We start from the raw sequence: 55,730 nt of genomic DNA on the forward strand, positions 1-55,730 counted from the left end.
ATGCTGGAATACGGCCTGGCCAACCAGGCCGGCTTCACCGTGGTCAGCGGCGGCATCGGCACCGGCAAGACCACCCTGATCCGTCACCTGCTCAACAACCTGGAGCAGGACATCACGGTCGGCCTGATCTCCAACACCCATCGCTCCTTCGGCGAACTGCTGCAGTGGATCCTGCTGGCGTTCAACCTGGACTACCGCGACAAGGGCAAGGTGGAGCTGTACCAGGCCTTCGTCGATTTCATGATCCAGGAATACGCCCGCAACCGGCGCACCGTGCTGATCGTCGACGAGGCCCAGAACATGGCCCCGGAGACGTTGGAGGAACTGCGCATGCTCTCCAACGTCAACGCCGACAAGGACCAGGTGCTGCAGGTGGTGCTGGTGGGCCAGGAGGAGCTGCGCGACACCCTGCGCCGGCCCGACCTGGTGCAGTTCGCCCAGCGCATCACGGTGGACTATCACCTCACCCCGCTGACGGCGGAGGAGACCCGCGATCTGATCCGCCACCGGCTGGAGGCCGCCGGCGGCGATCCGGAACTGTTCACCGAGGCCGCCGCCGAAATCGCCCACCGCTTCAGCGGCGGCGTGCCGCGGCTGGTCAACCTGCTGTGCGACACCGCCCTGGTCTACGGCTACGCCGAGCAGCGTGAGCGCATCGACGCCGACCTGATGAACGAGGTGGTGCGCGAGAAGCAGGCCGGCGGCCTGTTCCCGGCCCCGCCGCCGGGCGCGGCGCGTACCGACCAGCCGGTCCCGGAGCCGGCCCGGCCGGAAACGCCGCCGGTCGCCGGGCAGACGCTTCCTCCGGCGGCGGTCCCGGCAGGGCCGCCCGCCACGACCACTGCGGCGGAGCCCGCACAGCCGCCCGCCCGGACAGTGTCTGACAGCGATCCGGATATCGACCCGGCCCTGGTTCAGACCCGGCCGTTCCGGGTCGCCATCGTCGGCGAGTCGGCCGTGCTGCGCCGCCACCTGCGGCGGCTGATCGAACCCTACAATATCCGGGTGGTGGGCGAATTCGGCCTGCAGGACAGCCAATCCCCCGAACTCAATCCCTATCACGTGGACATCCTGCTGATCGACATCAGCGAGGCGGCCGAGGACTGCACCGCCGAGATCTGCGATCTCATCACCGAGTGGAACATCCCGGTGCTGTTCAACGACTGCCAGCAGACCCAGGCCAGCCTGGACGGGCGCGACCCCCAGTTCGCCCAGCGCCTGGTCGCCAAGCTGGTCGACCTGCTGCCGCCGCAGCTGCGCGCCGACCCGGCCGCCCGCCCCAACCGGGCCTGATCCGTGCTCTCACTGCACCGCCTGGCCGGCCACCCTGCCGTGCGCCTGCTCAGCCTGGTGCTGGCCCTGGTCTGGATGGGGGTGCTGTATCTGCTCTCCGACCAGCCGGCCATCGACGCCCCCATGCTGTTCCCCGGCCAGGACAAGCTGTTCCACGCCATCGTCTACGCGGTGCTGGGCGGGCTGTATCTGGCGCTGTTCCGGCCGGGTCCGGCCGGCTATGCCGCGCAGGCGCGCTGGCTGGCGCTGGGGCTGGCGGTGCTGTACGGGATCAGCGACGAGTGGCACCAGAGCTTTGTGCCCGGGCGCGAGCCGGATGTGCTGGACGTGCTGGCCGATGGGGTGGGGGCGGCGGTGGGGATCCTGCTGCTGCATGGACTGGTGAAAAGACTCAGCACGTAGGATGGGTGGAGGCGCGTGCGCCGCAACCCATCATGTGCCGACCACGATGGGTTACGCTGCGCTTCACCCATCCTACGCTCTACCTCCGTCATTCCCGCGCAGGCGGGACAAAAGCGCGAAGCGCGTTGAACGCCCACAGGGCGGCCCGAAGGGCGAGCGCAGCGAGTAATCCATAAGCCGCCGTGGCCACTGGATCCCCGCCTGCGCGGGGATGACGGGGTAAATTCAAAGGTCCCCAGTACCCCGCACCTCACTCCAGATACTGCGCCCAGTCCCGGCTGTCGTCCGCGATCACCAGAAAGAAGGGATTGAGCACCGACTCCTTCTGGTTGTAGCGCAGTTCCTGCATTTCCAGGTCCGTGACCCGGCCGCCGGCCTGCTCGACCACGCACTGGGCCGCGGCGGTGTCCCACTCCGAGGTCGGGCCCAGACGCGGGTAGATGTCGGCCTCGCCCTCGGCGACCAGGCACAGCTTGAGCGAACTGCCCATGCTGACGATCTCGTGCTCGCCGAGCTTGTGCAGAAAGGCCTCCAGGCTGTCGCCGCGATGCGAGCGCGAACCGACCACCCGCACCGGCCCATCCTGCAGCGGACGCACCCGGATCGGCTCGGCGGGCGCGTCGCCGACCTGCTTGGTCGCGCCCTCGCCCTCGCAGCCGGTGTAGAGCCACTCCTTCACCGGCACATAGACCACGCCCAGCACCGGCCGGCCGCCGTGGATCAGGGCGATATTGACGGTGAACTCGCCGTTGCGTTTGATGAACTCCTTGGTGCCGTCCAGCGGATCGATCAGCCAGTACCAGTCCCACTGGCACCGCTCGTCATAGGGCACGTCGGCGGATTCCTCCGACAGCACCGGGATCTCCGGGGTGAGCGCGCGCAGCCCGTTGATGATGGCCGTGTGCGAGGCCATGTCGGCGGCGGTCAGGGGGGAGTTGTCCTCCTTGGACTCGACATCGAAATCGGTGTCGTAGACCTCCAGGATGCGGGCACCGGCCTCGCGGGCCAGATCCTTGACCTGCGCCAGCAGGGAGCGGGGATCGACGGAATCACTCATGCTTGAACCTCTCACGTATCAGAAACAGCGCGGCGATACTGCGCGCCTCGGTAAAGTCATCGCGGGCCAGCAGCGCCGCCAGGTCATCGAAACGCCAGCGCACCAGTTCCAGCGGCTCGGGTTCGTCGCCCTCCAGCGCATCCGGATGCAGTTCGCCGGCCAGCACCACCTCGGTCATATGCCCGAAATAGCCCGGCGCCAGCGACAGGCGTGTGACCGGTTCCAGCCGGCGCGCGGCCAGGCCGAGCTCCTCACGCAGTTCGCGGTTGGCGGCGGCCAGCGGGTCCTCGCCCGGCTCGATCCGACCCTTGGGAAAGCCCAGTTCGTAGCGCTCGGTGCCGGCGGCATACTCCCGGATCAGCCAGAAGCTGTCGGCGTCGATCAGGGGCACGATCAGCACTGCCCCCGACGCCGCGGCCTGCAGGCGCTCGAAGGTGCGTTGCTCGCCGTTGCCGAAGCGCAGGTCCAGCGCCTCGATCTCGAACAGGCGGGAACGGGCCACGGAGCGTACGTTCAGGATTTCGGGGTCGTGTGACATAATGGGTTGTCATTGCGAGGCGCATAGCGCCGCGGCAATCTCTCAGGGACGACGCGCCCGACCGGGCGCGCCGCATTCTCCTTTTTTATTTCGTCATTCCCGCGAAGGCGGGAATCCAGTGGTTTAAGGGCTATAGATTCCCGCCTTCGCGGGAATGACGGTGTAGCCAGGCTTCCCAGCCACCGTGCAACAGAAGACCCTTGATATTATCATTCGCATTCTACACCCCCGGCCCCACCGCCGCGACCCGAGCGAGACGCACCATGCTGCCCTGGAACCGCATACAGACCCTGCTGCTGGACATGGACGGCACCCTGCTGGACCTGCACTTCGACAACCATTTCTGGCTGGAGCACGTACCGCTGCGCTACGCCGAACGCCACGGCCTGGCCCCGGACGAGGCCAAGGCCCGGCTGTATCCGCGCTTCCGCGCCATGGAAGGCACCATGCAGTGGTACTGCGTCAACTACTGGACCGAGCAGCTGGATCTGGATATCGCCGAACTCAAACGCGAGATCCGGGAACTGATCGCCATCCATCCGCATGTCACCGATTTCCTCGACCTGGCCCGCGCCCACGGCAAGGAGATCGTGCTGGTGACCAACGCCCACCACATGGCACTGGAACTCAAGCTGCAGGAGACCGCACTGGGCGGACATTTCGACCGCCAGATCTGCTCGCACGATTTCGGCCGCCCCAAGGAGGACCGCCGTTTCTGGGACTGGCTCAAGGACCGGGTGCCCTACCGGGAAGACGCTGCCCTGCTCATCGACGACAGCCTGCCGGTGCTGCGCTCGGCCCGTGACTACGGCATCGAGCACCTGCGGGCGGTGAAGCGCCCCGACACCCGCGGGCCCGAACGCGATACCGGGGAGTTCGAGGCCATCGACGGGTTCGATGAACTGATCCGGTCGTTGGGTTCAGAAGGGTGTAGGTCGGGTTAGCGCAGCGTAACCCGACATATACCGCGATCCACGTCGGGTTACGCCCTGACGGGCTAACCCGACCTACGATTCCGTTGCCTCCGTCATCCCGGCGCAGGCCGGGATCCAGTGGCCGCAGCGCTAGCTGGATCCCCCGCCTGCGCGGGGATGACGGCTGAAACAGAATATGGGCCGCCACTCCTCACTCACCCGAACCGCTCATCCCAGCGCCTGAACCGCTTCCTGCAGTAGGCATCCAGCGACGCGTAGTCCGGGAAATACAGATCGAATCCCTCCTCGGCCGGCTGGTCGAATTCGCAGAAGTCGTTGGTGTAGTCCCGGCACAGCTGCGGGCGGGTGGCATAGATGCCGCAGCGTCCGTCCGGCTGCAGGAAGTTGCAGGGGTGGGTAATGAGCAGATACCAGCCGTCGCTGTCGCGGTAGGCCTGCACGCCGCGATGGGCGAGCTGCCACAACAGGTGGTCGAAGTCGGCCATGGAGCGCGGCCCCGGGATCTTCTGGGTGATGTAGGTGCAGCACTTGCTGCCGGGGCAGAAGCCGCATTTGTTCTCGGGGGTGATCTCGATGTGGCGGGGTGCCGGGGTACGTGTCATGGCTCCAGACTCTTCGCGTAGGATGGGTGGAGGCGCGGCGCGCCGCAACCCATCGCGATGCCGGGCAACGATGGGTTACGCTGCGCTTCACCCATCCTACACGACGAGGTGCGCACCATGGATTCGAACCCGCCTCGCGTAGGATGGGTGGAGGCGCGCAGCGCCGCAACCCATCGCAATCCCGGGCAACGATGGGTTACGCTGCGCTTCACCCATCCTACACGACAAGGTGCGCACCATGGATTCGAACCCGCCTCGCGTAGGATGGGTGGAGGCGCGGCGCGCCGCAACCCATCGCAATGCCGGGCAACGATGGGTTACGCTTCGCTTCACCCATCCTACACGACAAGGTGCGCACCATGGATTCGAACCCGCCTCGCGTAGGATGGGTGGAGGCGCGGCGCGCCGCAACCCATCGCAATGCCGGGCAACGATGGGTTACGCTTCGCTTCACCCATCCTACGCTGCCTGTAGGATGGGTGGAGGCGCGGCAGCGCCAACCCATCGTAACCATGCCGATCAGGGCAGTGGCAGCCGGCCGCTCTGGCGCAGATTGTGATAACCGCGGGCATCGGGCCGGCCCATGAGCGCCAGGCTGTCGCGCAGTTCGGGATTGTCGCGCGCGCGCAGTTGCAGATCCAGCCGGTAGCGGCCGCTGGCCGGGTCCAGGCGGGCCTCGCCGCCCAGGTCCAGGTCGCCGCCGCGGTCCGACAGCCGCGCCACCAGTCCGGCCTCCTCGCTGGCCAGTTCGGCGACCAGGTGCTCCAGCCGCACGGCGAGCGGACTCTGCAGTCCGGCCTCGCGCCATTGCAGCTGCCCCTGGAGTTCGCGCGGCAGACCGTCCGGACCCACCACCGCGCGCGTCAGTTCCAGGCTCAGCCGTCCGCTGGCCTGCACCGGGACCGGCAGGGCGGGCAACCGCTGCAGCAACTCCGCGGCGGTCAGTTCCAGATCGAGGGCGTCGATGTAGAGGGTACCGCCGGGGCCGACGGCCAGCCGCCCCCGCCCGGCGGGCACACTGGCGGCGTCCAGTTCCAGGGTCAGGCCGAAGCGGCCCCGCAGCAGCGCGCTCGGCCGCCAGCGCCATTGCAGCGGACCCAGGACGAACCCGTCCAGCTGCAACCGCTCGACCCGGCCCTGCCACCAGGGGCCGCTCACCCCCTGCAGCCGCAGTGCCGGGGCCTGGGGCAGTTCAGCCAGCCGGGCCGTCAGATGTCCGGTCAGCCGGGACGCCGGCAGGGTCAGGAACAGCAGCAGAAGATAGAGGGCAGCGCCGGCAGCCAGCCATTTCAGCCAGGGCTTCAACCTCATGCCGGGGCGTCCAGGGTGAGCCGGATATTGACCCGGCCCGGCGCCTCCTCGCGCTCGATGGTGATGGTCTGGGTGAAGACGCCGTACTGGCGCTGCAGGCCGTCCAGCCAGCGCATGAAGTCATCGAAGGCGATCTGTTCGAACTGCACCCGCACCCGGGCCTGACCTTCGGGCTCGATGCGCTTGAGGCCGGTGTTCAATCCTGCCGTCCGCGTGGCCTGATCGACCACCGTCAGCAGCGAGCGGCCCTGCAGACCGCCCGCGCCGCCCGCGCCGCCGCTGCGGCGCAGCTGTGTAATCTCGGCGGCAGCCTGCTGCATCCAGGCCAGGTCCTCTTCCTGTACGGCCACGCCCTGCTCCAGTTCCTCCACCCGCTGGGCCAGCGGTTCCCACAGCCACAGCCACAGTACCAGCAGCAGCAGGACCGCGGCGCCGGCGGCCACGATCGCCCGCTCGCGCGGCGCCAGGCTCAGAAACCAGGCCTTCATGTGCGTACCCCGGCGATGCGCAGCCGGCCCTCGACCCGGCGCTGGCCGCCGGCAGTGGCGGACTGGATCTCGACCTGCAGCCGACCGCCGGCCGCCAGCTGCTGCTTGAGCCTGTCCAGGCTCTGCAGATCGCTGGCGGTGAGTTGCACGTCTAGCTGGCCGTCGCGGTAGCTCACGCCCTGCAGCTGCACCCCCTCGGCGGCACTGAACACCTCGCCCGCGCTGGCCAGCAGGCCGAGGAAGTCCAGCGCATCCTGACCCTGGGCCCGGCGCAGGGCCAGCAGCTGCTGCTCCATCTGGTGGCGGGCATTGACCACCCGCCGGGCCTGGGGAAAGGTGTCGCGGTAGAGTTGCTCGATCTGCGCGGTGAGTTCGCTCTGGCGCGCCTCCAGCCGCTGCAGCTGCACCGTCTTGCCGACCAGGGCCAGCACCAGGGCCGCCAGCACCAGTCCGGCGGCGGCGCGCCAGGGCCGCAGCAGGCGTCCGAGTTGCTGCTGGCGACTGTAGTCGCCCTGGCACAGGTTGATCAGGCCGGCCTGCGCCAGGCCGCCGGCCAGGTGCTCCAGCGGCGTCTGGGCCCAGGCGCCGGTTTCGGGTTCCAGCCCTTCCCCGCCGGGCAGTTCGGCGTCCCCGCTGCCGGTGGTCAGCCAGCGCAGCCGGCGCGGCTCGCCCAGCCGGGCCGCCAGCGCCGGCCAGATGTCCCGGTCGACGGCATAGCCCGCGCCGTCCGGGCCGCGCAGCAGCAGCCGGTCGGCCGCGGCATCGATCAGTCCCGTCCAGGCATCGGCGGCGGGCACCAGCAGCTGGGTCTCGGCATACCAGGCCGCCGGCTCCAGTCCGGCGCCGTCGCACCAGTCCCGCCACTGCGCCATCCGCTCGCGCGCGGCCACGGCCACGCCAACCCGGCCGTCTTCGCCGCGGCTGCCGACGGCAAAGTGCAGGCTGTCGACGTCGTCGGCCAGTTGTTCCTCCAGCGCATAGGGCACCGCCCGGCGCATGCGCTGGCGGTTGTCGGTGGGCACCTCGACCCGGAACAGGGACACGTCCGTGCCCGGCACCGCGAGCACCACCCGGCGGCCGGCGGCCTGGGCCAGGAGGCTGGCGGGCGTCCCGCGCTGGACCTGGGTCAGCGGCTTGCCGTCAGCACCGATCACGGCGTATTCGACCGTTTCGTCGGAGGCGTCGGAGAGGCGTATCAGCAGGGTTTCAGGCATGGTTATCGTTTTATGGCATCCGCTGGCGAAGACAGTAACCGAAACGCCGTACCTTGGCAAAACGGGCATTCACTGCGTACCCCGGGTGCGTTGCAGCGTGGTCAGCTGCTCACCGTCCCGGCGCAGCAGGCTGAACAGGCGGCTGCGGGCGGTGCCGATGTCGACCTCGGCCTCGACCACGAAGTACTGGCTGCTCACGGTGAGATTATCCAGCTGCGGGGCGCGCCCGGCCAGGGCCGGCTCCTGGGCGAAGGCATCGACCGATTCGTAGCCGTCCTCGCCGCGTGCCGTGACCAGCTGCCGGGCCTCGCTCTCGCTCATGTCCTCGACCAGCATCTGCAGCAGCACGAAGGGCCGCGGCTCCTGCTCCGGGACCGCGACCGTGTTGACGTTGAGCGCGGTGGCCTGCGGCAGGGCGGTGACGAAGGGCTGCAGGCGCCGTACGGCCTCGGCGTCATAACCCCGGACGTAGTACAACTCGCTGACCGCGGTCAGCCGGCGGTTGGCGGCGCGGTAGGGCGGGCTCTCCAGCAGGTATTCGTTGTCCTCCGCGCCGTTCAGGCGCAGATCGATATCGGCATCCAGCCAGTCCAGCAGACTGTCGGCCAGTTCCGGCGCCAGCTGCAGCAGCGCCAGCAGGCGCCGGTAGCGCTCCACCGCCAGCGGGTTCTCGGCGCCGGCATCGGTCACCAGGTTGTTGAGATTGAACCGTCCCTGGGCATCGCGGATGCGGCCATTGATCTGTCCGCCCGGCACCGGCACCGGCGCCAGCTGCGTGGCCCAGGCTTCGCGCAGGTGATCGGTCTGGTTGTCCCCGGCGTCGCGGGCCAGGATCAGGCGCGCCCAGGTCTCCACCCCCTCGGCGTAGGCATAGGCCTGATCGCCGTCGAGCAGGTTGGCGCTGCGGCGCAGGTCGTACTGCTGACGCGCGGCCAGGGTCACGGCCGTGATGGTGGCGATGCTCACCAGCAGGATGGCCGTGATCAGGGCGATACCGCGCTGTCGCTGCATAGGATACATTCCGTCGGAAGACATGTTTGTCAGCGCGTAGGTCGGGTTAGCGCAGCGTAACCCGACAGCCCGCGGCCTGTTGGATTACGCTGCTACGCACCTGACCCAACCTACATCCACTCCCATCCGTTGTTGTTTGCGTATGGCTCCCTGGCAAACAGGGTTATCAAATCATCCATCTATCCCGGCAGCCGGAACAGCCAGCGCAGTTCGCCGCGGCCGGTCAGGCGCAGAATGACCTCGGCGGCACGCGGCAGGCCGGCCTCTTCCAGGACGTTGGGCGGCGGCCACTGCGGCTGCCAGTCGCCGTCGGCGTCCAGCCAGCGCAACTCCAGCGCTTCCACGCCGTCCAGCAGCTCCCGATCCAGCGGCTCGCTGTCCTGGGCCCGGTCCAGCACCAGCCACTGATGGCGGACCAGGGTCTCGTCATCCAGCCGGTAGGCCACCCGCATCAGGGTGCTGCGATCCTGGCCGGCGGGATTGCGCCAGCCGCCGCGGGTCAGCGTCAGCATCACCCCATAGCGGCTGCCGGCCTGCAGGGCCAGTTGCTCCCCGCCCAGTTCATCGCGGACCGGCCGCGCGACCACCTGCTCCAGATCGCGCTGCAGCCAGCGGTAGGCCTGTTGCAGTTCGGTGAGCGCGCGGGCACTCTCCTCGACCCGGGCCTGGGTCAGCAACACGCTGTTGAGGCCGCTGTGAGCCACCATGGCCAGGATGGCGAAGATGGCCACGGCGACCAGCATTTCCAGCAGGGTGAAGCCGCGTATGGCGTGAGGCGTGAGGCGTGAGGCGCGAGGAGAGCCAGGGCAGGTCGGGTTGGCGCAGCGTAACCCGACACGCACGGCGGCTCCCGTCGGGTTACGCCCTGACGGGCTGACCCGACCAACACGACATCCGTCATCCCCGCGCAGGCGGGGATCCAGTGGCCGCTGCGGTGTCTGGATCCCCGCCTGCGCGGGGATGACGGGTAAGGTAAGTGTGGCTGCCGCCCCGGTTTTCTCCTCACGCCTCACGCCTCACTCCTCACGGCCGCTCCATGAACCCTGTCAGCAGCGCCAGCGGCTCGCCGTCGTCGTCGCGTCCGCGCCAGACCCGGATCTCGGCTCGCACCAGGTCGGGATCGGGCGTGTCCTCGAACTCGACCTCCCAGTGCCAGTCGAGTTCGGCGAAGCGGGTCTCGTCCTGGCGCCGGCGGCTGCCGGCGCTGCGTTCGGTCAGACGCAGTTCGTTGAGTACATTGCGCGCCACCCAGTGGGCATAGGTGCGCTGCTGCAGGTAGTCGAGATTGCCGGCGTAGCTGCCGCCGGCCTTGACCGCGGCCAGCATGCCCAGGCTGATCACCAGCAGCGCGACCAGCAATTCCATCAGGGTGAAGCCGCGGTGGGCGTGAGGCGTGAGGCGTGAGGCGTGAGGCGAGCCAGGGCAGGTCGGGGCAGCGCAGCGTAACCCGACAGGCACTGCGGTTCCCGTCGGGTTACGCCCTGACGGGCCAACCCGACCTGCGCATCCGTTTCCGTCATCCCGGCGCAGGCCGGGATCCAGTGGCCGCGGCGGTATCTGGATCCCGGCCTGCGCCGGGATGACGGGTAAGCGGGCGGCGGGCAAGGGGCGAATGGCCGCCGTCAGCCGGGGGGTCTCCTCACGCCTCACGCCTCACTCCTCCACCCGTTCCCACTCCAACTCGCCGAGCAGATTACTGGTGACCCGGAACCGACTGTCGGTATCGCGGGCCTCGAACCCGGCCACGAAGGGACTCACCTCGCCGCTGGACAGCAGCAACAGCGTGGGCTTGATACCGGCTTCGTCCTCGGCATCGACCAGGGTCATCTCCCGACCCTCCAATTCGAGTTCCAGGCGGGTGCCCGCCTCCAGTTCGCGGGTCCGGAACAGGGCATCGTCCTCGATCGGGATCCACTCGGGTTCCCGGCCGAGCGTCTCGTCCAGGCGCAGAAAGCGATAGCGGTCGGGCTCGACCTGTACCGCCCATTCCTCGCTGCGCAGCACGGCCTGTTCGGCAGCCAGCCGCACCAGGGCGGCAAAGCGCTGGCTCTCCCGCGCCAGGGCATCGCCGCGGCGGTCGCCGCCGACGGACAGGGTCACGGCAGTGACCAGGATACCGACGATGGCCAGCACCACCAGCAGTTCGAACAGGGTGAAGCCGGCCGTGTGACGCGCAGCAGGAGAGGAGCTATTCAAGATCCCAGTTGCCGATATCGTCGTCGGTGTTGGGGCGGCCGTCAGGACCAATGGAATAGATATCGATCTCGCCGTGCTGACCGGGGTTGAGGTACTGGTAGGGCCGCTGCCAGGGATCGCGTGGCATGCGGTCGAGGTAGCCCCCCTCCTTCCAGTTCTGCGGTTCCGGCGAGGTGGGTTTCTCCACCAGCGCCTCCAGCCCCTGGTCGGTGGTCGGATAGGTATAGTTGTCCAGCCGGTAGAGGTTCAGCGCCGATTCCAGCGCCTGGATATCCGCCCGCGCCTTGACGATGCGCGCCTCGTCCGGGCGGCTCATGATCCGCGGCACCACCACTGCGGCCAGGATGCCGAGGATGACCACCACCACCATGATTTCGATCAGGGTGAAACCCTGTTGCTTGCGTTGCCTGCTCATGCCTGTTCCTTTGAATGATTGCGGCTCGATTGTAACGCGAATCGGATGACAGATAGAGTGCCCGGTCATTAGACTGACCTCCGGTAAAGAGCGCCACGGAATACACGGAAGGCACGGAAATAAATAATTCTTTTCATTCAAGTCCAAGAATGATCGGTCTCATGCAAAGCTTCCGAACCAATCAGGAGAAGAAAAATAATATATGAATCATTATATTAATGAGATTTATCGGACCATCCCCGGATAGAGGGAACCCATCATGGCACTCAGTAACCAAATCATGGAGTTCTATTCTTCTTCCGTGCCTTCCGTGTATTCCGTGGCGCTCTTTGGCATCTTGAAAACAGGATAAATTCATGGATCTGCGGCAATCGCTCGTACAGTACTACCGCTGGCTGCGCCAGTACGGCCTGAATGACTCGCACAGCGGCAACGCCTCGGTGCGCAGCGGCGAGGGCTTCTGGATCACGCCCAGCGGCGCCTGTGCGGACACGCTGACAATCGATGACCTGGTGCACGGACAGATCGGCGCGCCTGCGCCCGACGGCGGCTCGCTCGACACCCCGCTGCACCAGGCCGTGTACCGGGCCAACCCGGCCGCCACCGCCATCCTGCACAGCCACGGGCCCTACAGCATCAGCATGACCTTCGACGGCCGGGATTTCGTGCCGGTCGATTTCGAGGGCCAGTACTACTTCGACCGCATCCCGGTGCTGGACATAGGGCTGGCGGATTATCTGGCGGATTCGCCAGGCCGGGTCGCGGCCGAACTGGCCGAGCGGCCGGCGGCCGTGGTGCGCGGACACGGCGTCTATGTCTGCGCCGAGTCGCTGGACCGGGCCTACAAGTGGACCTGCTCGTTCGAATCCTCCGCCCGGCTGGCGTGGCTGATTCAGCACACGAACCGGTAGGATGGGTGGAGGTGCGTGCGCCGCAACCCATCACCAGGCCGCGACCATGATGGGTTGCGCTGCGCTCCACCCATCCTACGCACTGGACCTGCTCGTTCGAATCCTCCGCCCGGCTGGCGTGGCTGATTCAGCACACGAACCGGTAGGATGGGTGGAGGTGCGAAGCGCCATAACCCATCGCATTGCCGGGTAACGATGGGTTACGCTTCGCTCCACCCATCCTACGCACTGGACCTGCTCGTTCGAATCCTCCGCCCGGCTGGCGTGGCTGGTTCAGCATACGAACCGGTAGGATGGGTGGAGGCGCGCAGCGCCATAACCCATCGCATTGCCGGGTAACGATGGGTTACGCTGCGCTCCACCCATCCTACGCACTGGACCTGCTCGCTCGCATCCTCCGCCCGGCTGGCGTGGCTGATTCAACACACGAACCGGTAGGATGGGTGGAGGCGCGTGCGCCGCAACCCATCACCAGGCCGCGACCATGATGGGTTGCGCTGCGCTCCACCCATCCTACGCACTCCTCACTCAATACGTTAGAATCAGCTATCCAGGCAGTCCCCAAGGAATTCCCCCATGTCCTCACCCGTCCCCGTCGTCCTCACCTTTTCCGGCAATGACCCCAGCGGCGGCGCCGGCATCCAGGCCGACATCGAGGCCCTGGCCAGCCAGGGCTGCCACTGCGCGCCAGTGATCACCGCCCTCACCGTGCAGGACACCCGCGACATCCAGAGCCTGGCGCCCATCGACGGCATCCTGGTCGCCGAACAGGCCCGCGCCGTGCTGGAGGACATGCCGGTGGCGGCGATCAAGATCGGCCTGCTCGGCAGCGTGGATATCATCGAGAACATCCACGCGGTGCTGATCGATTACCCCGACATCCCGGTGGTGCTCGACCCGGTGCTGGCCTCCGGCGGCGGCAGCGAACTGGCCGACGAGGACAGCCTCGACGCCATGCTCAAGCTGCTGCTGCCCCACACCACCCTGCTCACACCCAACAGCCTGGAGGCGCGCAGCCTGGCGCCCGAGGGCGACACCGTCGAGGCCTGCGCCATGGCGCTGCTGGCCCACGGCACCGAGTTCGTACTGGTGACCGGCACCCATGAGAACACCCAGCACGTGGTCAATCACCTGTTCGGCAACAACCGGCTGCTGGAATCCTTCACCTGGGAACGCCTGTCCGGCAGCTATCACGGGTCGGGCTGCACCCTGGCCTCGGCCTGTGCCGGGCTGCTGGCCCAGGGGCTGGAACCCTTCGGCGCCGTGCACGAGGCGCAGGAGTACACCTGGGAGACGCTCAGGCAGGGCTATCGCATCGGCATGGGCCAGCAACTGCCCAACCGGCTGTTCTGGGCGCGGCCGGAGGACGAGATGTAACATGCCCGGAGTACACCGTAGGATGGGTGAAGCGCAGCGCAACCCATCATTGGACCGGCATCCTCAAGATGGGTTGCGGCGCAGGCGCCTCCACCCATCCTACGGCCCTGGCACCTGAACCTGTATCATGCACGGCCTCTACGCCATCACCGACCCCGACCTGCTGCCCGACGATCGTCTGGTGGACGCGGTAACCGCGGCGCTGGCCGGCGGCGCGCGCGCCATCCAGTTCCGCGACAAGCGGCCCGAGACGGCCCTGAAGCTGGAACTCGCCCGGGCGCTGAATGCCCTGTGCCGCGACTTCGGCGCCCTGTTCCTGATCAACGACGACGTCGAACTGGCGGCCGCCGTCGGCGCCCACGGCGTACACCTGGGGCGGGACGATGCGGCCGTGACCGCCGCCCGCGAGCGCCTGGGTCCGCAGGCCATCATCGGCGTGTCCTGCTACAACGAACTGGACCGCGCCCGCCACGCCGCACGGCTGGGCGCGGACTATGTCGCCTTCGGCCGTTTCTTCCCCTCCCGCACCAAGCCGCAGGCGGTCCAGGCCGAGCCGGCACTGCTGCGGGCGGCGCGCGCCGAACTGGAACTGCCGCTGGTTGCCATCGGCGGCATCACGCCGGAAAATGGCGGGCTGTTGCTCGAGGCCGGCGCGGACATGCTGGCGGTGATCCACGGCCTGTTCGGCGCGGAGGATATCGCGACCGCGGCGCGGCGCTACGCGACGCTGTTCCGCAATCGTAGGTCGGGTTAGCGTCAGCGTAACCCGACGCCGGCATCGCGGCGCGATGTCGGATTACGCCCTGCGGGCTAATCCGACCTACACACTCACCCGACCTGCGGATTTGCATCCTGTATCTGCCTGACAAGGACTCATCATGACCCGATCCCACGACCTCTTCACCCAGGCCCAGAAACACATCCCCGGCGGCGTGAACTCGCCGGTGCGCGCCTTCAAGGGCGTGGGCGGCGAGCCGGTCTATTTCGTCCGCGGCGAAGGCCCGTATCTCTATGACGCCGACGGCCAGCGCTACGTGGACTATGTCGGCTCCTGGGGCCCGATGATCCTGGGCCACAGCCACCCGGATGTCATCAAGGCAGTGACGGACACGGTGGCCAACGGTCTGGGTTTCGGCGCCCCCACCGAGGTCGAGACCACCATGGCGGACCGGGTGTGCGAACTGGTGCCCTCCATGGACATGGTGCGCATGGTCAACTCCGGCACCGAGGCCACCATGAGTGCGATCCGCCTGGCCCGCGCCTTCACCGGCCGCGACAAGATCCTCAAGTTCGAGGGCTGCTATCACGGCCATGCCGACTCGCTGCTGGTCAAGGCCGGCTCCGGCGCCCTGACCCTGGGCGTGCCGACCTCGCCGGGCGTACCGGTGGCCCTGGCCGAGCACACCCTGACGGTCGAGTACAACAACCTGGATCAGGTGCGCGAGGTGTTCGGCCATCTGGGCGGGCAGATCGCCGCCATCATTGTCGAGCCGGTGGCCGGCAACATGAACTGCGTGCCGCCCGCCCCGGGTTTTCTCGAAGGCCTGCGCGCCGTCTGCGACGAGTACGAATCGGTGCTGATCTTCGACGAGGTGATGACCGGCTTCCGCGTCGCCCTGGGCGGCGCCCAGGCGCACTATGGCGTCACCCCGGATCTGACCGCGCTGGGCAAGGTCATCGGCGGCGGCATGCCGGTGGGCGCCTTCGGCGGCCGGCGCGAGATCATGGAAATGCTCGCCCCGCTGGGCCCGGTCTACCAGGCCGGCACCCTGGCCGGCAACCCGGTGGCGATGGCGGCGGGCCTGGCCACGCTCGCGGGCATCAGCCGGCCCGGCTTCCACGACGAACTCGCCACCCGGACCCGGCGCATCGCCGAGGGCATCGTCGAGCGTGCCCGTGCGCGCGACATCCCCATGACCTGCAACTGCGTCGGCGGTATGTTCGGACTCTTCTTCACCGAGGCCGAGTCGGTCGGCAACTTCTACCAGGTCGGCCAGTGCAACCTGGACCGCTTCCGGCTGTTCTTCCACGAAATGCTCAAGCGCGGCGTGTATCTCGCGCCCTCGGCCTTCGAGGCCGGCTTCGTCTCCGCCGCCCATGACGAGGCCGCCGTCACGGCCACCCTGGACACGGCGGAGGCCGTGCTCGCCGAGATGTGACCCGCGCCCATGCTGGGTGAGCTCTCCGGCTGGCTGCACCAGGGCTTCGGCGACCTGGTCGCCTGGATCGAGTTGCACCCGCACTGGGCGTATTTTCTGGTCTTTCTCACCGCCTGCCTGGAATCGCTGGTGGTGGTCGGCCTGTTCCTGCCGGGCACGGTGCTGATGTTCGCCATCGGCGCCCTGATCGCCGCCGATGCCCTGGCCTTCTGGCCGGCCTGCCTGTGGGCCGCCGCGGGCGCGGTGGCCGGCGACGGCCTGAGCTTCTGGGTCGGCCGGCATTTCCACCAGCGCCTGCGCGTGGTCTGGCCGTTCCGGCGCTACCCGGCCCTGATCAACCACGGTGTGGACTTCTTTCACCGCCATGGCGGCAAGAGCGTGGTGTTCGCCCGCTTCGTCGGACCGGTGCGGCCCTTCCTGCCGGCGGTGGCCGGGATGCTCGACATGCCGGCCGCGCGCTTCTTCCTGGTCAATGTGCTGTCGGCCCTGGTCTGGGCCCCGGCCTACCTGATTCCCGGCGTGGTGTTCGGGGCCTCGCTCAGCCTGGCCGCGGAGGTGGCCGGACGGCTGGCGGTGCTGATCCTGATCCTGGTGGCGCTGGTCTGGTTCAGCCTGTGGCTGATCCATCGGCTGTTCAACCTGCTGCAGCCGCATCTCGCCAGCTGGACCGACCGGGCGCTGGTATGGGGCCGGCGCCATCCCCGGCTGCGGCCCCTGGCCGGGGCCCTGCTGGAGCCGGAGCATCCCGAGGCCCGCGGCCTGGCCGCGTGGCTGGCACTGCTGTTCCTGTCGGCCGCGGCACTGGGACTGCTGCTGGCGCAGCCCCTGATCGGCATCGATCACTGGCTGCATGCAGGCCTGCAGGACCTGCGCACCCCCACCGCCGACCGCATCTTCGTGGCCATCACCACGACCGGCGACAGCCTGCCGGTGCTGACCGGCCTGGTTCTGGTGCTGGCCTGGCTGGCCTGGCGCGGCTATGGCCGGGCCGCCGTCCACTGGCTGTTCGCCGTCACCAGCGCCTGGACCATGGCCCAGGGCCTGAAACTGCTGCTGCAGGTGGCCCGCCCGCTGCCCATGTACGACGGGGTGGCCGCCTATGCCTTCCCGAGCGTGCACGTAACCCTGGCAAGCGTCGGCTACGGCTTCCTGGCCATCCTGATCGCGCGCGAACTCGCCCCCGAGCGCCGCTGGCTGCCCTACAGCCTGGCCAGCCTGCCCATCGTGCTGATGGCCTTCTCGCGGCTGTACCTGGGGGCACACTGGCTGAGCGATATTGCCGGCGGCCTGGCCCTGGGGCTGGCGACGGTGGCCCTGTTCGGCATTGCCTATCGCCGGCATCCGGCGCCGCCCCTGCCCTGGCGGCGGTTGCTGGGAGTGTTCCTGCTGGTGCAGCTGGCGCTGGCCCCAGGCCATACCGTGCTGCGCTTCGAACCGGCCCTGGCCCGCTATAGCCCGGTGCCGGAACAGGCCCCGCTGAACCGGGCCGAGTGGCGGGCCGGCGACTGGCAGCAGCTGCCCGCCCACCGTCTGGATCTGGCCGGCGGTGACCGCCACCCCCTGAACATCCAGTACCTGGGTACGCTTGCTGACCTGGAGACCGCACTCACCGCCCGCGGCTGGCGGACACCGCCGCCGCTGCGCCTGGACAACCTGATGCTGTGGCTGTCGCCGGACGCCACCGCCAGCCGGCTGCCGGTTCTGCCGCAGATCCACGATGGCCATTACGAATCGCTGCGTCTGATCAAGGGCGGCGACGGCAACCGGCTCTGGATCCTGCGGCTGTGGCGTTCGGACCGGGAACAGGACGCCACCGGCACGCCCCTGTGGATCGGCAATGTCAGCGCACTGGAGCCGACCCGGCCGTTCGACTATCTGGTCTATCTCGACACCCGCTATGATCCGGCTGCGGTGTTGGAACTGCGGGGCGATCTCCAGACCGTGTTCCGGGTCGAACCGCGCGAACGGCCGGCCGGCAGGGCGATGACGGTGGAGCGGGTGATGCTGGTGTATTGAGAGTGAGGGGGTAAGGAGTGAGGAGTGAGTGGATCGTAGGTCGGGTTAGCCCGTCAGGGCGTAACCCGACACAGGCCGCCGTGCGTGTCGGGTTACGCTGCGCTAACCCGACCTACTCGGCTACCTCTGACTGCGCAGAAACTCCAGCAGCCCCTCGGCCCGCTGCTGCGGATCGGCGGCCTCCAGCCAGGCCTGCTTGGTGGCCAGCGGCAGGGGCAGGATCTCGGTCAGGCGCGCGGTGACCCAGCCCAGATCGTCTTCCCGCCGCGCCAGGCGATCGAAGGGCGGCCCCAGTTCCTCGAGCAGGCGACCGAGCAGGCCCGGCAGCAGACGGGCGCCGGCGGGCACGGGCACGACCGCCTCCGGTTCCAGCCATTCCACCTCGCCCAGGGTGAGCTGGTTCGGCTGGACCCGCGCATCCAGCAGACGAAACCGCTGCCGGCCGCGGACCGTGATCTGCAGCAGTCCCTCCTCGCCCTGCTCCCAGTCCTCGATCATGGCCAGGGTGCCGACATCGTGGCAGGGGGCGGCCGGACCGACCTCGCGGCCACCGCGCAGCAGGCACACCCCGAAGCCGGCATCGTTGCGCAGGCAGTCGGCGACCATGTCGAGATAGCGCGGCTCGAAGATGCGCAGCGGCAGCACGCCCTCGGGAAACAGGACGGTCGACAGCGGAAAGATGGGCAGGGTCTCGCCCATGGTGTTCTCTGTCACCTGCGGCACTCCTAATTGATCACGTCATTGCGAGCGAAGCGTGGCAATCTCTAACTGATCGATTCCACTTTACGAGATTGCCACGCTTCGCTCGCAATGACGGATAATTGATGACTCAGAGGTTCCATGGAATGATTCACTCCTCCTCGAACAGATCCCCCCAGCGCGAGGACAGGGTATGCGGCACCTCGAGCTGATCCAGGATGCGTGCCACCACGAAGTCCACGATATCCTCCAGCGTCTGCGGCCGGTGATAAAAGCCGGGATTGGCCGCCAGCATCACCACGCCCAGCCGCGCCAGTCGGAGCATGTTCTCCAGATGGATGGCGGAAAAGGGCGTCTCGCGCGGCACCAGGATCAGTTTGCGACCCTCCTTGATCATCACGTCAGCGGCGCGTTCGATCAGATTGCCGCTTGCCCCGCAGGCGATGGAGGCCAGGGTACCCATGGTGCAGGGACAGACCGTCATGGCCCGCGGCGCGCTGGAGCCGCTGGCCACCGGCGCGGTCCATTCCTTGCGGCCGAAGACCTGCAACTGGCCTTCCTCGGCGGCGAAGTATTCGGTGAGAAAGCGCTGGATGTCGCGGCTGCGCCCCGGCAGGGACAGATCGGTCTCCATGCCGATGACGATCTGCCCGGGCTCGGACAGCATCAGGTAGACCTGCTCGTCGGCCTCGATCAGGCATTCCAGCAGCCGCAGGGCGTACTGGGCGCCGGAGGCCCCGGTGATGGCGACGGCGACGGGCTGGCGGGCGGGCAGGGTCATAAATGGCTCCGGTTAATCTCCTGGACTGAAAATCCTTCAACGCAGGGGCGCAAAGGCGCAGAGACAGCAGAGAATGCATCAACAGGTACGGATCAGCACCGGGCGGGCGAGGTCTTCGGGCTTAGCGTGCAGACTGCGCACATGCGCCCGAAGACCTCGCCCGCCCGGTGCTGACTTGACCACCCCTGTATTCCTCACCCGCCGGCCTCGATCGCCTCGGACATGCGCAGCGCATCCAGCAGCTTGTCATGGATGCCGCCGAAGCCGCCGTTGCTCATGACCAGGATGGCATCGCCGGGGCGGGCGTGGGCGACCACGTCCATGACCAGGGCCTCGAGCTCGCGCATCACCCGGACCGGGGCGCGGCTGCGGCCGCCGACCTCGTCGAGATCCCAGTCCAGTTCCGGCGGCTGATACAGCCAGACCCGGTCGGCCTCATTGAGCGCCGGGCCCAGGGTGGCGTGGTGCACGCCCAGACGCATGGTATTGGACCGCGGCTCCAGCACGGCCAGGATCCGCCCCTCAGAGCGGTGGCGGCGCAGCCCCTGCAGGGTCAGCGCGATCGCGGTGGGATGATGGGCGAAGTCATCGTAGACGGTCACCCCGCGCACCTCGCCGCGCACCTCCAGACGCCGCTTCACGCCCCGGTATTCGCCCAGCGCCTCGATGGCATGGGCCGCCGGCACCCCGGCATGGCGGGCCGCGGCAATGGCGGCCAGGGCGTTGTGCAGGTTGTGCTCGCCGACCTGTCCCCAGCGCACCGTCCCCTGCGCTCGCCCCTCGAACAGCACCTCGAATTCACTGGCATCGGCCCGGAGCCGGCGCGCCTGCCACTGGCCGGGAAACTCCCCCACCGAGACGGTCTCGGTGGGCGTCCAGCACCCCATCTCCAGCACCTCGGCGACATGGGCGTCGTCGGCGTTCTCCACGATCAGCCCCTGCCCCGGCACGGTGCGCACCAGGTGATGGAACTGACGCTGGATGGCGGTCAGATCTTCAAAGATGTCGGCGTGGTCGAATTCGAGATTGTTGAGGATCAGGGTCCGCGGCCGGTAATGAATGAATTTCGAACGCTTGTCGAAGAAGGCGGTGTCGTACTCATCGGCCTCGACCACGAAGAAGGGCGAGTCGCCCAGGCGCGCCGAGATGCCGAAGTTGGCCGGCACACCGCCGATGAGAAAACCCGGATTCAGTCCGGCATGCTCCAGGATCCAGGCCAGCATGCTGGCGGTACTGGTCTTGCCATGGGTGCCCGCCACCGCCAGCACCCAGCGCTGACGCAGGATGTTGTCGGCCAGCCACTGCGGGCCCGAGGTATAGGGCATGCCCGCATCCAGCACCGCCTCCACGGCCGGATTGCCGCGCGACAGCGCATTGCCGATGACCACTGCATCCGGCGCCGACGGCAGATCCTCCGCCCGGTAGCCCTCCTGCAGCCCGATGCCCAGCGCCTCGAGCTGGGTGCTCATGGGCGGGTAGACGCCGGCATCGGCACCCGTGACCTCGATACCCGACTCCCGCGCCAGGACCGCGATGCCGCCCATGAAGGTGCCGCAGATGCCGAGAATGTGTATGTGCAAAACGCGTCCCCTGGGGTGAATCCAGTTACCGTCATGTTGAGGCCCGGGCCCGCAGGATGGGCGCTCTGATAAGGACACCCGAACGGGCTCCATGAGCCTGGCATGGCAATCCCGCAGAGCCGGATCAATCGGTTGGAGATTGCCACGGCGCCAGGCGCCTCGCAATGACCAATCCAGCAGGGATTCGTCAGTTCAGCGCCGGCAGCACGGCAGCCACCACCATCTGCGACAGCAGGAAATAGATCACGCCCAAGCCGATACCGCCGTACAGCGGTATCTCCAACGCATGGTGGAGGATGTTGCCCAGCACGGCAAGGCTCCAGGCCAGGTACAGGGTCATGCCGACGAACACCAGCAGCGCATCCTGGCCGCCGGGCTCGAGGTCCCGGGTGGCGTAGATCAGGGGCGCGACCAGCAGCCCGAGCAGGGTCCAGGCGGAGAGCAGGGCGGTCAGGGTCTGGGTGAAGCGCTCGGGCCTGCCCCAAGCCCTGAGCAGCAGCTGGATGAAGGCCGCGATCAGCAGGGTCTCCACCAGGCTGGCGCCGAAGGCGAAACGCAGTTCGTAGCGGGACAGATACACCATCGTCCCGAGCGTCATATACAGGGCCACGAACAGCCACAGCAGTTCGCGTGCCGGCGGCAGCCGCTGGGGCCCGACCCGGAGCAGGCAGAGATCGAGCATGAATCTGAACAGTGCGGACATAAGGCAAGGGTCGCAGAGGGTAGGATGGGTGGAGTGAAGCGCAACCCATCAGCCATTCACGGCCGGCGATGGGTCAGGGCGCAATGCGCCTGCACCCATCCTGCAGGCCGCAACCACGCCTGTAACATATCATATTGCCATACCAGCGGCTTTGGGCTAGCGTCGCCCGGGTGAAAACGCCTCATCCCAAGCTGGACCTGCCCTGGCGCGGGGGCAATGAATTCGGACTGCTGATTGATGGCAAGGCCATCTTTCCCGTCATGCTGGAAGCGATCGCGCAGGCCCGCCGCAGTGTCTGGCTGGAGACCTACCTGGCCGAATCGGGCCAGGTCGCCACGCAGTTCATCCAGACCCTGCAGGCCGCGGCCCGGCGTGGCGTGACCATACGGGTGATGCTGGATGATTTCGGCGCCCGCGGCCTGAACCGGGCCGACAAGACGGCACTGCAGGGTCCGGGCATGCGGCTGCACCTGTACAATCCGCTCGACTATGGCCGGCTGCGCCGCAACCTGTTGCGCGACCATCGCAAGATCCTGGTGGTGGACGACGCAATCGCCTTCACCGGCGGCTGGGGTCTGACCGACGGCTTCAGCCCGGACAGTGCGGCGCCCTGGCGGGAGACCGGCATCCGCATCCGGGGCCCGAATGTCGGCGACTGGGCGGAACTGTTCACTGCCAACTGGGGCGCCGCCACCGGCGAGGCCCTGCCCGCGGTGCCCGGACCCGCCCCGCTCGCACCCGGCCAGCAGGGCCGGGTGGCCGTCGCCATGCGTCGCCCCTACACCGAAATCAAGCGCCACCTGCTGCGCCGGATACGCCGCTGCCGGGAGCGGCTCTGGGTGAGTACCGGCTATTTCGTCCCCGCCTGGAAACTGCGCCGGGCGTTGGCCCGGGCCGCCCGCCAGGGGCGTGACGTGCGCCTGCTGCTGCCGGGCCCGCTGACCGACCATCCCGGCGTGCGCTTCGCCGGCCGCCGGCATTACACCCGGCTGCTGCGCGCCGGGGTGCGCATTTTCGAGTATCAGCCACGGATACTGCATCAGAAGGTGGTGCTGTGCGATGACTGGAGCAGCATCGGTTCCAGCAACCTGGACCGCTGGAACTTCCGCTGGAACCTGGAGGCCAACCAGGAGGTGGAGGATGCGGCCTTTGCGGCCGGGGTCATGGCCATGCTGGAGGCTGACCTGCAGCAGAGCCGGGAAATCCGGCTGTACGACTGGCTGCGCCGCCCGCGCCTGGAACGACTCAGGGAATATCTGTTCGGGCTGCTTGACCAGCTTTCCGAACGGGCCATCCGCCGCTGACCCGGCAGGGTCTCCACTCAGCGCCGGCGCGCCGCCTTCTTCTTCGCGACCTTCTTCTTCGCGACTTTCTTCTTGGCGACTTTCTTCTTGGCGACTTTCTTCTTGGCGACCTTCTTCTTGGCGACCTTCTTCTTGGCGGACTTCTTTCCGCCGCTCTTCTTCACCGTCTTTTTCTTCGCCGCGGATTTGCGCACGGCCTGTTTCGCCGTTTTCTTCCTCACCGGGGCTTTCCTGGCTGCCTTCTTCTTCGCTACCTTTTTCTTGACAACCTTCTTCTTTGCGGCTGTCTTCTTGGCCACTTTCTTCTTGGCGACTTTCTTCCTGGTGACCTGCTTCTTCGCGGCCGACTTCCTGGCGGCTGTCTTCCTGGCCACTTTTTTCTTCGCGGCCTTTTTCTTCGCTGCGGCCTTCCTGCTGACCTGCTTTCCGGCGGCCGCTTTGGTGGCCGCGGACTTCTTGCCGGCCGGTTTTTTCTTCACGACCTTCTTCCCGGCCGCCTTCTTCGCCGCAGTCTTCTTCACCGCGGCCTTTTTCTTCACCCCGGCCTTCTTGCTGACGACGGCCTTTTTCGTCGCCGCCTTCTTTTTCGCAGCCACCTTCTTGCCGGCTGCAGTTTCACCGACAGCGGCCTTGGCGGCGGATGCCTTGCCAGACGCCTTGTTCGCGGTTGCCCCGGTCGCCGGCTCTGCCGCGGCTGACGCCGCTTCGCGGGCCTGTTCCGCGCCGGCGGCCCGCTGGGCGGCAATGGCACGGGCCGCGCTGCTGATGGCCTGACTGCGTTCCGGACGGGCCGGCGTCGCCGCCCGGGGCGCCGGTGCCGCCGGTTTGCCGGTGGTGGACGCCTCCACCACCTGAACCACGGCCTTGAAGATATCCTCGATCTCGCCCACGCCCTGGACCGTACGCAGCTTGTCCTGGCCCTGGTAGTAATCGACCAGCGGCGCAGTCTGGGTCTCATAGACCCGCAGCCGGTTGCCGATGGTTTCCTCGTTGTCGTCGGCGCGGTGATGCAGGTTGCCGCCGCATTCATCGCAGACACCGTCGACGTGCGGCGGTGAGGAGTAGATATTGCAGGTCCAGCCGCAGCTGGTGCAGGTGCGCCGACCGGTCAGGCGCTGCATCAGGATGTCGAAATCGACATTGATCAGCAATGCCAGTTCCAGCGGCTGACCGATCTCCTCCAGCAGGGTATCCAATGCCTCGGCCTGGGGCTGGTTGCGGGGGAAACCGTCAAGGATGAAGCCGCGGCGGGCATCGGGCTCCTGCAGCCGCTCGCGGATGATGCCCAGCACGATGTCGTCGGAAACCAGCTGGCCCGCGTCCATGGCGGCCTTGGCCTGGCGGCCCAGCGGGGTGCCGGCGGCAACGGCGGCGCGCAGCAGATCGCCGGTGGAGACTTGCGGAATACGGTACTTGTCCTGCAGACGTTTGGCCTGGGTCCCCTTCCCCGAACCCGGCGCACCCAGCAATACGATTCTCATTTTGGTGGTGACTCCTTGGTTTTATTCGTTATCCGGTGACGTCGAAATCATGGCGGCCAGACCGTCCCCGGTGGCCCGGGACCGTCCGCGTATTAATTTTTTTGCATGGGCGCATACATATTTTTTAGATGGCCCCACCCCCCGCATGCGTTTAAGCTACCGCCTCGAGTCACTGCAAGTCAACGCGGTAACCGCCGATCAGGCCGCCAGGGTTGCATGAGTTGCGGCTGGCGTGTTTTATTGCCTGCGGATTCCGGTTTGTGCCTGACCCTGGCCCGCGTGACGCGACCGAACCCAATGACCCAGACAGCCGATTTCAGAACATCCAGGCAGCACGCGCAGGCGGGTGTCGGCTGAACGCCACCGCCCGGCCCGCGCGGCGCCGGGTTTCCTTACCGTCAAATCAATAAACCGGGAGTACACAATGGCGAAATCGTCGGGCAAGAAGAACGCTTTCTATGCACAATCGGGAGGCGTGACCGCCGTCATCAATGCCAGCGCCTGCGGCGTGATCGAGACCGCACGCAAGCACAAGGACAAGATCGGCAAGGTCTATGCCGGGCGCAACGGGATCATCGGCGCGCTGACCGAGGACCTGATCGACACCAACAAGGAATCCAAGAGCGCGATCGCCGCGCTGCGCCACACCCCTTCCGGCGCCTTCGGCTCCTGCCGCTACAAGCTCAAGAGCCTGGAGCAGAACCGGCGCGAGTACGAGCGCCTGATCGAGGTGTTCGAGGCCCACAACATCGGCTACTTCTTCTATAACGGCGGCGGCGACTCGGCCGACACCTGCCTGAAGGTCTCGCAGCTGTCCAAGAAGATGGGTTACCCCATCCAGGCCATCCATGTGCCCAAGACGGTGGACAACGACCTGCCCATCACCGACAACTGCCCCGGCTTCGGCTCGGTGGCCAAGTACATCGCCGTCTCGACCCGCGAGGCCAGCTTCGACGTCGCTTCCATGGCCAAGACCTCCACCAAGGTCTTCATCCTGGAAGTGATGGGCCGCCACGCCGGCTGGATCGCCGCCGCCGGCGCGATGGCCTCCTCCGAGGACTGCGAGATCCCCGTGATCGTCCTGTTCCCGGAGGTCACCTTCAACCGCCGCAAGTTCATGCAGGCAGTCAAGGCCAAGGTGAAGCAGTTCGGCTATGTCTCCATCGTGGTTTCCGAAGGCGTGAAGAGCCGCGACGGCAAGTTCCTGGCCGACCAGGGCCTGAAGGACGCCTTCGGCCATGCCCAGCTCGGCGGCGTCGCCCCGGTGGTGGCCAACATGATCCGCGAGGACCTGAAACTGAAGTACCACTGGGCCGTGGCCGACTACCTGCAGCGCGCCGCCCGCCACATCGCTTCCAAGAGCGATGTCGAGCAGGCCTACGCCATGGGCAAGGCCGCAGTGGAACTGGCCATCAAGGGCAAAAACTCGGTCATGCCCACGGTAGTGCGCACCTCCAACAGCCCCTATCGCTGGAAGGTCGGCGAGGCCAACCTGTCGCGGGTGGCCAATGTGGAGAAGATGATGCCCAAGAGCTTCATCAGCAAGGACGGCTTCGGCATCACCAAGAAGTGCCGCGACTACCTGGGGCCGCTGATGAAGGGCGAGGACTATCCGCCCTACGGCAAGGACGGCCTGCCCAAATATGTCCGGCTCAAGAATGCGCCGGTCAAGCGCAAGCTTGGGGATTTCAAGGTCTGAAGCAATCCGCAGGAAGGGGCGCATCGCGCCCCTTTTTTGTGCCCTGCCGCCCATCCGATACACAGCAGTCAGGGCAGCGGATCCGGTCCGGCTTGATATCCGTCAAGGCCGGTGTAACCACCAACCAACAAGAATAGCCAGCAAACACCATTAAGGAATCTCTGATTTATTCGTCATTGCGATGCCCGGACCCGCAGGGTGGGGTACCCATGATGAAACCCGCTGGGGTTCTATGGGCGCGCAGCGCCGCGGCAATCTCCAACTGATTGATTCTACTGCACGAGATTGCCACGCCTGGCTCGCAATGACGCTTGAGTCTCAGCGCCATTCCATCAATAAGGTAACGGAGGAAAACCCATCATGTCGTCTGCGCTCATCTTCGCGCTCGTCTGCGCCATCGGCGCCATTGTCTATGGCGCCGTCTCGGTCAAGTGGATCCTCGGCAAGCCCAGCGGCAACGCCCGCATGCAGGAGATCGCCCAGGCCATCCAGGAAGGCGCCAGCGCCTACCTCAATCGCCAGTACACCACCATCGGCATCGCCGGCGTGGCCCTGTTCATCCTGGTGGGCCTGTTCCTGGACTGGGCCAGCGCCATCGGCTTTGCCATCGGCGCGGTGTTCTCGGGTCTGGCCGGCTACATCGGCATGCACATCTCGGTGCGGGCCAATGTGCGCACCGCCGAGGCCGCCCACAACGGACTGAACGCCGCCATGCAGGTCGCCTTCCGCGGCGGCGCCATTACCGGCCTGCTGGTGGTCGGTCTGGGGCTGCTGGGCGTGGCCGGCTACTACGGCATCCTGACCATGACCGGCGTCTCCACCGACAAGGCCCTGCATGCCCTGGTGGGTCTGGCCTTCGGCGGCTCGCTGATTTCCATCTTCGCCCGCCTCGGCGGCGGCATCTTCACCAAGGGCGCGGACGTGGGCGCCGACATCGTCGGCAAGGTCGAGGCCGGCATCCCCGAGGACGACCCGCGCAACCCGGCCGTGATCGCCGACAACGTGGGCGACAATGTCGGCGACTGCGCCGGCATGGCGGCCGACTTGTTCGAGACCTATGCCGTCACCGTCATCGCCACCATGCTGCTGGGCAGCCTGATGCTGCAGGACGCCGGTCCCTCGGCGGCCATCTATCCGCTGGCGCTGGGCGGCGTATCCATCATCGCCTCCATCATCGGCACCTTCTTCGTCAAGGCCAGGGAGGGCGGCAAGATCATGAACGCCCTGTACCGCGGCCTGATCGTTGCCGGCGTGCTCGCGGCCATCGCCTTCTACCCGGTCACCAGCATGATGATGGGCGACAACGGCCAGCACAGCGTCATGGCCCTGTGGGGTGCGGCCCTGATCGGCCTGGCCCTGACCGCGGCCATGGTGGTGATCACCGAGTACTACACCGCCACCGAGTTCTCGCCGGTGCGTCATATCGCGGCGGCCTCCACCACCGGCGACGGCACCAATGTCATCGCCGGCCTGGGCGTGTCCATGAAGGCGACCGCCGCGCCGGTGCTGGCCGTATGCGCCTCCATCTGGGGCGCCTATGAACTGGCCGGCCTGTACGGCATCGCCATCGCCGCGACCTCCATGCTGTCCATGACCGGCATCATCGTGGCGCTGGACGCCTACGGACCCATCACCGACAACGCCGGCGGCATCGCCGAGATGGCCGAACTGGACGAGTCCATCCGCAACATCACCGATCCGCTGGACGCGGTGGGCAACACCACCAAGGCGGTGACCAAGGGCTATGCCATCGGCTCGGCCGGACTGGCCGCGCTGGTGCTGTTCGCCGACTACACCCACGGGCTGGAGGCGGTGGGCAAGTCGTTCGCCTTCGACCTGTCGGATCACATGGTGATCATCGGCCTGTTCATCGGCGGCCTGATCCCGTATCTCTTCGGCGCCATGGCCATGGAGGCGGTGGGCCGCGCGGCCGGCGGCATCGTCAACGAGGTGCGGCGTCAGTTCAAGGAGAAACCCGGCATCATGGACCACAGCGAGAAACCGGACTACGGCCGCGCCGTGGACATGCTGACCAAGTCCGCCATCAAGGAGATGGTCCTGCCCTCGCTGCTGCCGGTGCTGGTGCCCATCATCGTCGGCCTGGTGCTGGGGCCGAAGGCCCTGGGCGGGGTGCTGCTCGGCACCATCATCACCGGCCTGTTCGTGGCCATTTCCATGACCACCGGCGGCGGCGCCTGGGACAACGCCAAGAAATACATCGAGGACGGCAATTACGGCGGCAAGGGCTCGGACGCCCACAAGGCGGCCGTGACCGGCGACACCGTGGGCGACCCCTACAAGGACACCGCGGGCCCGGCCATCAATCCGCTGATCAAGATCATCAACATCGTGGCGCTGCTGATCGTGCCGTTGCTGTAAATATAAAGATCTGCCACGGAATACACGGAAAGCACGGAATTCAATAATTCAATGGAAACTCCGTGACTTCCGTGTATTCCGTGGCGATCTTTAGTCTTTTGATTCAGGGCCGGTATAATACCGGCCCTTTCCGTTTATCTGGGAGCCTGTCATGAACCTCGATCGCGTCGACTCCGGCCGTGATGTGCCGAACGATATCCATGTCATTATCGAGATCCCGGCCCACAGCGATCCGGTCAAGTACGAGGTGGACAAGGATACCGGGGCCATGTACGTGGACCGGTTCATGAACACGGCCATGCACTATCCCTGCAATTACGGTTACGTGCCCCACACCCTGTCCGACGACGGCGACCCGGTGGACGTGCTGGTGCTGACCCCGGTGCCGCTGATCACCGGCTCGGTGGTGCGCTGCCGCCCGATCGGGGTGCTGAAGATGACGGATGAATCCGGCGACGACGCCAAGGTGCTGGCCGTGCCGGTGGACAAGCTGTGCAAGCAGTACCGCAAGGTGGAGACCTTCCGTGACGTCCCCGACATGATCCTGGAGCAGATCGCTCACTTCTTCGAACACTACAAGGATCTGGACGAGGGCAAGTGGGTGCGCGTCGAGGGCTGGGGCGGCATCGACGAGGCCAAGGGGGAGATAATGAACAGCGTGAAGATGTACAACGAGGCGCCGGAGAAGCCGAAGTTCTGATTACTTCAAGAGCGCCACGGAATACACGGAAAGCACGGAAATAATTATTGCTGTCAGTTATTGCAGGTCGGGTTAGCACAGCGTAACCCGACAGGGTGACGGGAAACGTCGGGTTACGCCCTGCGGGCTAACCCGACCTACACATAACACATTGTCCGTGCTTTCCGTGTATTCCGTGGCGCTCTTGATCCTGGCGCTTATCACTACCCCGGCGTGTTCTGCTCCACCCAGCGGGCGCTGCCGTCGGCGAGGGTCTCGCGCTTCCAGAACGGCGCCTTCGACTTCAGTTCCTCCATCAGCCAGCGGCAGGCCTCGAAGGCCTCGCGGCGATGGGACGACCAGACCGCGACCAGTACGATGGGGTCCTGCGGGGCCAGTTCGCCGATCCGGTGCAGGATCAGGGTATCCAGCAGCCCCCAGCGCTCGCCGGCCTCGGCGCTGATCCTCTCCAGATAGCCCTCGGTCATGCCGGGATAATGCTCCAGCGTCATGGCCCGGACGTCATCGTCCTGATTGAAATCGCGCATACTGCCCACGAACACCGCTGTGGCGCCGATGCGGCCATGCGGCGCCTGCGGCCGGGCCTCGTAGTCGGCCAGCCGCTGCCAGGGGTTGAAGGGGGTCGTCAGCACCTCGACCGGCATTTCAGCCTCCGGTCACCGGGGGGAAGAAGGCCACCTCGTCACCGTCGCTGACCGGGGCGGAGAAGTCGACATATTCCATGTTCACCGCCGCCAGCACATTGGCCGGCTGCTCGCGACCGTCGGTGGCCGCCAGCCAGACATCCTCCACCGAACCGCCCTCGGGCAGCTCGACCCGGGTCTCGGCGCGGTTCATCAGTTCGCGCAGGCTGGCGAAGAATTTGACATTGATCCACATGGTCGATTTGCGTTCAACGGCTGTAATCTGGTCGAATAGCCACGGAAAACACGGAAAATGCTTGAGCAAACTCTGGTCGTTACCCACCGTCATTCCCGCGAAGGCGGGAATCCATGGACCACGGCGGCGTCTGGATTCCCGCCTTCGCGGGAATGACGGAAAGGTCTTGTCCGTGCTTTCCGTGGCTATTCTTTAAGTTTAACACGCCATCACAAGCAAAGGCCCTGCTTCCCATGTCGGAATTCACGCATTTCAACGCCGCCGGCGAGGCCCACATGGTCGACGTCGGCGACAAGGACAGCACCCGCCGCGTGGCCGTGGCCGAGGGGCGGATCGAGATGCAGCCCGAGACCCTGGCCATGATCCGCGCCGGCGACCACAAGAAGGGCGATGTCCTGGGCATCGCCCGGGTGGCCGGGATCATGGCCGCCAAGAAGACCTCCGACCTGGTGCCCCTGTGTCACCCGCTGGCCCTGACCCGGGTGGAACTGGGCTTCGAGACCACGGACAACCCGGCAGCGGTGCACTGCAGCGCCACGGTGGAGACCCGCGGTCCGACCGGGGTGGAGATGGAGGCCCTGACCGCCGTGCAGGTCGCGCTGCTGACCATCTACGACATGTGCAAGGCCGTCGATCGCGGCATGCGCATGGAAGGGATACGGCTGCGCGAGAAGCGCGGCGGCAAGTCGGGCGACTGGACGGCAGACTAACCCCGCCCGGAGCGACGCAGCGGGGCAGGACGACGACGAACTCACCGCCGCGGCAGGGTCGGCGCAGTCGGCGGCGGCACCGGGGCGGCAGTGGCCAGCTGCGCCAGGGACTGCAAACGGTCGCGGAAGGCTTCGCACTCCGACGCCGGCGGCAACGCGTCCCGCTCCAGCCACCGCCGCAGCTGCTGTTCCAGAACCCCTGCCGCCTGTCCCAGTTCCGGATGACCGAAGGTGGACGCACCGCCGGCCAGGTTGTGCAGTTCGCGCTGCAACTGCTCGGCCAGGCCCTGCTCCCAGCCGTCCCGGCACAGCCGCTGCCCGTGCGCGTTCAGTTCGGCCAGGCGCTCCGGCAGGGCCAGCTGGTAGCGTTCGTGCAGCGCCTGCAGCTGCGCCTGCACTGTCTCGGTGTCATCGGTTGATACCATCGATGGTCACTGCCTCCCGCGCAGCCCCGCGGCGGCCGCTCACTGCCGGGCACAATAGCATGAACCCCGGCGGTTGAATCCGTCTGCAGCCGCCATTGCCGGCTCCGGGCCCGCCTATACCGCACAATCCATGGGTTGTGTTCCTTGCCAGGCTTGGGTAAAAGGAGGCCGACCCAATCACCTGATATAATCCGGATCCATGAGCGACGATACCCATCCCATCCAGGCCCTGGACACGGGCCAGTCCCAGGCCGAACTGGAACAGCTGCTGGCCGATCACCGCCAGCACCTCAAGGCCCTGCCCGAGACCGCCCCGGCTGCCGACCGCGCCCGGGTCCGGCTCGATATCGCCGAGGCCCTGCTCGGCCTGGGCCGCAATGCCGAGGCCTGGGACGAGGCTCGCGCGGTCTTCGATACCTTCATCGACAACGAACTCTGGCAGGAGGCGGTCGAGGCCTGCGACATCCTCTATCGCTGCGACCAGCCGGAGTCCATCCTCGCCCTGGGCAACGGCACCTGGCTGGCAGTGACCTACCCGATCGCGCCCGCCACCAGCGTGGCCATGCTGCACCACATCGTCGACGAGACGCCGGAGCGCTCCGACGGCGGCGCCGTGGCCGCGGCGGCGGCACACTACCTCGCCGACCTGCGCACCGAAGGCAGGGAGCACGAGAGCCTGACCTTCCTGACGGCACAGATCCTGGGCCGGGTGGCCGAGCGCCATCGCGACATCAAGGACCCGGAGATGATCAACGTCTGGATGGAGGCGCTGCAGCTCAACGATCCGGGCGAGTTCCTGCCGCGCCTGGGCAAGGTGCTGGAGGTGATCGTCAACGACAACTGGTGGTATGACCGCGACGCCCTGCGGGCGCGGCTGCCGGTCAACTGACCCCGTTGCGGTCAGTTGACCGCAACGGGGTCATTGCGATGCCCGGCCCGGAAGGGTGGGGTATACATAATGAAAACCCGCAGGGGTTCTATGGCCGCGCAAGCGGCGTGGCAATCTCATCCAGTTTCAAGGCACATTGAATGGCTGCCGTACCATGGCGCCACTCCCGACAACAATTCATCAGGAACACCCATGCCTTTCAAACACACCCGGCTCACCGCCCTGCTCTGCTCCGCACTGGCCTGCTCGCCGGCCCTTGCCGATACCCTGATCATGCACAACGGCGACCGCCTGACCGGCACGGTGGTCACCAAACAGGCCGACACCCTGACCCTGAAGACTCCCTATGCCGGCACGCTCGAGATCCAGTGGTCCCAGATCAGGCAGGTGATCAGCGACCAGCCGGTGCAGATCATCCTCGAGGACGAAACCCGCCTGACCGGCACCCTGCTGCCGGCCGGGGACGGGACGCTGCGGATCAAGGCCGGCGAGATCCTGGAGACCGCCCCCATCGAACTGTCGGCAGTGCGTTACATCAACCCGCCGGTGGAGGTCAACGGCGGGGTGCGGGTCAAGGGCAACATCAATGCCGGCGCCAATATCAGCAGCGGCAACACCGACACCGAGCAGTATCATCTCGATGCCGAGGTGGTGGCGCGCACCCTCACCAATCGTTTCACTGTCGGGGCGACCTTCAACCGTTCCACCGACGACGGCACCGAGACCGCCTCCAACGCCACCGGCTACGGCAAGTATGATCATTTCCTCACCGAGAAGTGGTATACCTACGCCAACGCCCTGTTCACCCGCGACGAGTTCAAGGACCTGAAGCTGCGCACCACCCTCGGTCTGGGCTCGGGCTATCAGTTCTACGAATCGGAACCGCTGAACCTGTCACTGGAAGGCGGTCTGACCTATGTCAACGAGGATTTCTACGACAAGGAAGACGAGAGCTACCCGGCCGGACGCTGGGCGTTGAACTACGACCGCCTGCTGTTCGGCAGCCGGCTGCGCTTCTTCCACTATCATGAAGGTCTGCTGGGGCTGGAGGACATCAACGACATCCTGATCCTGAGCCGGACCGGTCTGCGGGTGCCGTTGGGCCAGGGCCTGACCGCCACCACCCAGATCGACGTGGACTGGGACAACACCCCGGCCGACGGCAACGACAGCACGGATATGCGCTATCTGCTCAACCTGGGCTATGCGTGGTAACGGCTTGGGCGGGCGGTGTTGGCCGGGGGAGGGCTTCCGGGCTTAGCGTGCAAACTGCGCACATGCGCCCGGAAGCCCTCCCCCGGCCGACAGCGGTTCCGGAGACAGCGGACATTGCCGGGGATACTCTGCTCAAGGACGCCTGAGTGTCACCCCGCCTGCTGCAGCCCGTCGAGCATGTGGCTGACGGCACGGTCGAACAACGGCACGGCGTCGATCGGTCGGGCGCTGCCACGGCGGAATTCGGCGGCCAGCCCCTGCAGGGTCATGTCGGCCTCCTTGAGTCCCTTGCGGTTGGTAAACAGATAGCTGCCGGTCACCGGGCTGATCCAGGTCAGCTTGGCGCGCACCGTTTCACCGGATTCCCTGACGAATTCCACCCAGCCGCCCTGCTGCAGAGAGCGGGCCATCTCGGTGAACTCGTCCTCCATGACCTCGTGCTCGTCCCCGGACTCGTCGAGGATGATCTCCTCGACATCCAGTTCACCCAGCCCCTGCTCGTCCAGCAGCCGGTGCAGGGTCGCGTGGGCAGCCGCGTGGGCCTCGGCATCCATGGCGTCAGCCAGTTCGTCCACCTGTTCATCGACGTCGTCGATATCCTCCGCCAGCGGATCGGCGGCAAGCGGGTCGGCCGTGGACAACGCCTGTTCCCCGGCTTCGGCACCGGCATCGGCCCGTGCCTGCTGAACCACCTGCGCATGCAGATCGCCCAGCTGGGAGAGGAAGGCCTGATAGCTGTCATCGCTCATCGCCACCAGTTCCATACCCTCGCGCAGGCTCTCCAGCAGCCCGGGCAGCATACGCACCAGGCGGTCGCGCTCGCTGGCAAGCTTGGGCCGTATGCTCCACAGCAGGTTGTCGGTCACCGTCAGCGCACGCTTCCACTCCAGGCTGCCGTCGCCTTCCCTGACCAGCATGACCAGCAGATAATTCTTCCAGTAATTGACCATGAAGCTGCGGATGAAGGCGGGCAGGCTCAGGTTGCGGGTGCGGTGCGCGATCTCCTCTTCCACGTACTGCTTGGCATAATGCAGCTGCTCCTTGCTGCGCAGCAGGCCGGTCGAGGCGGCCTCCTGCTCGCTCGCCCGTTCGGCCTCCTCGGCCATGAAGGCCTCCAACTCCTCCAGCAGTTCCTCGAACAGCGCGACATCATCATCGAACTCCGTCTGCACCCGCTGCACAATGGATTCGACCGTCTGGTAAAGGGTGCTGTCACGATCATCCGGATTCCAGCCCGCGGCGGCCTCGGCCAGCGCATTGAGCAGGCGCCTGGCCGGATGACTCTTGCGATTGAAGAAGGCCTGATCCTGCATGGCGATCTTGAGCATGGGGATCTGCAGTCGACCGATCAACGCCTTCATGGGATCGGGGATATCGCGGTCATCCAGGATGTAGTCGAACAGCATGGACACCACGTCGATGATCAGTGCGTCCAGCCCGCCCACGCCCTCAGCCAGCGCTGCGGCCTTGACGTCATGAATCACATTGACGCTGCCGCCGCCCAGGGCCCGGGCATCGAGGCCGGCATAGCCGCCCGTACCCTGCTGCAGCAGGGTCAGCCCCTGCAGAAAGCCGGCCGGAACCGTGCCACCGATCCCGAAGCCGCCACCTACACCACCTACACCACCTGCACCACCGACGCCGCCAGGCGCCCCGTAGCCGCCCGCCGGCGCCAGCTGCTGCAGCGCGGCGAACAGGTCGGGACCCTGATCCTGCTCATCCTCCCCGGCCGGCGCCTGCGAGTCAGCGCCGGCAGCCGTGCCGCCCGCCGTCGCAGTGCGTGATTTCGAAGGCACCCGGGAGCGCAGGTCGGGAAGCACGTCCTGGCTGACCAGGAAGCGGTTGAGCGTCTTGTACAGCGGCAGGACATCCTCGCTGACCACATAGCGGTCGTAGAGCTTGAGGATGATCAGCTTGACCTTGAGGCCGGACTCGACCGGGCTGCAGGCCTGCAGAAAGGCGTTGCACAGCACCCGCGGCCCGACCGGGTTGGCGTGGCCCTCCAGCGCTTCGTCGGCCAGAAGATAGCCTATGCGCCGATCCAGCATCCCCAACTCCTGGGTGCAGCCGGTTTCAATCTTCTGGACCATGTTGGTGACGGCGAGGTTCTCCTCCATTTCGTCGTCGCCCACCAGGTCGAGTTCCAACTCATCCCCCTCCCGGCCGGCGGCGCTGCCGGCGGGCGCCGGGGCAACGGCGGTATTGAAGCCGTCGATCAGGGTGGACTGGAAAATCCGCTCCATGTCACTACGCTTGATCCGGACTTCCCGCATGGCATCGAAATACTGGCTCTGGACCGCATTGTTCTCGGCCTTTTCGGCCAACTCGAACAGGGCGTCGTCGACCTTGTCCAGCATTCTGCCAACGGCAGCACACAGATGCTGCTTCGCCTGTTCGCGGCAGGCGCGCAGCAGTTCGTTCGCTCTGCGCTGATCCAATCCCCTGCGGCTGCGTTCGTACTCATTCATATGAACGACTCTCATGGCGTGCCTCGTCGATGCGATCCGGTTGAATTAGTTCTCCTGCGTGAGTTGTTTCGGCCGCCTCATGCAAAGGCTCAGTCCCGATGCTGAAAAATGTGATCGCTGGCGCAAAATCCGGCCGACCGGCCCGGGTTGGCTCAACTCCGCAGCCACGGGGCCGACAATCCCGGTAACAGGAGATGCTGTCAGCCATTCGACGGGGTAGCCATGCAGAATATCGAATCCCACGCCACCCATGATCTTGCCCCGGACCTGATCACGGAGATCGTCGACGACGTCAGCTACCTGGTCTCACCGCCCGATGTCTGCGTGAAGGTCTTCGACCTGATCGAGTCCAACGACGCCTCGGCCCGCGACATCGGCGACGCGATCAGCCACGACCCCAGCCTGACCGCCCGGCTGCTGCGGCTGGTCAACAGCTCCTTCTTCAATTTCCCGCGCCGCATCGACACCGTCAGTCGGGCCGTGACCGTGCTCGGGGTGCGCGAGCTGTACAGCCTGGTGATCGCGGTCTCGGCCATCCGCTCCTTCTCCAACCTGCCGGTGAAGCTGGTCAACATCGACACCTTCTGGCGGCACTCGCTCTACACCGGCCTGATCTCACGCAACCTGGGCCGCGAGTGCCGGATCCTGCACCCGGAACGGCTGTTCGTGGCCGGCCTGCTGCACGATATCGGCAGCCTGGCCCTGTATACCCGCCAGCCCGAACTGATGCGCGACCTGCTGCTGGTCAGCGACGGCGACGAGGCCATCCTGCACCAGGCCGAACTGGCCGAGTTGGGCTTCACCCACGCCGAGGTGGGCGCGGCCCTGGCCGAGCGCTGGAACCTGCCCGAGGCCCTGTGCGAGGCCATCCGCTATCACCATCTCCCCGCCTACGCCGCCGAGGCCCGGATCGAGGCGGCCATCGTCCACCTGGGCGAGACCCTGGCCAACCGTTCCGAGATCGGCGCCTTTGCCGAGACGGCGGCGCCGGAGACCCCGGTCGACCCGGTGGTGTGGGACATCCTGGAACTCAGGGCTGAAGATTTCGATGCCGCGGCCGTTATCGGAGAGGCGGGGAATCAGTTCACCGATACCGCCGGGCTGCTGCTGGCCCGGGCCTGAACGCCGGCCGGGCCGTCGAAGCGGCTGGCGACACTGCGGACAAGCCCCTAGAATTCAGTCAGATGGTTACCATCAACACCAATTACCGGCCCGACGACCTGGGCACCCGGGCACTGGAGCGGGAGAACACCGGCCCGAAGGAGACCCGGGCCGTCAGCGCCACCGCGCCCAAGCCGGCCATCGCCGGCACCGAGTCGCGGCCGCAGCCCGAACCCCCGCCGCCGACCCTGCAGCGACAGGGGCGGGAACGGCGCAAGGGCCACGACCGGCGCCAGCGTGATATCCCCGTCCTGCTCGACACCCGCAGCAACCGCGAGCGCCGCCGCAATCCCGAAACTGCCGACGCGGACGAGCCGCCCAAACGCGGCATTGATGTCTTTACCTGACCGGGGCAGCGGCAATAACGCAGGGTTTTCGAAAAATTCTGTATTGCCTGCATCACTTCTGCCGTCGCAGATCAAGGTAGCGAAGAGATTTTATAGTCGTTTTCTTTGCGTCTCTGCGCCTCTGCGCCCTCTGCGTTACCCGTCGCCGCAGCGAAAATGATGATCACCCCCCGGCACCGCGGCGCTCGACCACCTTGTTGCCGATGTACTGCTCGATGAAGGCCAGGGCCTGGTGATTCAGACCGGCGAATTCCACGCCGTGGTGATAGACCCGCTTGCCGGCATTGCTGCTCATCTCCTCGCGCACATAGCGCACCTCGCAGGGCAGCACCAGGCGCCGGCCGCCGTCACCGCTCATGCTCGGAATCTCGATCGAGAAGCGCTCCCCGACTTCGCCCAGACGCGTACCGGCCACCAGCCGGGCGCCGGTCATGCTGATGTCGGCCAGCGCCACCGACAGCTTCTGCCCCTGCTCCTCCATCACCAGCATCATCGCCATGTCGTTGACCGGGATGCGCGAGGCGCGCCGGCCCTGCACGCTGTGCACGCCCTCGGGGAAGGCGATATGCAGGTAGGGATAGGGATCGGTACAGGTACGCAGGATACGGGACTGGAACTGGTACAGGCTGTCGCCGGCCTCGAAGCGGATCAGAACCGGCTCGTCCGCCGCCAGCGCCAGGCAGGTGCCGTCCTGCTCGGGCCAGCTGAGCATGACCGAGTGCGGTTCCCGATAGCCGAGCAGGGTCACGGGACGGCTGCAGTCGTCGTTCTCCGCCTCCAGCTGCAGGCGGCTCCCGACCACCAGATTGAAGGGATGGCTTGCCATCATCATGGAAAATTTCCTCCGAAATCCTTCCATGTTAACGGCACATTTCAGTCAAACTGCAGGTCGACCTCGAAGCCCTCGGCGGTTTCGGCGACCCGGATGGCGGCCAGCGCCGGCAGCCGGGTGGCGACATAGGCGCACCAGAGGGAGGCGACCGCCGAGTCACCCGCCTCGCGGGTGAGCTGGTTGAGCAGCTGCTCGATGGCGAAGTGCGCCTTCTGTTCAGTGGTGGGCGTATCGATACGGCCCTGCGGCAATTCCACGCCCCGCGCCAGCTCCAGGTCCAGGGCCTCGAGCCGGTGACGCACCTGGCCGGGCAGACTGCTGCCGCGGTCGAACTCGATACGCCTGCTGTCGTTGATATACACCACCATATTCGTGCTCATGCCGTGCGGATCTCCCCGGTTCGCCAGCCGCCATGGTAACGCAGCCCCGCACACCCAATCCCGCACGGATCAGGCGGGAGTGGAGCTGGCAGCGCTCCAGAAGGGCATACCGCGATCGAGGAATTCGGCATAGGGCAGGTAATGACTGCCGTCGCAGGAGAAGGTCAGCGCCACCAGGCCGTTGAAGATGTTGAGCGAGCCGGAACGCAGGTAGATGGTCTCGTCGGCGAAACGCAGTTCGCGAAAGCCGTCCAGGATCTCGCCTATGCGCACGGCCGGGATCACCGCCTTGTCCGGATAGGGCGTACGGCCGAAGGCCATGCAGACGTCCGGATCGATGAGTGCATCCAGATCCAGCAGGCGGTAACGGTAGGGGTCGTCGACGAACCAGACCGTGGCGCGATTGCTGGAAAAATGCAGGATGCAGTGGAACACCCCGTGATCGATGATCAACTCCTCCATGATGGCAAGCACGTCGCGGATGCGACGGTCCAGTTCGGTCTCGGTACGGGTCTGCAGAAAGACGTTGCGGCGGATGGCCGGGTCGCCCTTGATCTGGCGCCAGTGGTGCGGCTCGTCGTAGAGCTCGCGCGTCAGCGGCAGGTCGCGCAGGTCGAAGTCCGCGCCGAGAAACCCCACGATCGCATCGTCCTTGCGGATCACCTGAACCGCGGTGATCGAGGGCCGGTGGGCGCGCAGACTCATGTAGGAGTCCGACAGCAGCATGCCCTGGATCGGCAGCACCCGGTTCATGTAGGGCCGATCCGAACGGTCACGGCCGAAGTGCTCGGGCAGCAGCCCCTGGTGGGTGGCGTTGTCGCAGATCTGGCGACCGTACTTGTCGGTCACGTACAGGAACTGGCAGTACGGCAATTCGTGCAGGCCCGAACTCAGGGCCTGATTCAGCCATTCGCGTTCCGGCCAGACCTGCGCGCAGCGCTCGGCCAGCCGCTGCAGCGGGATGGTGATCATGCCTTCCAGCGCCTGGCGCTGGCGGGTGATGCTGGCCTGCAGGCCGTCGCCGGCCGTGATCGATTCAAGCGTAGCGTCGTTCATATCAAATCGGATGCTGGGTAACGGGTGCATGATAGCCAATCGTGACGACAGAACCCAGCCGGCAGCGGGCATATGTCCCCACCGCGGAAAATCCCTTAGAATACAGGAAGACAATCAACCCACCGCCAGGCGGGAGACAGCAAGTGAAACTGAGCGCGCAGGAATTCCGGGATTGGGAGCACAAGAGCATCACTCTGCTCGGCATGTCGGGAGTGGGCAAGACCCGCCTGTCGAACATCCTGCGCCAGCGCAACTGGTTTCACTTCTCCGGCGATTACCGCATCGGCACCCGCTACCTGGACGAGTCCATCCTGGACAACATCAAGCTGCAGGCCATGCAGATCCCGTTCCTGCGCGATCTGCTGCGCTCGGACTCGATCCAGGTGATCAACAACATCACGGTGGACAACCTGCAGCCGGTCTCCAGCTTTCTCGGCAAGCTCGGCAATCCCAGCCTGGGCGGGCTTGGCCTGAAGGAGTTCAAGCGCCGCCAGGCCCTGCACCACTGCGCCGAGATCGCGGCCATGCGCGATGTGCCCGAGTTCATTCTCAAGGCGCGACAGATCTACGGCTACCAGCACTTCATCAATGATGCCGGCGGCAGCGTATGTGAACTGGACGACCCGCCGACGCTGCAGGCCCTGGCCGAACACACACTGATCCTCTACATCCAGGCCACCGAGAAGGATGAGAAGGAACTGATCCGCCGCGCCGAGTCCTCGCCCAAGCCGCTGTACTACCGCGAGGCATTCCTGGACGAACAGCTGGAAATCTACATGCAGGAAAACGACCTGCCCTATGTCGCCCTGATCGATCCCGACGATTTCGTGCGCTGGATCTTCCCGCGGCTGTTCTATTCCCGCATCCCGCGCTACGAGGCGATTGCCGGGGAACACGGCTACACCATTACCACGGACGAACTGCACCAGGCCCGCGACGAGACCGATTTCCTGGACCTGATCTGCAGCGTCCTGGACCGACACTAAGGAAACGCGCATGCCACTGGTTGCCAATTCCGAACTGCCCGCCTTCGACCGCCTGCGCGGCGAGGGCGAGACCATCATCTCCAACGATGAGGCCATTCGTCAGGATATCCGCGAACTGCACATCGGTCTGTTGAACATGATGCCGGACGCCGCGCTGGCCGCCACCGAACGCCAGTTCTTCCGGCTGATCGGTGAAAGCAACCAGATCGCCCAGTTCTATATCCATCCCTTCACGCTCAAGGAGCTCAAGCGCGGCCCCGAGGGCCAGGCACACGTTGATCGCTATTACGAGTCCTTCGACCAGATCAAGGCGGAAGGCCTGGACGCACTGATCATCACCGGCGCCAACGTGATCGGCCCGGAGTTGTCGGAGCAGCCGTTCTGGGACCCTCTGATCGAGGTCATCGACTGGGCCTACGAGAACGTAACCTCCACGGTCTGCTCCTGTCTGGCCACCCATGCGGTGATGGAGTTCCGCTACGGACGCAAGCGCCGGCCGCTGGGCTTCAAGCGCTGGGGGGTATACCCGCATCGGGTCATGCAGCGCCGCCACCCGCTGGTCAGCGGCATGAACACCCGCTTCGACGTCCCGCACTCACGTTTCAACCAGATCGACCGCGAGGATTTCGAGGCCGCCGGCCTGCACATCCTGGTGGAGAGCGAGGAGGCCGACGTGCACCTGGCTGTCAGCGAGGACGGCTTTCGGCTGATCTTCTTCCAGGGACATCCTGAGTACGACGCCATCAGCCTGCTCAAGGAATACAAGCGCGAGATCATGCGCTTTGCCAGCGGCGAGCGCGAGGACTACCCGCCGTTTCCGGACAACTACTTCAGCATCACCATCCAGGCCATCCTGGACGAGCACCAGGAGCGGCTGACCCGGGCGCTGGCGCGGAACAAACCTCTGCCGGAACTGCCCGAGGCCCTGATCATGCCCTGGCTGGACAACACCTGGCACGACAGCGCCGAGGCAGTCATCAATAACTGGATCGGGAAGGTCTACCAGACCACCAACATCGATCGCCGCTATCCGTTCAAGGCCAGCGTGGACCCGCAGAATCCGCTGGGCATCAGGACCTTCGAGGAGCGTACCCCGGTCCCGGGGTTCTAGGACCGGTCAACAACAAGTCTCGGCGGCAACGCGGATGCAGTTGCGCCCTGCCGCCTTGGCCGCGTACAGGGCCTCGTCGGCACGGCGCACGGTTTCGGCCAGCGGCACCCGGGTGTCCAGCCGCGCCAGGCCGCAGGAGACCGTCACCCGGATGTCACCTGCCTCGAAACCGATCTCGCGCCCGGCGATCTCGCGGCGCAGCCGCTCCAGGATCTCCTCGGCCTGCGCCAGGTCGGTATTCGGCAGTGAGATCAGGAATTCCTCGCCACCGTAACGGCAGATGGTGTCATAGGGCCGCAACTGCTCGCGCAGCAGGCCGGACAGGGTCTTGATGACCTGGTCGCCGACCATGTGGCCGTAGGTATCGTTGATGGACTTGAAGTGGTCGATATCCACCAGGCTCAGGCAGCAGGTCTCCTGCTCCCGGCTGACCCGGGCGAATTCCTGGTTGAGCAGCAGTTCGCAGGCCTGGCGATTGAGTGTGCCGGTCAGGGCATCGAAGGAGTAGCGCAGGACCTGCAGTTCCTCGCGCAGGCCGACCAGACGTTCGCACAGGCCCTTCTGCAGATCCATGAAGTGGGCGTACTCGTCCTCGCGGATGGCGCGGCCTTCCTGCGCCTTGCCCGCCAGCAGCCGCCCCTGATCGTGCATCTTGCGATGCAACGCCTCGATGGCGGTGAAATGGGGATGCTCGCGGATGACGCCGGCGGCCTCGTGATAGTACCAGAGGCCGAACTTGCAGCGCTGGTGCGCGGCCGGATCCAGGATGTCATCGGTGAAGGCCGGCCGGCCGGTGATCAGGCCGCTGTGCAGCCGCCGCAGCCATAATTGATGATTCCGGTCGGCCCGTTCCAGCGTGTTGATCACACGCTGGGTCTCATCCTCGTCCAGAATCAGGGCCAGCGAACGGTCCATAGCCATCCTGTTGCATTGTTAGCCGGGCAGCGGCATAGAATGCAACGATAAACCCGCACTGCCCGGGCTGCAAACCTGATGCGCCCGCGGCAATCCGCCTGGAGAGCAGTCAATGCGATTTCACCAGCTCAGGATAGGAGACCGGTTCCGGTTTGAGGGAGAGCTCTATACCAAGCACAATGCCCTGCTGGCCGTGCATGCCACCAGCGGCCGGCAGCAGCTGATCAAACGCTCGGCCGCAGTCGAGCCCTGCCCTCCCGAAACTGCCGGCACGCCTGCCCGCCGCGAAGTCCCGGCCGCCGCCGTGCTGGCAGCCTTCGACGCCTTCTACGCTCAGTGCCGGCAACTGCTGGCCGAATGCGGCAACGACGTACAACTGGACGCACGGCTGGAACAGGCCCGCCAGGCCTTCCTGGACCGGCTGCAGAACAACTCTTCGTAGGCCGGAACAAACGCAGCGTTCCCGTCCCCCGGTTAAGCCAGCGGCGGATGTGCACTCCGGTTCCGGTGTCGATTGAACCAGCGCCGTGCCTGCGGCCGGCCCCCTCTTGCGGGCTTAGCGTGCAAACGGCGCACATGCGCCCACAAGAGGGGGCCGGCCGCAGGCACTCGTTTGGCGGGTTGAGTATCGTAGGATGGGTGAAGCCGGGCGAAACCCATCTTTTTTTCGGGAGCGGACCGATGGGTTGCGGCGCGCAACGCCTTCACCCATCCTACGTCACGGCACATCTGACTTCCTCATCCGTCAGGGGCCGCCATTGGCCGGGTTCCAGCGCGGCGTCCAGTTCCAGCGGTCCGATGGCCTCCCGATGCAGCGCCGTCACCCGGTTCCCGACCGCAGCGCACATGCGCTTGACCTGGTGATAACGTCCCTCTGTCAGGGTCAGCAGGATGCAGGCGGGATCGATCACCTCCACCTGCGCCGGTCGGGTGGGCATGGTCTCGCCCCGCAGCACCACGCCGGCCCGCAGGGCAGTGAGCTGAGGTTCGGTCACCGGCTCGGCCAGGGTCACGCGGTAACGCTTGGCGCACTGCCGGCGCGGCGAGGTCAGCCGGTGCGACCAGTCGCCGTCGTCGGTGATCAGCACCAGCCCCGACGCCGACAGATCCAGCCGCCCGGCCGCGTGCAGCCCTGCGCGCGGCTCCACCCCGAGCAGGTCCAGCACGGTCGGATGGCGGTCGTGGCGGGTGACACTGACCCAGCCCACCGGTTTGTACAGCATGAAATAGCGCAGGCCGCGCACACGCACCGGCGCGCCGTCCAGACACACCTCCGACGCCCCCATAACCGCCGCGGCCGGGTCCCGCACCTCGGCTCCCGCCAGCGTCACCCGGCCACGGCGGACTGCCTGCCGTGCACGCGAACGGGTCAGGGCGGTGTTCTGGCTGAGAAAGCGGTCCAGGCGCATGGCGCTATTGTACGCCGCACTGCGCCCGCCCGCCTCAGGCACACAGAAAAGCCCCGCCACAAGGCGGGGCTCAGGCATCCCTGCATGAAGGAGGATAAGGGGGAAGTAACCTCCGTCCGGTCTAGAACACGAACTGGCCCTGCAGGTAGATCTCGTCCTGATCGTTGCCGTTCACACCCTCAACATTCTCGCCCATGCGGTAGGTGAACTGGAATTTCAGGTCGTGCTTGTGCACGAACCAGTTGGCACCGACCGAGGCCCGGGTCCATTCGTCGGCGTAGTTGTCGGCATCCTGGGACTCGTAGCCGGCCACCAGTTCCAGCTTGCCCGGCATGATCATGTAGCCGCCTTCCAGCGCCCAGTTCTCCAGGTCGGTGCTGCCGTTGCGGAAAATGCCGCCGGTGTAGCCGCCGGCGACGGTGTCGGCATCGAACAGGTTGTACTGGGCGTCCACGGAGAAGCCAGCCGCCCGGAAGGCGCCGCTGACCTCGAAGCCGGTCACACTGTCCACGTCGGGCTTGCCGGCCTGGTTGGTGTTGTTGTCGTTGTCGTTCTCCCACTGGAAGGCCGCCACACCAACGGTGGCCTTCGTCTCGCCCTTGAAATCACCCTGGGAGAACTTGAGGATGCCGAAGGGATGGAAGTCGACGCGGGCGCCGTAGACCCAGCCTTCATTGAAATCACTGTTGCTGTTGATCGGGGTGTCGAAATCCAGCTTGTCCTCGTCGGGATCGATGGAGGAAGAGGCGAAGGAGGCGCCCCAGGTGATCACGTCGCCGCTCTTGCCGGTCAGATGGATACCGGCGGTGCGGTCCGGACTGCCGTAGTTGTGGTCACCGACGAAGGTACGCTCGACCAGCTGCTGCTTCTTGGACGAGGTCAGGTTCTCGCGCGAGAAGGGGAATTTGGCATTGCCCAGGGTCAGCTTCATGTTGTCCATGCCGGTGTACTGCATGTAGGCATCCTTGACTGCGATCTCGTTGTCGCCCGAGGCCTTGCCCATGTCCCACTGGAACTTGCCCTTCCAGTCGGGATGCACGCTGCCCTCGATGTAGGGACGGAAACGGCGGAAGATGACTTCGTCCTCGCTGCTGCCGTTGTCCGGGTCGATCGAGTTGTACTGCAGCTGGATGCGGCCGCCGAGCTTCACATAGGTGTCGCCTTCCTCATAGACGGTCACGCCTGCGCTGGCCGTGGTGGCGAGCAGGGTGCCGCCGATCAATGCGGTCATCGCCGCGGTAATCTTCTGCATGCGCATGTCTTTCCCCGTATTGCTGGTGAATGGAAGAATCGGAATACGGGGCGCAGTGTAGGGAGGGGGTATGACGTCTGGATTACCGGGGGGTGACATTTGGATTACAAAACAACAGGGCTGTTGTCTGCCCACGACGCAGGGGCTAAAGCGCCACGAAATCCACGAAACCCACCAGAATAATATTGATTGACCAGACCGGAACCGGAGGCGGGCCAGCGCCGGGCGGGCAGGGCTTTCGGGCTTAGCGTGCTGCGCACATGCGCCCGAAAACCCTGCCCGCCCGACACTGGCTTTACGTGTCGCGGTCAACGGGGTGTTGCAGTTGAATGTCGGGATAAAGGCCCCAAGGCCGGTTTCCGGCAGTGATCCGGGTTACCGGGAACGCCACTCTTATCCCGACCCAAGCCACCCCACCGAACCAGTGTCCGCGGCCGGGACCTTCCTGAGGGCGCATGTGCGAGGTTTGCACGCTAAGCCCTCAGGAAGGTCCCGGGCGCGGACACGGCAATGATTCAACCAACGTCGAAGCCGGGGGCGGGTCAGCGCAGGCGTCAGACCTTGGTGGATCGCAGGTAGGAGTCGACACCCGCGGCCACGCTGATCTCTCCGGCCTTGACCCGGGGCAGGTATTCGCGCATCCAGGGTCCGACATGCATCCGCGCCTGTTCCAGTTCCAGCCGGATCAGGTGGGTGACGGCGCCGCCTTCCTCGAGAAAACCGCTTTCGTCCATGTCGCGCAGGGCGCGCGCCTTGTCGAAAGGCACGCGGGCGATCTCGGCCTGCCAGCGCCCGTCCGCCAGGGTGAAACGCCCGTAGGCGGCACGCTCATCGCCGTCCAGCGGCTGACCGACCGAGCCGGTGTTGACCACCAGGGTGCCGTTGAAGCGCTTGATCAGCGGCTTGTGGGTGTGAGAGCCGACGAACAGATCGCGCGCCGGGCCGAGCTTCTCGACCAGTTCGTCTTCAGGCGTACTGGCCGAGATGCCGGCGCGGTTGCCCAATCGGGAACCATGAGTGATGTGCAGGGAGGCGCCGACCGGGGCATCCAGGTCATAGTGTTCATCCCAGGCGGCGATATCGGCCACGGCATCACCGAGCTGGCGATAGGTCCAGTGGGCAAACAGACGCAACTCCCGGGTCGGATCGTCTGCGGCCAGCGGGTCATCGGCACAGGCCAGCACATAGGCCTCGTGGTTGCCTTTGATGCAGCGGCTGCCGGGAAAGCGTGCCTGCAGCAGCCGCAGGCATTCCAGGCTGCAGGGACCGCGATTGACCAGGTCGCCGTTGACGATCACCTGATCCGCGCCCCAGCGCTCGATGTCGTCGAGCACCGCGGTCAGCGCCGGCAGATTGCCGTGAGCATCGGATAAAACTGCAAATTTCATAGGGATTCACGGGCCGGGAGTCATACCTATGATACCGGAAACCGGTCACTGGCAGAACCGCGGCGACCGCAGCCGACCCGCCTCGCGAAATGTGATGCACTTAACGGCAGTCGGATCGAAACAGGCGTTTCATGGCGCCACGAACGAACAACGTTCGTGGTTCCATCAACAACAAACAGCGTCAGGAGGTATACCCATGAAGAAGCAGATCACTGTCATCGCCTGTGCATTCGCCTTTGCCAGCGGCTCCGCCATGGCCGGGGAACAGGCCGGCAAGTTCAAGCAGCTGGACGCCAACCAGGACGGCTACATCTCCGCCGAGGAGGCACAGGCCAGCCAGGCCCTGAGCAGCCAGTGGCAGTCGGTTGACCAGGACGGCAACAACCAGGTCGACGAGTCCGAATTCAGCGCCTTCGAAATGGAGCCGCAGCAGGACACGAACCAGGAATAAGCCCCACCCTCAGCCCGGCGGCGCCTCACCGGCCGCCGCCAGGCTGCCTTCCCCGCAACTCAACCGCAGTTCCGCCGGGTCGGTCGAGAACACGAAAGGCGCGGTCCGCGTCAGTACGCTCAACCCCAGGATCTGCCGGCTCTTGCCCGGGAACACCGCCGCCTCGACATCCCTCAGTTCGCAGCGGCCGCCTATGGCCAGGCGCTCGATGCGATATACCGGCACCCGCATGCGCTCACCGTTGGCCAGAATACCGGACAGGTCCTTGAGATATTCGGCCTGGCCGGTTTCCTGCAGCGCGGCCAGGGTCACCTCGTTGATGGTCATGTAGCCCGAGCCGGTGTCGACCAGGAAGTCGGATGCCCCGAGCCCTGCGATCTCAGCACTGACGTAGAAGGTCGCCGCCGATCTTTCCTGCATCGGTATTCGGACGTCGAATTCCTGACCCATGGCGGGTCCCAGCAGCCAGAATGCCGCCGCACCAAGCCCCAGACGTTTCCAGAATCGTTTTTTCATACAGCACGTTACCCCATCTCAACCGCAGCCTCGATGCCGCCCTGCATACAGGGGTAGCAACATCCGGGCCATGCGGCCGGGCAAAAAAAGCGGCCCGGACAGAATCCGGGCCGCATTGGGGACGGCAATGAATCAGGGCCTGCTGCTCTGCAGCATTACCCCAATCACAAATCCTGCAGCAGCCGATCGATACGCTGCTGCAGGGCCTTGAGTTCCTCCCGCATGGCCGCCCGGCTGTCCGGGTCCCCCGCCTCGGCCTGACCCGACTGTCGCTGCCGCAACGCGTTCAGCTGCTGCCGCAGGGCCTCGTTCTCGCGCTCCAACTCCGCCACCCGGGCCTCGTAGCTGGCATAGGTCTCGGCGGCCTCGCGTTCGCCCTGCGCCTGCGCCCGTTCCAGTTCCGCGACCCGCGCCTCGTAGCTGGCATAGGCATCCCGGGCCTGGTGCTCGGCGGCCTCGAGTTCATGCTCCAGATCGCTTACCCGGGCCTGATACTGTTCATAGGTCTCGCGCGCCTCGGCCGCAGCGGCCTCAAGCCCGGTCAGGGCGGCACTGCCCGCGACGTGATCCTCGCGTCCCTGCTCCAGTTCGGCGACGCGTCTTTCGTAGGCCACATAGGCCTGTTGACTCTGTGCCTGGGCGGCCTCGAGCTCGTGCTCCAGTTCACCGACGCGGTCCTCGTAGTCCTGATAGGCGGCCCTGGCCTGGATCGCCGCCTCTTCCTTTTCCTGCTCCAGTTCGCGGACCCGCTGCTCATAGCTGTCATAGGTCGCGCGCGCCTGCTGTTCTCCCTGCGCCTTCTCCCGTGCCAGTTCGGCCAGGTAGCTTTCATAGCTGGCGTAGGTCTCGGCCGCCTGCTTCTCGGCCTGCTCCAGGGTCGGTTCCACCTCTCCGGTCTCCGGACCCGCGGCCTGTTGCGTCGTCTCCTCGTCGCGGGTCTCCGGCATCAGGCTGGCAACGAACAGAAACACCAGCACCACCACGGCGGCGATCTTGGCCTTGCCGATATTGCTTTCCTCGTTCCAGTTCTGCCTGAACCAGTCAGTCACGGCATCCAGCATGCTCTCCCCCCGGATTGTTTCGATATGAAGCAGTTACTGTAACCTATTATAGGCGGTTTCGCTGGGGCGCCGGGCACCGGCCGCGGCCGGGTGCCGCCGCCGGGCCCGGGTATGCTAGGGTCTGCTAACAGGCCCCGGCCTGTGACAGCATTGCGCCGGGCCCTCCCGGCATCCTGTTCAACCTGTTGGTCATCGCCCATGAAACGCCTGCTACCGCTGCTGATCCTGCTGCTGCTCGTCCTCATCCTGGTCCCGCTGCTGCGCGACGGCCAGTCCCCGCGCGAGCCGGTGACCGGCCTGCCCTGGCAGGTCGAGACCACGCCCGAGGGCCTGAGCCGGGTGTTCGGACTGACCCTGGGCGAGAGCAGCTTCGGCGACGCCCTGCAGCAGCACGGCCGCGACGCGGAACTGGCCATCATCGCCGACCCGGGCGAGGCCGGGGCGCTGGAACTGTTCTACAGCCGGTTCATGGCCGGGATGCTGTCGGGCCGGCTGATCCTCGGCACCCGGCTGGACAGCGCGACCCTGCGGGAACTGCGCGAACGCGCCGTCAGCAGCAGGGTACTGGACAGCGGCGCCCGCCGCTTCAGCCTGGACCCCGCCGATCTGCCCACCGCCCATGCGGCGACCATCGACTCGATCACCTTCATCCCCGCCGCCGACATCGATGTCGAGGTGGCCGAGCACCGCTTCGGGGTCCCGTCCGAGCGCATTCAGATCAACGCGCAGGTCGAGCACCTGCTCTACCCTGAGCTCGGCCTGGATCTGATCCTGGACCGCGACGGCAAGGAGGTTCTGCAGTATGTCCCGCCGCGGGACTTCGACCGGCTGCGCCGGCCGCTGGCACAGGCGGCTGAGGCGGAAGCAGCCTCATCCCGGTAGGCCGCGAACGGCCCGCCTCGGTTACAATAGCGGTTTGACTCTGACCGACATCCCTGCACCATGCCCCTGCTGACCTTTCGTGACGTCACCCTCCAGTACGGCGACCCGCCGCTGCTCGACCGCATCAGTTTCCGCATCGAGGCCGGGGAGCGACTGTGCCTGATCGGCCGCAACGGCGCCGGCAAATCCACCCTGCTGCGACTGGTCGCCGGCGATCTGGTCCCCGACGACGGCCGGATCCAGCGCAGCGACGGCCTGCGCGTCGCCCAGCTGGCCCAGGAGATCCCGCAGGAGACGCGGGGCAGCGTATTCCATGTGGTGGCCCGGGGACTGGGCGAAGTCGGCAGCCTGGTCGAGCGCTATCATGCCCTGACCCACGCCCTCGCCGCCGGCGAACTGGGACGGATGGACGAACTCGAGCAATGCCAGCACGCCCTGGAAACGGCCGGCGGCTGGGAGATCAACCAGCGGGTGGAAACAGTGCTGTCGAAGCTGGGACTGGATCCCGAGGCCGAACTCGAACGCCTCTCCGGCGGACTCAAACGCCGGGTACTGCTGGCCCAGGCCCTGGTCAGCCAGCCCGACCTGCTGCTGCTCGACGAGCCCACCAACCACCTGGACATCGATGCCATCACCTGGCTGGAGGAATTCCTGCTCGGCTGGCAGGGGGCGCTGTTGTTCATTACCCACGACCGCGCCTTCCTGCGGCGGCTTGCCACCCGTATCATCGAACTGGATCGCGGTCATCTGACCGACTTCCCCGGCGACTACGACACCTACCTCAGACGCAAGGCCGAACTGCTGGAAGAGGAGGAACGACACAACGCCCTGTTCGACAAGAAGCTCGCGCAGGAGGAGGCCTGGATCCGCCAGGGTATCAAGGCCCGGCGCACGCGCAACGAGGGCCGGGTCCGGGCCCTGCAGCAGCTGCGCCGGGAGCGCGCCGAGCGGCGCGAACAGGCCGGCAGCGCCAGGCTGCGGGTTCAGGCCGGCGAGCGCTCGGGCAAACTGGTGGTCGAGGCCGAGGCGGCCGGCTTCGCCTACAACGGCAAGCCGGTCATCCGCGACCTGAGCACCACCATCCTGCGCGGCGACAAGGTCGGCATCATCGGCCCCAACGGCGCCGGCAAGACCACCCTGCTGCAGCTGCTGCTGGGCGAACTGGAACCGACCAGCGGCCATATCCGCCGCGGCACCAACCTGGAGATCGCCTATTTCGATCAGTACCGTGCCGCCCTCGATGAAACGGCAACCGTGCTGGACAACGTCGGCCAGGGCCGCGACCGCCTGAGCATCAACGGCCAGGACCGGCACGTGATCAGTTATCTGCAGGATTTTCTGTTCTCTCCCGCACGCGCGCGTCAGCCGGTCAGCGCGCTGTCCGGCGGCGAGCGCAATCGGCTGCTGCTGGCAAAGCTCTTCACCCGCCCGGCCAATGTGCTGGTGCTGGACGAACCGACCAACGATCTTGACACCGACACCCTGGAACTGCTCGAGGAACTGCTGATCGAGTATGAAGGCACGGTGCTGCTGGTCAGCCACGACCGCGCCTTCCTCAACAACATCGTGACCAGTTCGCTGGTGTTCGAGGGCGATGGCCGGGTCAACGAGTATGTCGGCGGCTATGACGACTGGCTGCGCCAGCGGACACCGGCCGCGGCCGCCCCCCGGGGTCCGACGGACACGAAGCCGGAGGCGAAAAAAGCCCGTCCGGCCGCCCGCGCCGCCAGGCTCTCCTACAAGGATCAACGCGAACTGGAGGCCCTGCCACAGCGCATCGAGTCACTGGAGGCCGAGCAGGCCGGACTCACCGAGGCAATGAGCCGCCCGGAATTCTATCAGCAGGACAAGACGGAGATCGCGCGCGCGCAGGCCCGCCTCAATGAACTGGAGTCCGAGTTGGCGCAGGCCTATGCCCGCTGGGAGACACTGGAGGGCTGAGCCGTATCCTGCAACAACAATCCCGAAACAGTTTGCAGCATCGGGGCAATCAACCTGTTACACCCCTGCGCCAGAGTGGTTGCAGATGCCGGAAGGCCTGGCCCGGCATCCGGTCTCCCTGGCGTCAGGCCACCAGCGAGGACACCGATATGCTGCGCAAATACGTCATCGAACGCGAGGTACCCGGGATCGGCAGCAACAGCGCCGAAGGCTTCTGCACCGTCGCCGGGACATCCAATACCGCCCTGGCCAGGTTGGGCACCCGCATCCAGTGGGTGCATTCCTACGTCACCGCGGACAGGACCTATTGCATCTATCTGGCCGAGAATGAGGAGGTGATTCGCGAACACGCCCGCCTCAGCGGCTTCCCCGCCAACCGCATCACCGAGGTGGTGACGCTGATCGATCCGACCACGGCGAACCGCACCGCAGTCAGCCGGGTCGCCTGAAGCGGGACAGCGCCGCGGACTCGTCGCAGCCCGCGGCGCTGTTATTCCTTTTTCAGCAGGGATTTAAGATCGGCGAAGGGATTGTGGCGGGCACCCTGCCCCGATTCACCAGGGCTGCTGACAGTCCCGCCCATCGCCGCTTCCAGCTGCTTCTGATGCTCGTTGTCGTGGCAATAGAGGCACAGCAGTTCCCAGTTGCTGCCGTCAGCGGGGTTGTTGTCGTGGTTGTGGTCACGGTGATGCACGGTGAGCTCGCGCAGGTTGCTGCGATCGAACTCCCGGCCGCAGCGCCCGCATACCCACGGATAGAGCTTGAGCGCCTGTTCCCGGTAGTCCTTTTCACGCTGATCGCGGTAGCGGTGCGCCTCGGCCACCACGCGGTCGAGCCGGTCACTGTCCGGCCCGGTCTTTCTGTTCGTCATCCGGATATCCTCGTCATGCACGGATGGACCTGACAAAGCCGTCTCCAGCTTCTATCCTGATCATAAGCCATTCAACGAGGAGAACGCCAGTGAGCGACCATGTCTACAAGGTCATCGAGATCGTCGGATCTTCCAGCGCGGGCACGGACGCTGCCATCCAGCGCGCCATCAGCAAGGCCAGCGAGACCCTGCACAACCTGGACTGGTTCGAAGTGGTGGAGACCCGCGGCCACATCGTCGACGGCAAGGTGGGCCATTATCAGGTCAAGCTCAAGATCGGTTTCCGGCTGGATTAGGCAAAGCTGACAGCTCTGCAGGTTGAGTCAGGCGCGTGAGCGCCGTAACCCGATCACTATGCTGATATGTCATGTTGGGTTGCACCCTCCGGGCCAACCCAACCTACGCCTGTTTCCTGACCCATTTATCGCCCGACTTCCTGTATTTCTGCTTCACTGCCGACCAGGCGACACGAAAGGCCGTCTCTTCGCGATCGTCGCGGTCGGCGTATTGCTCCCAGGCATTGTTGAAGGCTTCCAGGAAGATCTCCCGTGCGTGTTCGGGAAGATGCTCCCGGACGCTGTCCGGCAACTCGCTGACGGATGCGTAAGGCATGTCCTTATCCTGCGCTTGTGCGTGTTGTGGACGGCCGGACTCAGCCGAACATATCCGAGGTGATGCTCTGGTACCAGCCACGGGCATACCGGGCTTCGTCGCGCCGGAACTGCGCGTCGGCCTCGGTCGGGCTGACCCCGCCGGAGTCCTCAACGCTTTTGATCTGCCCCTCCTGCATCCGGTAGACCGCCGCCACAGAGATGCCGTAGTCCGGCCCCACCAGGCTGTAGCAGGTATTCACGTAGGAAGGCTCGGGCAGATCCACCTCCAGAAGACGAGCGGCGATGGCCGCGGCGCAGACCTTGCCCTGGCTGTTGGCGGCAAAGCCCGACTTGGGCATCTGCCCGGCCACCGCGGCGTCCCCGATGACGAACAGATCCGGATGGATGCTGGATTCGAAACTGCGCTGGTCCACCGGGCACCAGCCGTCGTCGTTGGCCAGGCCCGTGCGCAGGGCGATCTCTCCGGCCTGCTGGGGCGGGATCAGGTTGACCACATCAGCCTTGAACGCCTTGTCGAACATGCTGTAGATGGTCTTCTGCCCGGCATCGACCCGGCCCATGCCGCCCCAGTCCGATCCCTTCACCCACTCGATCATGCCGGGATACAGCGCCTCCCAGCCCTGCATGAACAGGCCCTGCTTGGAGAACTTCTCCTTGGCATCCAGGATCAGGATCTTGGACTTCGGCTTATGCTGCTTCAGATAGTGGGCGATCAGGCTGGCGCGCTCGTAGGGTCCCGGCGGGCAGCGGAACGGATTGTTCGGCGGCGCGATGATGACGGTGCCGCCATCGTCCATGGCCTCGAGCTGAGCCCGCAGCAGCCGGGTCTGGTCACCGGCCTGCCAGGCATGCGGCATGGCCTCGGCCGCGGCCGCGTCGTAGCCCTCGATGGCATCCCAGCGCATGTCGATGCCGGGTGCGAGCACCAGGTAGTCGTAACCCAGCGTGCGGCCGTCATCCAGGCTGGCGGCCTTGGCCACGGGATCGATTTCGCTGACCGTCTGATGGATCACCTCCACACCGTGGGCCGTGCGCAGGGTGTCGTAATCATGGGCAATGAAATCGATGGGATTCATCCCCGCCAGCACCGTGTTGCTGAACGGACAGGTATGGTAGGTCTTCTGAGGCTCGACCAGGAGGATTTCCACGTCCTGGACATATCGGCGCAGATACTTGGCGCAGCTGGCGCCGCCGAAACCGCCGCCGACGATGACGACCCGCGGCCGGTTCAGGGCGCTCTGCCGGCTCCCGGACGCTTCACCGGCCTCGCCCATCGATTCATCCCTGCCGCCGCAGCCGACCAGCGGCAGACCCATGGCACCGAGCATGGAAGCGGTGCCGGCCCGGCCCAGCAGCCGCAGCAGTTCCCGTCGTGTATAGCGGCTCATCACTGCGACTCCCCGCCGAAGAACTCGGCGATCAGGCGGATTTCCTCATCCGTGTAGGCACTGGCGTGTCGGCCCATGACGGTGCCGTGACGCGCACCGCTGCGAAACTCCTTCATGGCGGTTTCGATGAAGGCGGATGACTTGTCGGCGATGCTCGGGATGGCGCCGGGACTGTGGCCGTCGGTGCCGTGGCAACCGGCACAGGAGTTGGCGAGCATGGCACCGCGGGTCAGTTCGGTCGCCGCCCCCGCCGCCGGCAGCAGGCCGGCCGCCAGACACAAGGCAGCCGTATACAGGTGCTTACGCATCTTCCCCTCCTCGGCCGGATGCGGCAATGCCTGGATTCCGGCGGCCTGTTCAGTGGTTATACAGGGGTAGGTATAGCGCAGGCGGACAGGAATGCAACGGCCCGGGGCCGCGCGAACTCAATGACCGGCCGCCGCGGCGTGGCCTGCCTCGATCAGCCGCCGGGTCAGGTGCAGCCGGACTTCGGCGTCCTCGGTCAGGGTATGGAACAGGTGGTGCGGTCCGGTCGCCGCGGCGATCTTCTGCTCCAGGTCCGGGCGCAGTTCGCGGTAATAGTCGAGCAGACGGGTATCGAAACGATGCAGGGCATGGGACAGCGGGTCCTTGCGCTGACGCGCGAGCACGGCGTCCTCGCCATCCGCATAGATATCGCCCAGACAGATATGCACCGCGTTGAACAGGGTGGCCCAACCGTTGAACCAGAACATCAGGTCGATATCGAAGCTCACCCCGGGCGGGGTGCGACCGGCCAGGACCTCGGCCAGCAGTTCCTTCTCCTTGACCGTTTCCCAGGCATCCATCTCCGCGGCACGGCCGTAGCCGTCGATGGTGGAACTGGTGAACAGGATCGGACTGTCCGGGTGCCGGGTGAGGATGAAGCTGGCATCCTTGACCACCGGCGCGAGCTGATCCGGGGCGAGCGGGTTGCGTTTGGGCCGGGGCGCGGGGGCCGCGCTCAGCACCTGAACCCGGTGGCCGCGCCGGCCCAGTTCGGCGGCCAGGCGGGCGAACACGCCCTTGTTGAACACGTCCATGGAGAAGTTGAGCGCCGTCTGCTTGTGCAGCAACGCCAGCTGGACCCGGTCGGCGTAGTATGGCGCGCGCTCGACGATGTTGGCGATCTTGGCCACCGGGATGCGTTCTTTGAGTTGCCCGCGCTTGTCGACGATCACCTCCTGGTGGAACTCGTCGAAGCTGATCTGCAGCAGCACCTGCGCCCGCGCCCAGTCGGCCGGACGGCTGTCGACAGCCGCCGCCATGGCGCCCAGCACCGCGTCGGTCGTCTCCGGGTCGTCGGCGAAATCG

The 55,730-nt window shown here is 66.0% G+C and carries 58 protein-coding genes and 1 pseudogene (2 of these 59 only partly in view); 25 read left to right on the top strand and 34 right to left on the bottom strand.

Annotated elements, in window-relative coordinates; translation table 11 throughout:
- Positions 1-1,293: the 3' portion of an ExeA family protein gene (locus COW1_RS09635; RefSeq protein ID WP_096364924.1), read on the top strand. The gene continues 99 nt to the left of window position 1, outside the view; only the last 1,293 of its 1,392 coding nucleotides appear in the window; its start codon lies off the left edge, out of view; it ends in the stop codon at positions 1,291-1,293.
- Between the two features lie 3 nt (positions 1,294-1,296).
- Positions 1,297-1,695: a VanZ family protein gene (locus COW1_RS09640; RefSeq protein ID WP_201344038.1), complete on the top strand. Its 399-nt coding sequence runs from the start codon at positions 1,297-1,299 to the stop codon at positions 1,693-1,695.
- 250 nt (positions 1,696-1,945) lie between these two features.
- Here the strand turns inward: COW1_RS09640 and cysQ are convergent, their stop codons facing one another.
- Both cysQ and nudE read right to left on the bottom strand, forming a co-directional pair.
- A complete protein-coding gene (gene cysQ / locus COW1_RS09645) occupies positions 1,946-2,752 on the bottom strand; it encodes a 3'(2'),5'-bisphosphate nucleotidase CysQ (RefSeq protein WP_201344039.1) in 807 nt (268 codons plus the stop codon).
- The gene (nudE, locus tag COW1_RS09650; RefSeq protein WP_096364920.1) at positions 2,745-3,290 is read right to left on the bottom strand and encodes an ADP compounds hydrolase NudE; all 546 of its coding nucleotides are present in this window, start codon (positions 3,288-3,290) and stop codon (positions 2,745-2,747) included. Before nudE ends, cysQ begins: the two co-directional genes overlap by 8 nt.
- 263 nt (positions 3,291-3,553) lie before the next feature.
- Here nudE and yrfG point away from each other — a divergent pair, with 263 nt between their 5' ends.
- A complete protein-coding gene (gene yrfG / locus COW1_RS09655; protein ID WP_201344040.1) occupies positions 3,554-4,234 on the top strand; it encodes a GMP/IMP nucleotidase in 681 nt (226 codons plus the stop codon).
- A gap of 185 nt (positions 4,235-4,419) precedes the next feature.
- Here the strand turns inward: yrfG and COW1_RS09660 are convergent, their stop codons facing one another.
- The 9 genes from COW1_RS09660 to gspG form a co-directional block, all read right to left on the bottom strand.
- Positions 4,420-4,827, bottom strand: a complete 408-nt coding sequence (locus tag COW1_RS09660) for a YkgJ family cysteine cluster protein (RefSeq protein ID WP_201344041.1) — start codon at positions 4,825-4,827, stop codon at positions 4,420-4,422.
- A gap of 519 nt (positions 4,828-5,346) precedes the next feature.
- Complete coding sequence (locus COW1_RS09665) at positions 5,347-6,138, bottom strand: type II secretion system protein N (protein ID WP_201344042.1); 792 nt, start codon at positions 6,136-6,138, stop codon at positions 5,347-5,349.
- Positions 6,135-6,626: a type II secretion system protein GspM gene (gene gspM / locus COW1_RS09670; RefSeq protein WP_201344043.1), complete on the bottom strand. Its 492-nt coding sequence runs from the start codon at positions 6,624-6,626 to the stop codon at positions 6,135-6,137. The genes COW1_RS09665 and gspM overlap by 4 nt, the downstream gene beginning before the upstream one ends.
- Positions 6,623-7,840, bottom strand: a complete 1,218-nt coding sequence (gene gspL / locus COW1_RS09675) for a type II secretion system protein GspL (RefSeq protein ID WP_201344044.1) — start codon at positions 7,838-7,840, stop codon at positions 6,623-6,625. The genes gspM and gspL overlap by 4 nt, the downstream gene beginning before the upstream one ends.
- 69 nt (positions 7,841-7,909) lie before the next feature.
- On the bottom strand, positions 7,910-8,851 hold the full coding sequence (gene gspK / locus COW1_RS09680; protein ID WP_201344045.1) for a type II secretion system minor pseudopilin GspK: 942 nt from the start codon (positions 8,849-8,851) through the stop codon (positions 7,910-7,912).
- 179 nt (positions 8,852-9,030) lie between these two features.
- Positions 9,031-9,693, bottom strand: a complete 663-nt coding sequence (gene gspJ / locus COW1_RS09685; RefSeq protein ID WP_157745322.1) for a type II secretion system minor pseudopilin GspJ — start codon at positions 9,691-9,693, stop codon at positions 9,031-9,033.
- A 181-nt stretch (positions 9,694-9,874) separates the two neighbouring features.
- Entirely contained in the window at positions 9,875-10,501 is a 627-nt protein-coding gene (gene gspI / locus COW1_RS09690) for a type II secretion system minor pseudopilin GspI (protein WP_370590863.1), read from the bottom strand.
- A 3-nt stretch (positions 10,502-10,504) separates the two neighbouring features.
- Positions 10,505-11,047: a type II secretion system minor pseudopilin GspH gene (gspH, locus tag COW1_RS09695; RefSeq protein ID WP_201344046.1), complete on the bottom strand. Its 543-nt coding sequence runs from the start codon at positions 11,045-11,047 to the stop codon at positions 10,505-10,507.
- Positions 11,040-11,462: a type II secretion system major pseudopilin GspG gene (gspG, locus tag COW1_RS09700; protein WP_096367479.1), complete on the bottom strand. Its 423-nt coding sequence runs from the start codon at positions 11,460-11,462 to the stop codon at positions 11,040-11,042. Before gspG ends, gspH begins: the two co-directional genes overlap by 8 nt.
- Positions 11,463-11,818: 356 nt before the next feature.
- On the opposite strand from gspG, the gene COW1_RS09705 reads away from it, so the two are divergent.
- The 5 genes from COW1_RS09705 to COW1_RS09725 all read left to right on the top strand — a co-directional run bounded on the left by COW1_RS09705 (position 11,819) and on the right by COW1_RS09725 (position 17,925).
- Positions 11,819-12,373, top strand: coding sequence for a class II aldolase/adducin family protein (locus COW1_RS09705; protein ID WP_201344047.1), 555 nt, complete (start codon positions 11,819-11,821; stop codon positions 12,371-12,373).
- 576 nt (positions 12,374-12,949) lie between these two features.
- Positions 12,950-13,750 (top strand): hydroxymethylpyrimidine/phosphomethylpyrimidine kinase, encoded by an 801-nt coding sequence (locus COW1_RS09710; protein WP_201344048.1) that lies wholly within the window; start codon positions 12,950-12,952, stop codon positions 13,748-13,750.
- Positions 13,751-13,877: 127 nt separating this feature from the next.
- A complete protein-coding gene (gene thiE / locus COW1_RS09715) occupies positions 13,878-14,504 on the top strand; it encodes a thiamine phosphate synthase (protein ID WP_201344049.1) in 627 nt (208 codons plus the stop codon).
- A 124-nt stretch (positions 14,505-14,628) separates the two neighbouring features.
- Entirely contained in the window at positions 14,629-15,909 is a 1,281-nt protein-coding gene (gene hemL, locus COW1_RS09720; RefSeq protein ID WP_201344050.1) for a glutamate-1-semialdehyde 2,1-aminomutase, read from the top strand.
- A gap of 9 nt (positions 15,910-15,918) precedes the next feature.
- Positions 15,919-17,925, top strand: coding sequence for a bifunctional DedA family/phosphatase PAP2 family protein (locus COW1_RS09725; protein WP_201344051.1), 2,007 nt, complete (start codon positions 15,919-15,921; stop codon positions 17,923-17,925).
- A 120-nt stretch (positions 17,926-18,045) separates the two neighbouring features.
- Here the strand turns inward: COW1_RS09725 and COW1_RS09730 are convergent, their stop codons facing one another.
- From COW1_RS09730 to COW1_RS09745, 4 genes are all read right to left on the bottom strand, one after another.
- Complete coding sequence (locus COW1_RS09730) at positions 18,046-18,639, bottom strand: LON peptidase substrate-binding domain-containing protein (protein ID WP_242466415.1); 594 nt, start codon at positions 18,637-18,639, stop codon at positions 18,046-18,048.
- Between the two features lie 136 nt (positions 18,640-18,775).
- On the bottom strand, positions 18,776-19,405 hold the full coding sequence (locus COW1_RS09735) for a flavin prenyltransferase UbiX (RefSeq protein WP_096364889.1): 630 nt from the start codon (positions 19,403-19,405) through the stop codon (positions 18,776-18,778).
- Between the two features lie 194 nt (positions 19,406-19,599).
- Positions 19,600-20,985 (bottom strand): UDP-N-acetylmuramate:L-alanyl-gamma-D-glutamyl-meso-diaminopimelate ligase, encoded by a 1,386-nt coding sequence (mpl, locus tag COW1_RS09740; RefSeq protein WP_096364887.1) that lies wholly within the window; start codon positions 20,983-20,985, stop codon positions 19,600-19,602.
- Positions 20,986-21,172: 187 nt separating this feature from the next.
- Positions 21,173-21,667, bottom strand: a complete 495-nt coding sequence (locus COW1_RS09745; RefSeq protein ID WP_201344052.1) for a hypothetical protein — start codon at positions 21,665-21,667, stop codon at positions 21,173-21,175.
- A gap of 191 nt (positions 21,668-21,858) precedes the next feature.
- Here COW1_RS09745 and COW1_RS09750 point away from each other — a divergent pair, with 191 nt between their 5' ends.
- Entirely contained in the window at positions 21,859-22,992 is a 1,134-nt protein-coding gene (locus COW1_RS09750) for a phosphatidylserine/phosphatidylglycerophosphate/cardiolipin synthase family protein (RefSeq protein ID WP_231971555.1), read from the top strand.
- Between the two features lie 203 nt (positions 22,993-23,195).
- On the opposite strand, the pseudogene COW1_RS17260 reads toward COW1_RS09750, so the two are convergent.
- Positions 23,196-24,473 (bottom strand): annotated as a pseudogene (locus COW1_RS17260) (adenylate kinase); the annotation flags it as partial.
- Between the two features lie 424 nt (positions 24,474-24,897).
- Between COW1_RS17260 and COW1_RS09760 the strand changes: the two are divergent.
- From COW1_RS09760 to ppa, 3 genes are all read left to right on the top strand, one after another.
- Positions 24,898-26,172 carry a 6-phosphofructokinase gene (locus tag COW1_RS09760; RefSeq protein WP_201344054.1) on the top strand — a complete coding sequence of 425 codons (1,275 nt, stop codon included), beginning with the start codon at positions 24,898-24,900 and terminating at the stop codon, positions 26,170-26,172.
- Between the two features lie 360 nt (positions 26,173-26,532).
- Positions 26,533-28,551, top strand: a complete 2,019-nt coding sequence (locus COW1_RS09765) for a sodium-translocating pyrophosphatase (protein WP_201344055.1) — start codon at positions 26,533-26,535, stop codon at positions 28,549-28,551.
- 151 nt (positions 28,552-28,702) lie between these two features.
- A complete protein-coding gene (gene ppa, locus COW1_RS09770; protein WP_201344056.1) occupies positions 28,703-29,251 on the top strand; it encodes an inorganic diphosphatase in 549 nt (182 codons plus the stop codon).
- Positions 29,252-29,454: 203 nt separating this feature from the next.
- Here ppa and COW1_RS09775 read toward each other — a convergent pair whose 3' ends face one another.
- Together COW1_RS09775 and moaD are read right to left on the bottom strand one after the other, a co-directional pair.
- Positions 29,455-29,895, bottom strand: a complete 441-nt coding sequence (locus COW1_RS09775; RefSeq protein ID WP_201344057.1) for a molybdenum cofactor biosynthesis protein MoaE — start codon at positions 29,893-29,895, stop codon at positions 29,455-29,457.
- Between the two features lies 1 nt (position 29,896).
- Entirely contained in the window at positions 29,897-30,130 is a 234-nt protein-coding gene (moaD, locus tag COW1_RS09780) for a molybdopterin converting factor subunit 1 (protein ID WP_096364873.1), read from the bottom strand.
- A 233-nt stretch (positions 30,131-30,363) separates the two neighbouring features.
- Here moaD and moaC point away from each other — a divergent pair, with 233 nt between their 5' ends.
- Positions 30,364-30,840 carry a cyclic pyranopterin monophosphate synthase MoaC gene (gene moaC, locus COW1_RS09785; RefSeq protein WP_096364871.1) on the top strand — a complete coding sequence of 159 codons (477 nt, stop codon included), beginning with the start codon at positions 30,364-30,366 and terminating at the stop codon, positions 30,838-30,840.
- A 41-nt stretch (positions 30,841-30,881) separates the two neighbouring features.
- Here moaC and COW1_RS09790 read toward each other — a convergent pair whose 3' ends face one another.
- On the bottom strand, positions 30,882-31,265 hold the full coding sequence (locus tag COW1_RS09790) for an Hpt domain-containing protein (protein ID WP_096364869.1): 384 nt from the start codon (positions 31,263-31,265) through the stop codon (positions 30,882-30,884).
- A gap of 199 nt (positions 31,266-31,464) precedes the next feature.
- Here COW1_RS09790 and COW1_RS09795 point away from each other — a divergent pair, with 199 nt between their 5' ends.
- Positions 31,465-32,154 carry a hypothetical protein gene (locus tag COW1_RS09795; protein ID WP_096364867.1) on the top strand — a complete coding sequence of 230 codons (690 nt, stop codon included), beginning with the start codon at positions 31,465-31,467 and terminating at the stop codon, positions 32,152-32,154.
- Positions 32,155-32,346: 192 nt separating this feature from the next.
- Entirely contained in the window at positions 32,347-33,369 is a 1,023-nt protein-coding gene (locus COW1_RS09800) for a YdiY family protein (protein WP_157745316.1), read from the top strand.
- A gap of 149 nt (positions 33,370-33,518) precedes the next feature.
- Here the strand turns inward: COW1_RS09800 and COW1_RS09805 are convergent, their stop codons facing one another.
- Complete coding sequence (locus COW1_RS09805; protein WP_201344058.1) at positions 33,519-35,852, bottom strand: DUF1631 domain-containing protein; 2,334 nt, start codon at positions 35,850-35,852, stop codon at positions 33,519-33,521.
- A gap of 207 nt (positions 35,853-36,059) precedes the next feature.
- Between COW1_RS09805 and COW1_RS09810 the strand changes: the two genes are divergently transcribed.
- Positions 36,060-36,959 (top strand): HDOD domain-containing protein, encoded by a 900-nt coding sequence (locus tag COW1_RS09810; RefSeq protein ID WP_096364861.1) that lies wholly within the window; start codon positions 36,060-36,062, stop codon positions 36,957-36,959.
- 62 nt (positions 36,960-37,021) lie between these two features.
- Positions 37,022-37,345, top strand: a complete 324-nt coding sequence (locus COW1_RS09815) for a hypothetical protein (protein WP_096364859.1) — start codon at positions 37,022-37,024, stop codon at positions 37,343-37,345.
- Between the two features lie 163 nt (positions 37,346-37,508).
- Here COW1_RS09815 and COW1_RS09820 read toward each other — a convergent pair whose 3' ends face one another.
- The 3 genes from COW1_RS09820 to COW1_RS09830 all read right to left on the bottom strand — a co-directional run bounded on the left by COW1_RS09820 (position 37,509) and on the right by COW1_RS09830 (position 39,613).
- On the bottom strand, positions 37,509-38,177 hold the full coding sequence (locus COW1_RS09820; RefSeq protein ID WP_172844243.1) for a flagellar brake protein: 669 nt from the start codon (positions 38,175-38,177) through the stop codon (positions 37,509-37,511).
- A gap of 41 nt (positions 38,178-38,218) precedes the next feature.
- The gene (locus COW1_RS09825; protein WP_157745312.1) at positions 38,219-38,557 is read right to left on the bottom strand and encodes a hypothetical protein; all 339 of its coding nucleotides are present in this window, start codon (positions 38,555-38,557) and stop codon (positions 38,219-38,221) included.
- Between the two features lie 69 nt (positions 38,558-38,626).
- Positions 38,627-39,613 (bottom strand): PDC sensor domain-containing protein, encoded by a 987-nt coding sequence (locus COW1_RS09830; protein ID WP_201344059.1) that lies wholly within the window; start codon positions 39,611-39,613, stop codon positions 38,627-38,629.
- Between the two features lie 203 nt (positions 39,614-39,816).
- On the opposite strand from COW1_RS09830, the gene COW1_RS09835 reads away from it, so the two are divergent.
- Positions 39,817-40,599, top strand: a complete 783-nt coding sequence (locus tag COW1_RS09835; protein ID WP_369801258.1) for an ATPase — start codon at positions 39,817-39,819, stop codon at positions 40,597-40,599.
- Positions 40,600-40,609: 10 nt separating this feature from the next.
- Positions 40,610-41,710, top strand: a complete 1,101-nt coding sequence (locus COW1_RS09840; RefSeq protein ID WP_096364849.1) for a homoserine O-succinyltransferase — start codon at positions 40,610-40,612, stop codon at positions 41,708-41,710.
- A gap of 6 nt (positions 41,711-41,716) precedes the next feature.
- On the opposite strand, the gene COW1_RS09845 is transcribed toward COW1_RS09840, so the two are convergent.
- Positions 41,717-42,625, bottom strand: a complete 909-nt coding sequence (locus tag COW1_RS09845) for a diguanylate cyclase (RefSeq protein WP_201344060.1) — start codon at positions 42,623-42,625, stop codon at positions 41,717-41,719.
- A 112-nt stretch (positions 42,626-42,737) separates the two neighbouring features.
- On the opposite strand from COW1_RS09845, the gene COW1_RS09850 reads away from it, so the two are divergent.
- The gene (locus COW1_RS09850) at positions 42,738-43,067 is read left to right on the top strand and encodes a hypothetical protein (protein WP_201344061.1); all 330 of its coding nucleotides are present in this window, start codon (positions 42,738-42,740) and stop codon (positions 43,065-43,067) included.
- Between the two features lie 271 nt (positions 43,068-43,338).
- On the opposite strand, the gene COW1_RS09855 is transcribed toward COW1_RS09850, so the two are convergent.
- From COW1_RS09855 to COW1_RS09865, 3 genes are all read right to left on the bottom strand, one after another.
- Positions 43,339-44,034 carry a pseudouridine synthase gene (locus COW1_RS09855; RefSeq protein WP_201346083.1) on the bottom strand — a complete coding sequence of 232 codons (696 nt, stop codon included), beginning with the start codon at positions 44,032-44,034 and terminating at the stop codon, positions 43,339-43,341.
- Between the two features lie 121 nt (positions 44,035-44,155).
- Positions 44,156-45,286, bottom strand: a complete 1,131-nt coding sequence (locus tag COW1_RS09860) for a porin (protein ID WP_201344062.1) — start codon at positions 45,284-45,286, stop codon at positions 44,156-44,158.
- Positions 45,287-45,840: 554 nt separating this feature from the next.
- Positions 45,841-46,674, bottom strand: a complete 834-nt coding sequence (locus tag COW1_RS09865; protein ID WP_201344063.1) for a metallophosphoesterase — start codon at positions 46,672-46,674, stop codon at positions 45,841-45,843.
- Positions 46,675-46,870: 196 nt separating this feature from the next.
- On the opposite strand from COW1_RS09865, the gene COW1_RS09870 reads away from it, so the two are divergent.
- Positions 46,871-47,125: a hypothetical protein gene (locus tag COW1_RS09870; protein WP_201344064.1), complete on the top strand. Its 255-nt coding sequence runs from the start codon at positions 46,871-46,873 to the stop codon at positions 47,123-47,125.
- Positions 47,126-47,134: 9 nt separating this feature from the next.
- Here COW1_RS09870 and COW1_RS09875 read toward each other — a convergent pair whose 3' ends face one another.
- Complete coding sequence (locus COW1_RS09875; RefSeq protein ID WP_242466416.1) at positions 47,135-47,641, bottom strand: TIGR02281 family clan AA aspartic protease; 507 nt, start codon at positions 47,639-47,641, stop codon at positions 47,135-47,137.
- Between the two features lie 164 nt (positions 47,642-47,805).
- Entirely contained in the window at positions 47,806-48,702 is an 897-nt protein-coding gene (locus COW1_RS09880) for a hypothetical protein (RefSeq protein WP_201344065.1), read from the bottom strand.
- Between the two features lie 198 nt (positions 48,703-48,900).
- On the opposite strand from COW1_RS09880, the gene COW1_RS09885 reads away from it, so the two are divergent.
- The 3 genes from COW1_RS09885 to COW1_RS09895 all read left to right on the top strand — a co-directional run bounded on the left by COW1_RS09885 (position 48,901) and on the right by COW1_RS09895 (position 51,974).
- Positions 48,901-49,584: a hypothetical protein gene (locus tag COW1_RS09885; protein WP_201344066.1), complete on the top strand. Its 684-nt coding sequence runs from the start codon at positions 48,901-48,903 to the stop codon at positions 49,582-49,584.
- 60 nt (positions 49,585-49,644) lie between these two features.
- Positions 49,645-51,525 (top strand): ATP-binding cassette domain-containing protein, encoded by a 1,881-nt coding sequence (locus COW1_RS09890; protein ID WP_201344067.1) that lies wholly within the window; start codon positions 49,645-49,647, stop codon positions 51,523-51,525.
- Positions 51,526-51,677: 152 nt separating this feature from the next.
- Entirely contained in the window at positions 51,678-51,974 is a 297-nt protein-coding gene (locus COW1_RS09895; protein WP_370590904.1) for a DUF4242 domain-containing protein, read from the top strand.
- 41 nt (positions 51,975-52,015) lie between these two features.
- Here COW1_RS09895 and COW1_RS09900 read toward each other — a convergent pair whose 3' ends face one another.
- Positions 52,016-52,396: a YajD family HNH nuclease gene (locus COW1_RS09900; protein WP_096367475.1), complete on the bottom strand. Its 381-nt coding sequence runs from the start codon at positions 52,394-52,396 to the stop codon at positions 52,016-52,018.
- 89 nt (positions 52,397-52,485) lie between these two features.
- Here COW1_RS09900 and COW1_RS09905 point away from each other — a divergent pair, with 89 nt between their 5' ends.
- On the top strand, positions 52,486-52,692 hold the full coding sequence (locus COW1_RS09905) for a dodecin (RefSeq protein ID WP_096364827.1): 207 nt from the start codon (positions 52,486-52,488) through the stop codon (positions 52,690-52,692).
- 103 nt (positions 52,693-52,795) lie between these two features.
- Here the strand turns inward: COW1_RS09905 and COW1_RS09910 are convergent, their stop codons facing one another.
- From COW1_RS09910 to COW1_RS09925, 4 genes are all read right to left on the bottom strand, one after another.
- The gene (locus tag COW1_RS09910) at positions 52,796-53,008 is read right to left on the bottom strand and encodes a ChaB family protein (RefSeq protein ID WP_096364825.1); all 213 of its coding nucleotides are present in this window, start codon (positions 53,006-53,008) and stop codon (positions 52,796-52,798) included.
- 40 nt (positions 53,009-53,048) lie between these two features.
- The gene (locus COW1_RS09915; protein ID WP_201344069.1) at positions 53,049-54,398 is read right to left on the bottom strand and encodes an NAD(P)/FAD-dependent oxidoreductase; all 1,350 of its coding nucleotides are present in this window, start codon (positions 54,396-54,398) and stop codon (positions 53,049-53,051) included.
- Complete coding sequence (locus COW1_RS09920; RefSeq protein ID WP_201344070.1) at positions 54,398-54,706, bottom strand: c-type cytochrome; 309 nt, start codon at positions 54,704-54,706, stop codon at positions 54,398-54,400. The genes COW1_RS09915 and COW1_RS09920 overlap by 1 nt, the downstream gene beginning before the upstream one ends.
- Positions 54,707-54,823: 117 nt before the next feature.
- Positions 54,824-55,730, bottom strand: the 3' portion of a protein-coding gene (locus tag COW1_RS09925; RefSeq protein ID WP_201344071.1) for a radical SAM protein. The gene runs 851 nt beyond the window's last position; 907 of the gene's 1,758 nt are visible here — the last part of the coding sequence; the start codon falls outside the window, past its right edge; it ends in the stop codon at positions 54,824-54,826.

Origin of the sequence: Thiohalobacter sp. COW1 (assembly GCF_016629505.1) — a bacterium.
In the GTDB taxonomy this organism is placed as follows: domain Bacteria; phylum Pseudomonadota; class Gammaproteobacteria; order Thiohalobacterales; family Thiohalobacteraceae; genus Thiohalobacter; species Thiohalobacter thiocyanaticus_A.

Coding starts and splice junctions, on each gene's coding strand:
- cysQ (WP_201344039.1), bottom strand. CDS start 2,752: ATGAGTGATTCCGTCGATCCCCGCTCCCTGCTGGCGCAGGTCAAGGAT.
- nudE (WP_096364920.1), bottom strand. CDS start 3,290: ATGTCACACGACCCCGAAATCCTGAACGTACGCTCCGTGGCCCGTTCC.
- yrfG (WP_201344040.1), top strand. CDS start 3,554: ATGCTGCCCTGGAACCGCATACAGACCCTGCTGCTGGACATGGACGGC.
- COW1_RS09660 (WP_201344041.1), bottom strand. CDS start 4,827: ATGACACGTACCCCGGCACCCCGCCACATCGAGATCACCCCCGAGAAC.
- COW1_RS09665 (WP_201344042.1), bottom strand. CDS start 6,138: ATGAGGTTGAAGCCCTGGCTGAAATGGCTGGCTGCCGGCGCTGCCCTC.
- gspM (WP_201344043.1), bottom strand. CDS start 6,626: ATGAAGGCCTGGTTTCTGAGCCTGGCGCCGCGCGAGCGGGCGATCGTG.
- gspL (WP_201344044.1), bottom strand. CDS start 7,840: ATGCCTGAAACCCTGCTGATACGCCTCTCCGACGCCTCCGACGAAACG.
- gspK (WP_201344045.1), bottom strand. CDS start 8,851: ATGCAGCGACAGCGCGGTATCGCCCTGATCACGGCCATCCTGCTGGTG.
- gspG (WP_096367479.1), bottom strand. CDS start 11,462: ATGAGCAGGCAACGCAAGCAACAGGGTTTCACCCTGATCGAAATCATG.
- COW1_RS09705 (WP_201344047.1), top strand. CDS start 11,819: ATGGATCTGCGGCAATCGCTCGTACAGTACTACCGCTGGCTGCGCCAG.
- COW1_RS09710 (WP_201344048.1), top strand. CDS start 12,950: ATGTCCTCACCCGTCCCCGTCGTCCTCACCTTTTCCGGCAATGACCCC.
- thiE (WP_201344049.1), top strand. CDS start 13,878: ATGCACGGCCTCTACGCCATCACCGACCCCGACCTGCTGCCCGACGAT.
- hemL (WP_201344050.1), top strand. CDS start 14,629: ATGACCCGATCCCACGACCTCTTCACCCAGGCCCAGAAACACATCCCC.
- COW1_RS09725 (WP_201344051.1), top strand. CDS start 15,919: ATGCTGGGTGAGCTCTCCGGCTGGCTGCACCAGGGCTTCGGCGACCTG.
- COW1_RS09735 (WP_096364889.1), bottom strand. CDS start 19,405: ATGACCCTGCCCGCCCGCCAGCCCGTCGCCGTCGCCATCACCGGGGCC.
- COW1_RS09745 (WP_201344052.1), bottom strand. CDS start 21,667: ATGCTCGATCTCTGCCTGCTCCGGGTCGGGCCCCAGCGGCTGCCGCCG.
- COW1_RS09760 (WP_201344054.1), top strand. CDS start 24,898: ATGGCGAAATCGTCGGGCAAGAAGAACGCTTTCTATGCACAATCGGGA.
- COW1_RS09765 (WP_201344055.1), top strand. CDS start 26,533: ATGTCGTCTGCGCTCATCTTCGCGCTCGTCTGCGCCATCGGCGCCATT.
- ppa (WP_201344056.1), top strand. CDS start 28,703: ATGAACCTCGATCGCGTCGACTCCGGCCGTGATGTGCCGAACGATATC.
- COW1_RS09775 (WP_201344057.1), bottom strand. CDS start 29,895: ATGCCGGTCGAGGTGCTGACGACCCCCTTCAACCCCTGGCAGCGGCTG.
- moaD (WP_096364873.1), bottom strand. CDS start 30,130: ATGTGGATCAATGTCAAATTCTTCGCCAGCCTGCGCGAACTGATGAAC.
- moaC (WP_096364871.1), top strand. CDS start 30,364: ATGTCGGAATTCACGCATTTCAACGCCGCCGGCGAGGCCCACATGGTC.
- COW1_RS09790 (WP_096364869.1), bottom strand. CDS start 31,265: ATGGTATCAACCGATGACACCGAGACAGTGCAGGCGCAGCTGCAGGCG.
- COW1_RS09795 (WP_096364867.1), top strand. CDS start 31,465: ATGAGCGACGATACCCATCCCATCCAGGCCCTGGACACGGGCCAGTCC.
- COW1_RS09800 (WP_157745316.1), top strand. CDS start 32,347: ATGCCTTTCAAACACACCCGGCTCACCGCCCTGCTCTGCTCCGCACTG.
- COW1_RS09805 (WP_201344058.1), bottom strand. CDS start 35,852: ATGAGAGTCGTTCATATGAATGAGTACGAACGCAGCCGCAGGGGATTG.
- COW1_RS09810 (WP_096364861.1), top strand. CDS start 36,060: ATGCAGAATATCGAATCCCACGCCACCCATGATCTTGCCCCGGACCTG.
- COW1_RS09815 (WP_096364859.1), top strand. CDS start 37,022: ATGGTTACCATCAACACCAATTACCGGCCCGACGACCTGGGCACCCGG.
- COW1_RS09820 (WP_172844243.1), bottom strand. CDS start 38,177: ATGATGATGGCAAGCCATCCCTTCAATCTGGTGGTCGGGAGCCGCCTG.
- COW1_RS09825 (WP_157745312.1), bottom strand. CDS start 38,557: ATGAGCACGAATATGGTGGTGTATATCAACGACAGCAGGCGTATCGAG.
- COW1_RS09830 (WP_201344059.1), bottom strand. CDS start 39,613: ATGAACGACGCTACGCTTGAATCGATCACGGCCGGCGACGGCCTGCAG.
- COW1_RS09835 (WP_369801258.1), top strand. CDS start 39,817: ATGTCGGGAGTGGGCAAGACCCGCCTGTCGAACATCCTGCGCCAGCGC.
- COW1_RS09840 (WP_096364849.1), top strand. CDS start 40,610: ATGCCACTGGTTGCCAATTCCGAACTGCCCGCCTTCGACCGCCTGCGC.
- COW1_RS09845 (WP_201344060.1), bottom strand. CDS start 42,625: ATGGACCGTTCGCTGGCCCTGATTCTGGACGAGGATGAGACCCAGCGT.
- COW1_RS09850 (WP_201344061.1), top strand. CDS start 42,738: ATGCGATTTCACCAGCTCAGGATAGGAGACCGGTTCCGGTTTGAGGGA.
- COW1_RS09855 (WP_201346083.1), bottom strand. CDS start 44,034: ATGCGCCTGGACCGCTTTCTCAGCCAGAACACCGCCCTGACCCGTTCG.
- COW1_RS09860 (WP_201344062.1), bottom strand. CDS start 45,286: ATGCAGAAGATTACCGCGGCGATGACCGCATTGATCGGCGGCACCCTG.
- COW1_RS09865 (WP_201344063.1), bottom strand. CDS start 46,674: ATGAAATTTGCAGTTTTATCCGATGCTCACGGCAATCTGCCGGCGCTG.
- COW1_RS09870 (WP_201344064.1), top strand. CDS start 46,871: ATGAAGAAGCAGATCACTGTCATCGCCTGTGCATTCGCCTTTGCCAGC.
- COW1_RS09875 (WP_242466416.1), bottom strand. CDS start 47,641: ATGAAAAAACGATTCTGGAAACGTCTGGGGCTTGGTGCGGCGGCATTC.
- COW1_RS09880 (WP_201344065.1), bottom strand. CDS start 48,702: ATGCTGGATGCCGTGACTGACTGGTTCAGGCAGAACTGGAACGAGGAA.
- COW1_RS09885 (WP_201344066.1), top strand. CDS start 48,901: ATGAAACGCCTGCTACCGCTGCTGATCCTGCTGCTGCTCGTCCTCATC.
- COW1_RS09890 (WP_201344067.1), top strand. CDS start 49,645: ATGCCCCTGCTGACCTTTCGTGACGTCACCCTCCAGTACGGCGACCCG.
- COW1_RS09900 (WP_096367475.1), bottom strand. CDS start 52,396: ATGACGAACAGAAAGACCGGGCCGGACAGTGACCGGCTCGACCGCGTG.
- COW1_RS09910 (WP_096364825.1), bottom strand. CDS start 53,008: ATGCCTTACGCATCCGTCAGCGAGTTGCCGGACAGCGTCCGGGAGCAT.
- COW1_RS09915 (WP_201344069.1), bottom strand. CDS start 54,398: ATGAGCCGCTATACACGACGGGAACTGCTGCGGCTGCTGGGCCGGGCC.
- COW1_RS09920 (WP_201344070.1), bottom strand. CDS start 54,706: ATGCGTAAGCACCTGTATACGGCTGCCTTGTGTCTGGCGGCCGGCCTG.